This is a genomic window from Flavobacterium sp. TSSA_36 (genome assembly GCF_051547165.1).
In the GTDB taxonomy this organism is placed as follows: domain Bacteria; phylum Bacteroidota; class Bacteroidia; order Flavobacteriales; family Flavobacteriaceae; genus Flavobacterium.
Genome location: NZ_JBPTTP010000001.1, coordinates 922,292 through 979,962, shown reverse-complemented (window position 1 = coordinate 979,962; position 57,671 = coordinate 922,292). Strand labels below are relative to the sequence as shown.

45 protein-coding genes and 1 tRNA gene (2 of these 46 running past the window's edge) are annotated in these 57,671 nt (G+C 35.8%); 13 read left to right on the top strand and 33 right to left on the bottom strand.

Translation table 11 applies throughout. The features are described from left to right. From ACSVH7_RS04125 to ACSVH7_RS04110, 4 genes are all read left to right on the top strand, one after another. Positions 1-774: the 3' end of a peptide MFS transporter gene (locus ACSVH7_RS04125; RefSeq protein WP_438065415.1), read on the top strand. 918 nt of this gene lie to the left of the window's left edge; the window shows 774 of its 1,692 coding nt (coding positions 919-1,692); the start codon falls outside the window, past its left edge; the stop codon is at positions 772-774. Positions 775-839: 65 nt separating this feature from the next. Beyond that, positions 840-2,498 carry a peptide MFS transporter gene (locus tag ACSVH7_RS04120; protein WP_438065414.1) on the top strand — a complete coding sequence of 553 codons (1,659 nt, stop codon included), beginning with the start codon at positions 840-842 and terminating at the stop codon, positions 2,496-2,498. Between the two features lie 9 nt (positions 2,499-2,507). Further along, positions 2,508-4,019, top strand: a complete 1,512-nt coding sequence (locus ACSVH7_RS04115; RefSeq protein ID WP_438065413.1) for a peptide MFS transporter — start codon at positions 2,508-2,510, stop codon at positions 4,017-4,019. A 52-nt stretch (positions 4,020-4,071) separates the two neighbouring features. Beyond that, complete coding sequence (locus ACSVH7_RS04110; RefSeq protein WP_438065412.1) at positions 4,072-4,542, top strand: thioredoxin family protein; 471 nt, start codon at positions 4,072-4,074, stop codon at positions 4,540-4,542. Between the two features lie 23 nt (positions 4,543-4,565). Here the strand turns inward: ACSVH7_RS04110 and ACSVH7_RS04105 are convergent, their stop codons facing one another. The 6 genes from ACSVH7_RS04105 to surE form a co-directional block, all read right to left on the bottom strand. After that, entirely contained in the window at positions 4,566-6,602 is a 2,037-nt protein-coding gene (locus tag ACSVH7_RS04105; RefSeq protein WP_438065411.1) for a ComEC/Rec2 family competence protein, read from the bottom strand. Between the two features lie 39 nt (positions 6,603-6,641). Continuing rightward, complete coding sequence (lpxB, locus tag ACSVH7_RS04100) at positions 6,642-7,754, bottom strand: lipid-A-disaccharide synthase (protein ID WP_438065410.1); 1,113 nt, start codon at positions 7,752-7,754, stop codon at positions 6,642-6,644. A 210-nt stretch (positions 7,755-7,964) separates the two neighbouring features. Then, entirely contained in the window at positions 7,965-9,680 is a 1,716-nt protein-coding gene (locus ACSVH7_RS04095) for a hypothetical protein (protein WP_438065409.1), read from the bottom strand. Positions 9,681-9,691: 11 nt separating this feature from the next. Beyond that, a complete protein-coding gene (locus tag ACSVH7_RS04090) occupies positions 9,692-10,678 on the bottom strand; it encodes an SDR family NAD(P)-dependent oxidoreductase (RefSeq protein WP_438065408.1) in 987 nt (328 codons plus the stop codon). Between the two features lie 208 nt (positions 10,679-10,886). Beyond that, a complete protein-coding gene (locus ACSVH7_RS04085; protein WP_438065407.1) occupies positions 10,887-11,162 on the bottom strand; it encodes a hypothetical protein in 276 nt (91 codons plus the stop codon). After that, positions 11,155-11,934, bottom strand: a complete 780-nt coding sequence (gene surE, locus ACSVH7_RS04080; RefSeq protein WP_438065406.1) for a 5'/3'-nucleotidase SurE — start codon at positions 11,932-11,934, stop codon at positions 11,155-11,157. Before surE ends, ACSVH7_RS04085 begins: the two co-directional genes overlap by 8 nt. Before the next feature lie 180 nt (positions 11,935-12,114). Here surE and ACSVH7_RS04075 point away from each other — a divergent pair, with 180 nt between their 5' ends. Further along, entirely contained in the window at positions 12,115-14,394 is a 2,280-nt protein-coding gene (locus tag ACSVH7_RS04075; RefSeq protein ID WP_438065405.1) for a carboxy terminal-processing peptidase, read from the top strand. 66 nt (positions 14,395-14,460) lie between these two features. Further along, the gene (locus tag ACSVH7_RS04070; protein ID WP_438065404.1) at positions 14,461-15,282 is read left to right on the top strand and encodes a DNA/RNA non-specific endonuclease; all 822 of its coding nucleotides are present in this window, start codon (positions 14,461-14,463) and stop codon (positions 15,280-15,282) included. Here ACSVH7_RS04070 and rodA read toward each other — a convergent pair whose 3' ends face one another. From rodA to purH, 6 genes are all read right to left on the bottom strand, one after another. After that, positions 15,283-16,518 (bottom strand): rod shape-determining protein RodA, encoded by a 1,236-nt coding sequence (gene rodA, locus ACSVH7_RS04065; RefSeq protein ID WP_438065403.1) that lies wholly within the window; start codon positions 16,516-16,518, stop codon positions 15,283-15,285. It lies immediately after the preceding gene. 15 nt (positions 16,519-16,533) lie between these two features. Continuing rightward, positions 16,534-18,486 (bottom strand): penicillin-binding protein 2, encoded by a 1,953-nt coding sequence (gene mrdA / locus ACSVH7_RS04060; RefSeq protein ID WP_438065402.1) that lies wholly within the window; start codon positions 18,484-18,486, stop codon positions 16,534-16,536. Further along, entirely contained in the window at positions 18,483-18,989 is a 507-nt protein-coding gene (mreD, locus tag ACSVH7_RS04055; protein WP_438065401.1) for a rod shape-determining protein MreD, read from the bottom strand. The genes mrdA and mreD overlap by 4 nt, the downstream gene beginning before the upstream one ends. Beyond that, a complete protein-coding gene (gene mreC, locus ACSVH7_RS04050) occupies positions 18,982-19,815 on the bottom strand; it encodes a rod shape-determining protein MreC (protein ID WP_438065400.1) in 834 nt (277 codons plus the stop codon). Before mreC ends, mreD begins: the two co-directional genes overlap by 8 nt. A 63-nt stretch (positions 19,816-19,878) precedes the next feature. Continuing rightward, positions 19,879-20,907, bottom strand: a complete 1,029-nt coding sequence (locus tag ACSVH7_RS04045; RefSeq protein ID WP_024980316.1) for a rod shape-determining protein — start codon at positions 20,905-20,907, stop codon at positions 19,879-19,881. 44 nt (positions 20,908-20,951) lie between these two features. After that, on the bottom strand, positions 20,952-22,478 hold the full coding sequence (gene purH / locus ACSVH7_RS04040; RefSeq protein ID WP_438065399.1) for a bifunctional phosphoribosylaminoimidazolecarboxamide formyltransferase/IMP cyclohydrolase: 1,527 nt from the start codon (positions 22,476-22,478) through the stop codon (positions 20,952-20,954). A 153-nt stretch (positions 22,479-22,631) separates the two neighbouring features. On the opposite strand from purH, the gene ACSVH7_RS04035 reads away from it, so the two are divergent. Next, positions 22,632-23,879: an ABC transporter permease gene (locus ACSVH7_RS04035; protein WP_438065398.1), complete on the top strand. Its 1,248-nt coding sequence runs from the start codon at positions 22,632-22,634 to the stop codon at positions 23,877-23,879. A gap of 127 nt (positions 23,880-24,006) precedes the next feature. Here the strand turns inward: ACSVH7_RS04035 and accD are convergent, their stop codons facing one another. From accD to ACSVH7_RS04020, 3 genes are all read right to left on the bottom strand, one after another. Next, on the bottom strand, positions 24,007-24,861 hold the full coding sequence (gene accD / locus ACSVH7_RS04030) for an acetyl-CoA carboxylase, carboxyltransferase subunit beta (protein ID WP_438065397.1): 855 nt from the start codon (positions 24,859-24,861) through the stop codon (positions 24,007-24,009). Positions 24,862-24,975: 114 nt separating this feature from the next. Beyond that, on the bottom strand, positions 24,976-26,043 hold the full coding sequence (gene fbaA / locus ACSVH7_RS04025; RefSeq protein ID WP_438065396.1) for a class II fructose-bisphosphate aldolase: 1,068 nt from the start codon (positions 26,041-26,043) through the stop codon (positions 24,976-24,978). A 60-nt stretch (positions 26,044-26,103) separates the two neighbouring features. Beyond that, the gene (locus ACSVH7_RS04020; RefSeq protein ID WP_438065395.1) at positions 26,104-28,659 is read right to left on the bottom strand and encodes a BamA/TamA family outer membrane protein; all 2,556 of its coding nucleotides are present in this window, start codon (positions 28,657-28,659) and stop codon (positions 26,104-26,106) included. A gap of 37 nt (positions 28,660-28,696) precedes the next feature. On the opposite strand from ACSVH7_RS04020, the gene ACSVH7_RS04015 reads away from it, so the two are divergent. Beyond that, entirely contained in the window at positions 28,697-29,425 is a 729-nt protein-coding gene (locus ACSVH7_RS04015; RefSeq protein ID WP_438065394.1) for a TrmH family RNA methyltransferase, read from the top strand. A gap of 2 nt (positions 29,426-29,427) precedes the next feature. Here ACSVH7_RS04015 and ACSVH7_RS04010 read toward each other — a convergent pair whose 3' ends face one another. The 6 genes from ACSVH7_RS04010 to ACSVH7_RS03985 all read right to left on the bottom strand — a co-directional run bounded on the left by ACSVH7_RS04010 (position 29,428) and on the right by ACSVH7_RS03985 (position 39,910). Further along, on the bottom strand, positions 29,428-30,147 hold the full coding sequence (locus ACSVH7_RS04010) for a porin family protein (protein WP_438065393.1): 720 nt from the start codon (positions 30,145-30,147) through the stop codon (positions 29,428-29,430). 21 nt (positions 30,148-30,168) lie between these two features. Next, on the bottom strand, positions 30,169-30,900 hold the full coding sequence (gene ubiE / locus ACSVH7_RS04005) for a bifunctional demethylmenaquinone methyltransferase/2-methoxy-6-polyprenyl-1,4-benzoquinol methylase UbiE (protein ID WP_438065392.1): 732 nt from the start codon (positions 30,898-30,900) through the stop codon (positions 30,169-30,171). Positions 30,901-32,146: 1,246 nt separating this feature from the next. After that, positions 32,147-33,091: a lipid A deacylase LpxR family protein gene (locus tag ACSVH7_RS04000; protein WP_438065391.1), complete on the bottom strand. Its 945-nt coding sequence runs from the start codon at positions 33,089-33,091 to the stop codon at positions 32,147-32,149. After that, entirely contained in the window at positions 33,088-33,837 is a 750-nt protein-coding gene (mtgA, locus tag ACSVH7_RS03995; RefSeq protein ID WP_438065390.1) for a monofunctional biosynthetic peptidoglycan transglycosylase, read from the bottom strand. Before mtgA ends, ACSVH7_RS04000 begins: the two co-directional genes overlap by 4 nt. Before the next feature lie 50 nt (positions 33,838-33,887). Further along, positions 33,888-38,771 carry a choice-of-anchor J domain-containing protein gene (locus tag ACSVH7_RS03990; RefSeq protein WP_438065389.1) on the bottom strand — a complete coding sequence of 1,628 codons (4,884 nt, stop codon included), beginning with the start codon at positions 38,769-38,771 and terminating at the stop codon, positions 33,888-33,890. Positions 38,772-38,785: 14 nt separating this feature from the next. Next, positions 38,786-39,910, bottom strand: a complete 1,125-nt coding sequence (locus tag ACSVH7_RS03985) for an NAD(P)/FAD-dependent oxidoreductase (protein WP_438065388.1) — start codon at positions 39,908-39,910, stop codon at positions 38,786-38,788. A 389-nt stretch (positions 39,911-40,299) separates the two neighbouring features. Here ACSVH7_RS03985 and ACSVH7_RS03980 point away from each other — a divergent pair, with 389 nt between their 5' ends. After that, positions 40,300-42,201, top strand: coding sequence for a S9 family peptidase (locus ACSVH7_RS03980; protein ID WP_438065387.1), 1,902 nt, complete (start codon positions 40,300-40,302; stop codon positions 42,199-42,201). Positions 42,202-42,281: 80 nt separating this feature from the next. On the opposite strand, the gene ACSVH7_RS03975 is transcribed toward ACSVH7_RS03980, so the two are convergent. Further along, positions 42,282-43,547, bottom strand: coding sequence for a DUF4374 domain-containing protein (locus ACSVH7_RS03975; protein WP_438065386.1), 1,266 nt, complete (start codon positions 43,545-43,547; stop codon positions 42,282-42,284). A gap of 24 nt (positions 43,548-43,571) precedes the next feature. Then, the gene (locus tag ACSVH7_RS03970) at positions 43,572-45,977 is read right to left on the bottom strand and encodes a TonB-dependent receptor (protein ID WP_438065385.1); all 2,406 of its coding nucleotides are present in this window, start codon (positions 45,975-45,977) and stop codon (positions 43,572-43,574) included. Positions 45,978-46,092: 115 nt separating this feature from the next. Here ACSVH7_RS03970 and ACSVH7_RS03965 point away from each other — a divergent pair, with 115 nt between their 5' ends. After that, a complete protein-coding gene (locus ACSVH7_RS03965; protein ID WP_438065384.1) occupies positions 46,093-47,097 on the top strand; it encodes a helix-turn-helix transcriptional regulator in 1,005 nt (334 codons plus the stop codon). 54 nt (positions 47,098-47,151) lie between these two features. On the opposite strand, the gene accC is transcribed toward ACSVH7_RS03965, so the two are convergent. From accC to pdxA, 6 genes are all read right to left on the bottom strand, one after another. Continuing rightward, positions 47,152-48,498, bottom strand: coding sequence for an acetyl-CoA carboxylase biotin carboxylase subunit (gene accC / locus ACSVH7_RS03960; protein ID WP_438065383.1), 1,347 nt, complete (start codon positions 48,496-48,498; stop codon positions 47,152-47,154). 84 nt (positions 48,499-48,582) lie between these two features. Continuing rightward, positions 48,583-49,065 carry an acetyl-CoA carboxylase biotin carboxyl carrier protein gene (gene accB / locus ACSVH7_RS03955; RefSeq protein WP_438065382.1) on the bottom strand — a complete coding sequence of 161 codons (483 nt, stop codon included), beginning with the start codon at positions 49,063-49,065 and terminating at the stop codon, positions 48,583-48,585. A gap of 23 nt (positions 49,066-49,088) precedes the next feature. Beyond that, positions 49,089-50,087, bottom strand: a complete 999-nt coding sequence (locus ACSVH7_RS03950) for a beta-ketoacyl-ACP synthase III (RefSeq protein ID WP_438065381.1) — start codon at positions 50,085-50,087, stop codon at positions 49,089-49,091. A gap of 174 nt (positions 50,088-50,261) precedes the next feature. Further along, positions 50,262-50,456 carry a 50S ribosomal protein L32 gene (gene rpmF, locus ACSVH7_RS03945; RefSeq protein ID WP_007137315.1) on the bottom strand — a complete coding sequence of 65 codons (195 nt, stop codon included), beginning with the start codon at positions 50,454-50,456 and terminating at the stop codon, positions 50,262-50,264. Positions 50,457-50,465: 9 nt separating this feature from the next. Next, entirely contained in the window at positions 50,466-51,020 is a 555-nt protein-coding gene (locus tag ACSVH7_RS03940) for a YceD family protein (protein WP_438065380.1), read from the bottom strand. Between the two features lie 102 nt (positions 51,021-51,122). Next, entirely contained in the window at positions 51,123-52,166 is a 1,044-nt protein-coding gene (pdxA, locus tag ACSVH7_RS03935) for a 4-hydroxythreonine-4-phosphate dehydrogenase PdxA (RefSeq protein WP_438065379.1), read from the bottom strand. A 57-nt stretch (positions 52,167-52,223) separates the two neighbouring features. Between pdxA and ACSVH7_RS03930 the strand changes: the two genes are divergently transcribed. Continuing rightward, positions 52,224-52,811, top strand: coding sequence for a riboflavin synthase (locus ACSVH7_RS03930; protein WP_438065378.1), 588 nt, complete (start codon positions 52,224-52,226; stop codon positions 52,809-52,811). 513 nt (positions 52,812-53,324) lie between these two features. On the opposite strand, the gene ACSVH7_RS03925 is transcribed toward ACSVH7_RS03930, so the two are convergent. Then, a tRNA-Ile gene (locus ACSVH7_RS03925) sits at positions 53,325-53,398 on the bottom strand. Positions 53,399-53,534: 136 nt separating this feature from the next. Beyond that, positions 53,535-53,936 carry a methylmalonyl-CoA epimerase gene (gene mce, locus ACSVH7_RS03920; protein ID WP_438065377.1) on the bottom strand — a complete coding sequence of 134 codons (402 nt, stop codon included), beginning with the start codon at positions 53,934-53,936 and terminating at the stop codon, positions 53,535-53,537. A gap of 112 nt (positions 53,937-54,048) precedes the next feature. On the opposite strand from mce, the gene ACSVH7_RS03915 reads away from it, so the two are divergent. Next, positions 54,049-55,713 carry an Ig-like domain-containing protein gene (locus ACSVH7_RS03915; protein ID WP_438065376.1) on the top strand — a complete coding sequence of 555 codons (1,665 nt, stop codon included), beginning with the start codon at positions 54,049-54,051 and terminating at the stop codon, positions 55,711-55,713. 5 nt (positions 55,714-55,718) lie between these two features. Continuing rightward, on the top strand, positions 55,719-56,150 hold the full coding sequence (locus ACSVH7_RS03910) for a cytochrome c oxidase assembly factor Coa1 family protein (RefSeq protein ID WP_438065375.1): 432 nt from the start codon (positions 55,719-55,721) through the stop codon (positions 56,148-56,150). Positions 56,151-56,167: 17 nt separating this feature from the next. Here the strand turns inward: ACSVH7_RS03910 and ACSVH7_RS03905 are convergent, their stop codons facing one another. Then, entirely contained in the window at positions 56,168-56,932 is a 765-nt protein-coding gene (locus ACSVH7_RS03905; protein WP_438065374.1) for an amidohydrolase, read from the bottom strand. A 121-nt stretch (positions 56,933-57,053) separates the two neighbouring features. Further along, positions 57,054-57,671: the 3' portion of a succinate dehydrogenase/fumarate reductase iron-sulfur subunit gene (locus ACSVH7_RS03900; RefSeq protein ID WP_438065373.1), read on the bottom strand. The gene runs 144 nt beyond the window's last position; 618 of the gene's 762 nt are visible here — the last part of the coding sequence; its start codon lies off the right edge, out of view — the gene reads right to left on this strand; it ends in the stop codon at positions 57,054-57,056.

The window sequence follows — 57,671 nt, the reverse complement described above, 5'->3', positions numbered from 1 at the left end:
TTGGTAATTTATATTATTTCTTTTTTCATTATTTTCTTCTGGGCAGCTTTCGAACAAGCGGGTTCTTCATTGACCTTCATTGCCGATTACCAAACTGATAGAAATTTCTTTGGCTTCCAAATGCCAGCTTCTATGGTTCAAATTTTTAATGGATTGTTCGTTGTGGCTTTAGCAGTTCCTTTTAGTATGTTATGGGATAAATTAAGAGCGAATGATAAAGAACCAATTTCGCCTGTAAAATTAGCTATTGGTTTGTTTTTGATTGCGGTAAGTTTTTATATGATTGCTACTCAAGTTAAAGATTTAGGTACTTCTGGATTGTTGGCGATTAAATGGCTAATTCTTTTATACTTAATCAATACTTGTGCAGAGTTGTGTTTGTCTCCAATTGGACTTTCTTTAGTTGGTAAATTATCTCCAAAACGTTTTTCTTCATTATTGTATGGCGTTTTCTTTTTATCTAACGCTTCAGGATATGCTTTGGCAGGAACATTGGGTTCTATCCTACCTGCTACAGGAGATAAATTCAACAAAGCCAAAGAATTAGGCATTGACTTACAAGCGGTTTTGGATAAAAAAATAGTCCCAACAGCGGAACAACTACAATTATTAGATACAAATCAAATCAGCCCAAATAATCCTGTTTTCGCTGGTTTTGAAATTCACAATCTTTTTGAGTTTTTCATGGTATTTGTGGTCTTAACCGGAATCGCTTCGTTGATCTTGTTTGCTTTGACGCCGTTTTTGAAAAAGATGATGCACGGTATCCGTTAATTTATTTATACTTTTATTAAACCTACAAGTGCTTCTTGTAGGTTTCTTTATTTAATACAATTTTTATGTGGAAAAATCATCCTAAAGCCCTTCCGTATTTGTTTTTGTCCGAAATGTGGGAACGTTTTGGTTATTATTTAATGATCGGAATATTTACACTTTACCTCAAAGATGTAGAGTCTGGATTTTCTATGACCGAAAAAGAAGCTTCGGATTTGTATGGAACTTTTATTGCTTTGGTGTTCTTGACGCCTTTCATTGGAGGATTGATAGCCGATCGCTATTTGGGTTACAAAAAATCAATTGTTCTTGGAGGACTAATGATGGGAGCGGGTTATCTAATCATGGGAGTACACAGCATTCCGATGTTGTACACTGCGATGACATTGGTCATTGTTGGGAATGGCTTTTTTAAACCGAATATTTCTACTTTATTGGGTAATTTCTATAATGATGAACAATACAAAGACCGAAAAGACGAAGGGTACAACATTTTCTATATGGGAATTAATGTAGGGGCTTTTATTTGTAATTTCTTTGGAGCGGCCTTGAAAATTCTTTTTGGATGGCAAGAAGCCTTTATGGCTGCCGGTGTGGGCATGTTTCTTGGGGTCATCATTTTTCTGTTAGGCACGAAACATTATGGAGACAAAACAGAGAAAAAAGGCGTTCAAGAAGGGGATATGCCTTTTTATAAAATTGTCTTGTTTATTCTTTTGCCTTCTCTATTATTTGGTGTGGTCGGATGGCTAATCAAAGGGGTTGCCTCTGACAGTAATTTAGATAGTTCCATCTTCGGATCGGATAGTACTGATGCTTTTGTGTTCGCTTGTATTCCCGTAATTTTCTTTTACGCTAGTCTTTATTTTAAAGCCAAAGTAGAGGACAAACGTCCAATTGGTGCTTTATTATCCATTTTTGCGGTAGTGATTTTATTTTGGGCGGTTTTCAAATTGAATGGTTCTGCTTTAAATAATTGGGGTGATAAATATACGGACAGGGAATTAACCGGAGTAGCCCAACAAATAGGTTCAAAATTGGTGCTAACCGATACGCTAACCTATAAAAAAGACTCGGTCGCCCTTTACGATGCGGCTTTTAGAATCCAAAAAAAGGATGGAAAAGTCATCAAAACGGTTGACTACCCGCTGTATTTTAGGAATGTTGCCAAAGATAAATTACCCAAAGAAGAAAGCAAAATTTATACATGGTCAGCTAACTTAAGCCAATCTATCAATCCAGGTTGGGTAATTCTTTTGACACCATTAGTCGTCGCCTTTTTTACTTTTTTGCGTAGCAGAAAAAAAGAACCCTCAACACCTACTAAAATTGCTTTCGGTTTGTTGATTTCAGCTTTATCGGTCTTAGTTATGGTGGCTGCGGTTCATATTGGTAATAATGGTTCCGAAAAAGTTTCCGTATGGTGGTTGGTGGCCAATTATGGAGTCATTACCATTGGAGAATTATTCTTAAGTCCAATGGGATTATCTGTGGTCTCAAAATTAAGTCCAAAAAACATCACCTCTTTGATGATGGGTGGTTGGTTCTTAGCCACATCTATCGGAAATAAATTAAGCGGCGTTTTGGCCAGTATGTGGGATACATACGAAAACAAAGCTAATTTTTTCTGGATAAATTTTGGACTTTTGCTATTTGCCACACTGTTGATGTTTGCTTTGGTCAAAGAATTGAATAAGGTGATGAAAGAAAAAGGAATTAATTAAATCAAGTACATGGAATCAAATATAACATTAGAACAAATTCAGAATTTTAAAGGAAAATACCCCAAACAATTGTGGTATTTGTTCTTTAGCGAAATGTGGGAACGCTTTTGTTTTTATGGAATGCGCGGTATGTTGGTAGTCTTTATGGTTGGCCATTTAGGAATGAATGAACGCGTGGCCAATTTGCAATATGGAGCGACGCAAGCTTGGGTATATGCCTTTACCTTTATTGGAGGTTTGTTTGCCGATAAGATTTTAGGTTTGCGAAAGTCGCTCTTTTGGGGCGGCATTCTAATGATTATTGGGAGTGTGATTTTAGCGCTAGATCCCAAGAACTTTTTCTTCATTGGTCTCGGTTTTACGATTGTAGGAACGGGTTTTTTTAAGCCCAATATTTCCTCGATGGTCGGGCAATTGTATCCTGACGGTGATCCTAGGCGAGATGCTGGTTTTTCTTTCTTTTATATGGGGGTAAATTTAGGTGCCTTGATTGGTGGTTATATCTGTATCGCCGTGGCCGAAGGATCAATGTGGCAATCCATTGTACCTGAACATTTGCGTTGGAATGTTGGTTTTGGTTTCGCCGCGATTGTAATGATTATTAGTTTACTGACTTTTACCCAAACCCAAAAAAGTTTAGGGCCAATTGGTCTTTCTCCATTAAAAGAGATGGTCACCCAAAAACGCAAAACATTAGAATGGTGTACCTACGCGGCTTCTCTTATCATCATTCCTTTAATCATTGTCATGGTAGCGAATACTACTTACACAGATTATTTTATGATTTTTATTGGTCCAGCCTCTATCTTGTATTTGTTTTATGAAATGAAAAATTTCTCAGTAGCCGAAAACAAGAAATTATTGGCAGCCTTGATATTTATTATTTTCTCTATCTTCTTTTGGGCCTTTTTTGAACAAAGTGGTGGGTCACTAAGTCTGTTCGCGGTTAATAATTTAAACAACACGATCGGCGGGGTTGTATTGAGTCCAAACGGCGTGAATAATTCGGCCAATTCTTTTTTTGTAATTGGGTTTGCTGCTTTGGTGGGTTTGGTTTGGCTTTGGTTGGATAAAAGAAAAATAGAGCCTAATACTGTAGTAAAATTCGGCTTAGCCTTTTTGTTTTTAGCAGGCGGTTTTTGGGTATTTTATTATACTAAATTTTTTGCCGATGGTTTTGGAAGAACTTCTCTTGGAATTTTTACTTTTGGTTGGTTTGTGATTACTTTAGGAGAATTGTGTTTGTCACCGATCGGGATGTCAGCCATGACTAAATTGTCGCCAGCCAAAACACAAGCGGTAATTATGGGGATGTGGTTTTTGGCGAGTGCTTACGGGCAATATTTTGCAGGGATTTTAGGAGCCAATATAGCCGAAGCTTCTGAAAATGCTTCAAATATTGACAAACTCAATGTCTATGCTGAGGGCTATTTACAACTATCTATTTATGCTTTAATAGCGGGTGTCTCTTTAATTGTAATAGCGCCACTAGTTAAAAAATTAATGCAAGAAGTAAAATAACACCTATTCAATTAAGTAATTATTTGTATACATTTGTTTAAAAAACCAAACTATGAAAAAAATATCCCTATTCATTTTAGTTGCCTTTTTTACATTACAAAGTCAAGCACAAGAATTAAAATGGCATACCAATATTAAAGAAGCCATAGAAGTGAGTACCGCTACCAAGAAACCTTTGCTTCTTTTTTTCACAGGAAGTGATTGGTGTGGTTGGTGCATTCGTTTACAAAAAGAGGTTTTAAAAACACCTGAATTTGCTACTTGGGCTAAGGAAAATGTGGTCTTGGTAGAATTAGATTATCCAAGAAAACAGTACCAAACGGCTGAAATTAAAAAACAAAATGCCGAATTAGAACAAGCTTTTGGAATACAAGGATATCCAACGGTTCATTTTGCCAAAGCTATTACTAATAAAAACGGTCAAACGAACTTTGAGGGCTTAGGCAGTACTGGCTATGTTGCTGGAGGACCAAGCGCCTGGTTAGCCGTAGCGAATGATTTCTTAAAAAAGAAAAAAGCGTAAGCTACTTACCCACAGGTTTCTTATTATTTCAATATAAAATATCCCTTTTCGCTAGTGACGTGAAAAGGGATTTTTTTTGCTTGACACGTTTTCTTCCAAAGAGCCACTAAGGATTTAAAATTAGAGCCGTCGATTACTACTTTTCGAGGCTGACAAATATTTAAAATTCGCTCTAAGTTGACTTTCGGAGAATGTGTCAAAAGTAAAATATCGGTCTTTACCCCAGGAATTCTCACCATGGCACTATCCAAAATCAAAATTCGATTTCCCTTAAAATAAGCTAGATTGTTTAATGGTGTAACCTTAGTAATCGAACTAAAAGTTCCTGTTGCATACTGTTGAATGACCTTGTTAGTTGCAATCGTTTTTATTACAGTGGAATCAGCTACCACTTCAATTTGTTGCCCTTTTCGCTCACAAATGAGGGTCTGTTTGGAGGCCTGTAAAACCACCCATTCTTGAGTAGCTTCAAACTCCATTTTGATACTAAAATAGGACAACTGAAAAAGAATAACTGATACTATCACTGCCAGCAATCTAAAAAAAGTAGGCTTCTGTATCCAAAACACTACGGTAAAAATCATGAGAAAGCTAACCAATAACAATATCCCATTGAATGGAATCCCCACAAAAATAAAAGCTTCAAAAGAGGCTACTTTGTGAATTATCGCATTCATCAATGAAATTCCCATTTCTAGGGGTTGGTACATCCAAAAAGGGACCGTGCTAAAAAAGGCGGTAATGACCACCACCACACCCAAAAACATAATCACTCCGATAAAGGGTAGCACTAGCACATTAGTCACAAAAAACAAACCCGGAAATTGATGAAAATAATAAATACTCAAAGGAAATGTTCCTATTTGTGCCGCAAACGAAACCGTGAGTATGTTCCAAAAAAATTGAACAATTTTATATTTTGGCTGCCACAACCTAACAAGCATGGGTTGCAACCAAACAATAAAAAAAAGGGCTACGTAACTCAATTGAAACCCCACATCGAAAAGAAAATAGGGCTGAAATAGTAAAATCAATAACAAGGAGACCATCAAAGTATGATAGATTGAAGTCGATCTGTTGAAATATTGCCCCACCGCAATGATGGCAAACATAGTTATAGATCGTACTACAGAAGCCGCTAAACCAGCCAAAATACCGAATAAAGCCAATAGTGTTAGCGAAACCATCAGCTTCACTAAACGCCCCTTCTTCGTATTGGGTATCGGTCCTAACAAAAAGTGAATAAAAAGAACCAAACTCCCAATATGTAACCCAGAAACCGACAAAATATGTACCGCTCCAGCATATTGATAATCTTGGGTAATACTAGGATCTATTTCTTGTTGTTGTCCTAAAATTAAAGCCATAGCAACCGGTAACGCCTTAGCATTAAAACCACTCTTTTGGAGGTTTTCTACAACGGTTTGTCGAAGGGTTGCCGCAAAATATCCCACACTTTTTTCAGGAATCGATTGATACTCAATTTCCTCAGGATTCAGGTAAATTTGACCAAAAATTTGTTTGTTCTTTAAATAGCGGCTATAGTCGAATTGATACGGGTTTTTATTCAAAGTATTAGGCATAACAAGCGAATTAAATCGGAGTCGGCTGCCCACCTTTACTGGTATTGCCTTTGTTTTTTTATGAATATGCAACAACAACAATCCTTTTTGAGGCCGGTTGCTGATGCACTGTACTGCAGCAATGTAACGATCGCTAAAAGTATTACTCTTCCACTTTTCGGTAATGACTACTTCAATCTGATGTGTCTTTTTGAATATTGAGGGATCTTGATAATAATGAGAAGGTTGATTAGTCTGTGTATGCAACGCCATTAAATTGACTCCCAAAACCATAGAAGTCCAAAAAACAGACCCATCAAAAAACCAATGGTTAGTCTCTTTTCGAATAACCCACCAATAGGCCACACAAAAAATAAGTGCAGAAAAAGCGGCTAAACGCAATGAAAAAACAAGCGAAAACGATACTTCATAAGCCAATACAAGACCTAAAAGTAAGCCAATCGTGAATTTAATAAGTGGAAATCGCAACAAATTCATCTTACTAAAATACAAATTTTAGTAAGAATTTGCGCGAAATTATTTTAAATCCGAAACAATCAATTGAGCGGTCGCATGACTAGCTCCTTTACCTCCTAATTTTTTTTCAAGAATAGCATAATTGTCGAGCACTAGCTTTCGGTAATCCGGTTTCAAAATTTTCTCTAACTCCGCAGTAATTCTTTGGGTAGAACAATCCTCTTGTATCAATTCAGTGACTACTTCTTGATCCATAATCAAATTGACCAGTGAGATGTATTTGAGCGTAATAATGCGTTTGGCAATTTGGTAGGAAATCCAATTGCCTTTATAACAAACTACTTCAGGCACTTTAAACAAAGCGGTTTCAAGCGTAGCCGTTCCCGAAGTGACCAAAGCAGCCGTGGCATGCTGTAATAAATCGTAAGTTTTATTTGACAAAAACTTGATATTATCTGAAGTGATAAACTGCTGATAAAACGAAAACTCTTGACTTGGCGCTCCTGCAATTACAAATTGATAGCCTTTAAAAGTGTCCACTACACTTAGCATAACACTCAACATTTTGGTAATTTCTTGTTTACGACTTCCTGGTAACAGGGCTATAATAGGCATATCGTTCAGCTGATTTTCTTTTCTAAAAGTTACATCATCAACAACAGGATGTGCTTGTATGGCATCAATAAGCGGATGACCTACAAAATGAACTGGAAAATGATGTTTGTCTTCGTAAAAAGTTTTTTCAAAAGGAAGAATCACATACATCTTATCAATATCTCGCTTGATTTCTTTAATTCTACTTTCTTTCCAAGCCCAAATTTGAGGGGAAATATAGTAATGATTTTGATATCCTAAGCTTTTTGACCACTTCGCAATTCGAAGATTAAAACCTGGATAATCGATAAAAATAAGTACGTCAGGTTGGAACGACAGTATATCGCTTTTGCAAAGTTTGATATTATTCAGAATGGTTTTCAAATTAAAAAGTACTTCGGCAAATCCCATAAAAGCTAGATCGCGATAATGTTTCACTAAAGTCCCTCCTACTTCTTGCATCAAATCACCTCCCCAAAAACGAATTTCGGCTGCAGGATCTTCTTTAAAAATAGATTTCATCAAATTAGAACCGTGCAAATCTCCTGAGGCTTCTCCTGCAATAATGTAGTATTTCATAAATAATTTCAAAATTTAATTTCAAAAAGGACGGATTCAAATTTTTAACCCTTCCCTAATTCTCGGGAGACTTGATTAACTTTCCTTTTCAGTTGCTAAAAATAATAAAAAACCACTCTAAACAACAAGAGGCAAAGGTAATAAAAACCTTTGCCTCTTGGTAATGATATGAATTAAAACCCAGAAATTCTGGAGTTTTTCATGCTTAATTTAGTTTAACGAATATCTAAAAAATAACATAGCGCTAAACCAAGACTTGGCATCACCTCCCAGGGCTTCCTTTACTCCTGCTCCAGGAAAAGTTTGTGCAAAATGCCCATGAAAATACCATTTTCTAGAATGAAAATATTTCCAAGTGAGATTGACTTCTTGGCCATATTCTTTTTGTGGCATGTAGCTCAAAGCTGGATTTCCTCCAACATTGTTATTATTAGCGGCTTGAAAATAAAAATATTGAGGTACTAATTCCACTTTTTTACTTACCCTCAAACTCGCTTGTATTTTATGAGCAATTAAGTTACTATTTTGTACAATTTTAAAATGATTCGCTCCTAACACCCAATCTTCACCATTTCCTCCAGTTAGCAAAGGATCCCATCTTTCGAATGTTTTCGTATTCGGATCGTCACCAGAAAAATAAGAAAAACGATACATGAACGTGGGAGAGGCTTTAGCTTTGGCAAAACTCCATCCAATTTCTCCATAACCAGCAAAAGCAGACATATCAAAATTAGCATTAGTTTCGTGAGCTAACTCGGTTTTAATTAAAAGGCCAGGTTTTCCTTGAGTCAAATTTTTGAAATACCGAACATTGTACAAATTAAGCCCATTACGTCTGAACACATCGCCTGTTGGGGTGTAATATCCAAAATCAGATCTAGAGACGTTTAAATAAGTAAATCCTACTTTATGCCCTAAATTGATCCCATATTCGGTATTAAAACCATTCATTACGGTGCGAGAATCAATAATAGGTAATTCATCCGGATTGATTTGAAAAACTTGCAGCATTAAATTGTTATACTTAATAGTTGCTAATCCAATGTAATCTGCTGCCCAACGAGGATTAAGTTGCAAAGCGGCTCTGTTTCCTCCATTAGAAGCGGTATTTCTAATGATAAAACCGTTACCAATAGTAAACTGTTGCCTTCCTACTGAAAAATTATAGGTCAATAAATTTCCTTTTGACAAAGATTTGGTTCCAAAAAAACCAACATAAGCATCATCGAAAGCAGTGTGTATTCGGGAAATGTCAGTAAATAATTCTCTGCCTGCTGTCCCACTCATAATCACACTAGCACCTCCGTACATATAAATATTACGTTTAGTAGACAATGTAGTGATTCCATACAATCCAGCTGAAGCCCATCCTTCAATCCATCCAGTATAGCCTTTACTAGCAGGTCCATCGACAAGAGGATTACCCTGAAGCATTGCATCATCTCTACCGTACCAAGCATTGTTATTAGAATATAACATTTCGGCCATTGCAAATCGTGCGGTAAGTAATGATTTATTATCCAAATACAGCAATGGAAAATCTTTTCCTCCGGCTAAAACGCCACTTTTGGCAGGTTTATCTTTTAATGTAGCACTTAGCGTTACTTTCAAGGTAACAATGATATCTCCAGTCAAAGACGGTCTAACTTCATAGTAGGCATTTTCTATCTCGGGCAGCTGTCTCACCTTGGCCGAATATGCATCTAACAAAATAGTTCGTACTGTAGTTTGTGGATATACCGGAAAAAGAATATCAATTTTAGCTTTCAAATTTTTTTGCTGTAGTGCATCCTCCAAAGGATTTACAAATTCGATGAAAACGGATTGAATATTTTCTCCTTCCAAATAATTACCGCTTTCTTGCGCTATGGTTACATTTAATCCTAAGAACAAGAATAGAAATAGTAATACAACTTTTTTCTCCATAGAATTTAGGATTAATAAGCGGTCCATCCTCCGTCAGTTGCGTAAGTACCGCCTGTTAAATTAGAAGCTTCATCCGATAATAAAAATAAAATTACCGAAGCTTGTTCCCATGGCGTTGACATTCTGTGTTTGCTATCATTTTGCATCAACAAACTTTCTGTTTTAGCCCCTCCCATTCCGGTAATTCCTCTTTTTTTGACTTCTTTCACAAACTCAAAAGCTTTATCTGTCATTGGAGTTTTGGTGGCTGCCATATTCACTGAATTTACTCGTATTCCATAAGGCGCATAATCAATAGCAGCATTTCTTGTCAAGCCATTTACGGCATATTTACTAGCTACATACGCTGGATTTCCAGCCAATCCTGTCAATCCTGCAATAGAACCCACCGTTACTAACGCGCCTCCTTTGCCCTCTTTTAGCAATTGTTTCATCACAGAACGCATGGATTTGAATGTTCCGGTTGCATTCACATCAAATACAAAATCCCAATATTCATCGGAAGCAGCATCCACTGGATTCGGTAATAAAGCGCTCTGTTTGTCATAATCTAATGGGTCTCCGGAATGTACCCCATCCATTACCCCTGCGTTTAGCACAGCTCCATCCAATTTTCCGAATTTTTTTATGGTCTCTGCTACTAAATTATTACAATCTCCTGTACTTCGAATGTCTGTTTTTACAAATAAAACTTTTCCACCATTAGATTCGATTATTTTGGCGGTAGCCTTTCCTTCTTTTTCCAACCAATCTGCTATCACTACTGATGCTCCTTCCTTGGCAGCTCTAATAGCTGTCGCACGTCCAATACCTCGGGCAGCACCTGTAATTATGACAACTTTCCCTTTCAGTCGGTCTTTAGCAAAATACATAGAATCTATAGGAGTGATGTCATTCTTTTTGGGGCTCGTTTGCGCATAAGTTAAAGAGATTAAAAAAAAGAAAGAAAATACAAGTGAAAATTTAATACATTGTCTGGCCATAATCATAGTTTTCATGTTTTTAATATTTAAGTTGAACATAAATTAGTACAAAGTATAAAATTAAGATAATTAAATAACTTATTGTTTAACAAATACTTAAAAAAAACACAATACTACAAAACCTAAACACTAGTAATTTGCTCTAAAAAAACACTATTCTGTATTTTGAAATACTAAACCTATTAATACTAAGAATTTAGAAAATACAAATCCAGCTTTTATACTACAAATAAAAGAGTGAAAGTAATGCTAAAAGGAGCACAGAAAAAACCACACCTCTTGCCATCAACTCTTTATTCATTTTGAGTAATACCCCAAAAAGCGCTAAGTCAAGCAAAGACCCAACGGCGATTAATTTACCCAAAAAACCTTGAGCTTTTAGAAAAGCTACACCTGTACCAAAATCATAGTCGGTAAAAAAAGTAATGAATAAAAAACATCCCAGCAAAGCGACCAACAAGCCCAAGACTAAACCCAAAAATAAATCCGTTTTATTCATTCCAATGCCAAGTATTAAGTTGTTGCATCGCGTGATGAGCCGTCAAATCAAATTGAACAGGCACCACAGAAACATAGCCTTGAGCTAATGCCCATTCATCAGTATCCTCCCCTTTATCTTGGTTGACAAATTCACCACTTAACCAATAATAATCTTTGCCGAAAGGATTGGTTCTTTTATCAAATTTCTCTACCCATTGCGCACGGGCTTGACGACAAATTTTAATGCCTTTGATCTCTTTCTGAGGCAATTTTGGAAAATTCACATTCAAAATTACTCCTTCAGGAAGGCCCTTTTCTAGCGTTTCGACTGCAATTTTCTTTACAAAAGGCAGTATTGGATTAAAATCCGCCTCCCAATTATAATCCAATAACGAAAAACCAATGGCCGGAATTCCCTCAATACCTGCTTCAACAGCCGCACTCATCGTTCCAGAATAAATCACATTAATAGAAGCATTGGACCCATGATTAATCCCGGAAACACATAAATCAGGTTTTTGTTTTAGGATTTCATTGGTCGCCATTTTTACACAATCTACAGGTGTCCCTGAACAACTATATTGCGTTACAGCATCGCCTTCTTTCGAAATTTTATTCAAATAAAGGGTACTATTTATGGTGATGGCATGCCCCATGGCACTTTGAGGTTTGTCGGGTGCTACAACTATTACATTTCCAATTTGTGTCATCACACTTATGAGTGCTTGTATGCCTGGAGCCGTAATTCCATCATCGTTAGTGACCAAGATTAGCGGTTTTTTTGAAGTCATGGGTAAATTTTTAGGAAACACAAATATACCAACGAACTTCTTAAAATAACTCGAAATCCTTTTTTAGTTAACTTTTTTTGTAAAAATAAAATCGTATCAACATTTTTATATCTTTAACAAAAATTTATAGTGTGCCAAGGTTTCTTGGTTTTATCTTTACACCAATCAGACTTTCAGTTCATGAATGCAATTATTACTTATATGAAAAAGAATTTTAAAATTATACTTGCCGTATTGTGCTTGTCAGGAGCCTTATTCGCATTTAAAATAAATGGTTCTAAAGTGAACGCCGATGATCCTGAGAAAGATCGTCTCTTACTTGAATTACTGTCCTTTGTAATCGAAAAAGGACATTATGATCCCGCTGTGGTTGATGATGAATTCTCAAAAGGCGTCTACAAAGATTATATCTTGGCCTTAGACCCCTCCAAACGTTTTTTCTTACAATCAGATATTGACGAATTCGCTAAATATGAATTGGATTTAGACGAACAAATCAACAACAAAGAATTGACATTTTTTGAGTTAACCTATTCTCGTTTGATGCTGAGAATGGAAGAAAGCAAGAAAATTTATAAAACATTATTGGCTACGCCGAATGATTTTACATTAGAAGAAAGTTTCAATACTGATTATGAAAAAATGCCCTATGCCAAAAACAACAAAGAATTGGTAGAAAGATGGCGTAAACAAATGAAATTATCCGCTTTATCTTCAATTACTGAACGCTTACGTGTACAAGAAAGCAAAGAAAAATCAGGGGATACCAGCAAAGATAAACAAACTCCAGAAGTACCAGAGAAAACTAAAACAAGCGAGTTAAGTGCAGAATTAGGCATGGATGCCAACTCGAAAATCGATAAAAATGTAAAAAACAAAACTTTTGCAGAGTTAGAGGTAGAAAGCAGAGCTAACATTGGCAAATCATTAGATGAGTCTTTTGGTTTTATAAAAGAGTTAACACGCGACGACTGGTTTACAGTGTACATTAACTCTATTATGACGCGCTTTGACCCACATACCAGCTATTTTGCACCCGAGGAAAAAGAGCGTTTTGATGTAAGTATGAGCGGAAAACTGGAAGGAATTGGTGCACGTTTGCAAAAGAAAAATGACTTCACTGAAATCAGCGAACTAATTTCGGGTGGACCCGCGTGGAGAGGTCGCCAACTAGAAGCAGGAGACCTTATCTTGAAAGTGGGACAAGCTAGTTCCGAACCCGTAGACGTAGTAGGTATGCGTTTGGATGATGTGGTTAAAAAAATCAAAGGACCAAAGGGAACTATAGTTCGATTAACCGTAAAAAAAGTAGACGGAACCATCAAAAACATTTCGATTGTTAGAGATGTAGTCGAAATTGAAGAGACTTATGCAAAATCAAGCGTCGTTGAAAAAGAAGGTCTAAAATATGGAGTCATCTACTTACCCAAATTTTATATTGATTTCGAAAATAGAGATGGCCGTGATGCAGGCAAAGACATCGCCCTTGAAGTAGAACGCTTAAAACAAGCTAAAGTAAATGGAATTGTTTTGGATGTTAGAGATGATGGCGGTGGATCCCTTTCTACAGTAGTAGATATTGCTGGATTATTCATTCATGAAGGGCCTATTGTTCAAGTAAAATCAGCTGGTAAGAAAAAAGAAGTTCTTTACGATACGGATCCAAAGATAGAATGGGATGGCCCTCTTGTAATTATGGTCAATAGCTTTTCAGCTTCGGCCTCTGAAATTTTAGCAGCGGCGATACAAGATTACAAACGTGGCATTATCATAGGAAGTAAACAAACCTATGGCAAAGGTACGGTTCAAAATGTACATGATTTAAATCAATTTGTTAGAAATAGTTCTGTAGGTGATTTAGGTGCCTTAAAAATTACTACCCAAAAATTTTATAGAATTAATGGCGGGTCTACGCAGCGAGAAGGGGTGAGTAGTGATGTCGTAATGCCAGATCGTTATGCATACCTTAAAATGGGAGAACGCGATGTAGACAATGCGATGGCTTGGGACAAAATTGATGCTGCACCTTATACTCCATGGAAAGTAACACAAAATTTTGAGAAAGCCATAGCTAACAGCAAGGCAAGAATAGCAGCTAATCCACAATTTAAATTAATTGAAGAAAACGCCAAATGGATTGACAGCAAAAGTAATGACAATGTTTATAGCCTAAACATCGATACCTTTAAATCAGATCAAAATAAGGTAGAAGAAACGGCTAAAAAATACAAACCAATTTATGATTATAAAAGCGCCCTGAAATTCACTTCATTACCTTACGAGTCGGATGAATATGTTAAAGATCCCACTTTAAAAGAGAAAAGAGAAAGATGGCACGAGAGCCTGTCAAAAGATATCTATGTAGAAGAAGCGCTTAATGTTTTGGACGATTTACAAACCAAAAACGTTGTAAAAGCAATTCCTACCAAAAATTTAAAAGGCAAGCTTGCAAAATCTTAATGAAATAGCGTAACAACAAACGACTCAAAACACTCTTGTTTTTGGGTCGTTTTTTTTATAAATCCTATGAAATTATCCTTTCTTTTTTTCCTGTTTCCAGCTTTTGTTTTTTTGGTAAATCCCGAAAATAAAAACGCAAAGACAACTGATATCAAGCAAAAAAAAGCCGCTAGCCTAGCTTTCGTCCCCTCAAGAATTCCTAAAAAAAACATCCAGGAATTCCTCCCCACCTCTACTACAAAGGCAATAATTACACACGAATTCTACTGCTTGTCTTATAATGAAAAATACGAACAAGCGGAATGGGTGGCTTATGAACTAAAAAAATCAGAAGTGCTTAACGCAAATTTAAAAAGACCCTACTTCATACAAGACGCTAAAGTTAGCACTGGCTCAGCAGACTGGAGAAATTATAAAAACTCTGGCTATGACAAAGGACATTTGTGTCCAGCAGCCGATCGAGAATTCAGTAAAAAAGCCTATGAAAGTACTTTTTTGACGTCAAATATTTCACCTCAAAACCATGAATTTAATAGCGGGGTATGGAACAGATTAGAAGAAAAAACAAGATATTGGGCGCAAAAATACGATGGTGTTTATGTGGTTACTGCTGGCATTTTACAACCAAATTTGAAAACTATTGGAACCGAAAGGGTAGCCGTTCCAAAGTATTTCTACAAAATAATTTTAGACGAAAACGAGACTAACTACCGAATGATTGCTTTTTTAATCCCAAATGCTGCAAGTAACAAACCGCTGTATGATTTTGTAGTTGCTGTAGATCAAATAGAAAAATTGACAGGGCTTGATTTTTTTCCACAATTACCCGACGATATTGAAAAACAATTAGAAAAAAACAGCGATTACAAATCTTGGAGTTTTAAGTAACTACCACTCATTTACTTTATTGGCATCCATTTTTATAAAAATAAATAATAAAATGGTAAAGGCCCAAAGTCCTGAACCACCATAAGAGAAAAAAGGCAACGGTATACCGATAGTAGGGAAGATTCCCGCCACCATGGCAATATTAACAAAGAAATGGAGAAAAATAATCGCCGCTACCGAATAACCATAAACCCTACTAAATTTGGTTTTTTGTCTTTCTGCTAAATAAATAATTCGCAATAAAAGAATAACAAACAAACCAATTACTACGGTAGCTCCCAAAAAACCCCATTCCTCACCTACAGTCGTAAAAATATAATCCGTGTGCTGCTCGGGTACAAATCCACCTTTCGTTTGTGTTCCTTCTAAGAAACCTTTACCAATCCAACCTCCAGAACCAATAGCGATTTCAGATTGATTGGTATTGTATCCTATCCCTTTCATATCCACGGCTTTCCCCAATAAAATATTAAATCGGTCCCTATGATGTTGTTTAAAAACATGATCAAAAACATAACTCACAGAGAATACAAATCCTGTAATAAGCGCTAAAAAAATGAAACTCCTAAGCACATTTCTCTCGGCTAAACGCGATTTAAAATGTATGGCTAACAAAACCACTGCCGCGATTAAAATCACTACATAAGGTTCTAAAACCAAAGTGAGAACAAAAAGAAAAATTAAAGAAAAACCAGTCCAGATATACCATCCTGGCAAACCCTCTCTATAAAGTACAATAAAAAAAATCGTAAAAACTAACGCACTTCCTGGATCAGGCTGAGGCAAAATCAATAAAATAGGTAAGCAAACAATGGCCAAAGCTTGAACTTGCCGATTTACCTCTTTTAAATTTATCAAAGGATCGCTTAAATATTTAGCCAAAGCCAAAGCAGTAGCAGCCTTGGCAAACTCAGAGGGTTGCAAAGTAAAACCACCAATCCCATACCAACATCTTTGTCCAGCAATCGTTTTACCAAAAGCAAACAAGCCCAGCAAAGAAACTAAAGCAACCACAAATATAATGGAAGCGTATTTTTCGTAGAACTTTCCATCCACAGACAATACGGTAAAAATCAAAGGGATGGAAAATAAAATAAACAACAACTGTTTGTCCGCAGTTCCCTCTTCCGAGGATAATGAAGAGGAGTAGATGTTCAACCATCCTAAAACCACTAGTAGCATATAGATGATGACACAAATCCAATCGATGTTACTGGTTACACTTTGGTTTTTCATTTTATGACTACTAATTTAGTTTTTTTTGGTACTGTCTTTTTTCACTAGGGGCAAAGGTACAGGATTCAATTTTTTCAATTTCAATTGCGCAATAGAATCTTTAATGCGTAATTCTCTTTTAACATCTTCATTCAAACCACCTAATTTGGCATATTGTCCTTGAAGACTAATATTAAGTACTCTTGTCTCTAGATCAGTTCTAGTTATTTTTTTCTTCAAATACTTTTCAATCATCAAACTAGCTATTGGCCCGGCTATGGTTGATCCAAAACCACCATTTTCAATCATGATCGCAATGGCAATTTTTGGATTGTCTTTCGGTGCAAAAGCTACAAATATAGAGTGGTCTTTCAATTGTGTACGTTTCCCACCAATTTTGGCAAAGTTTTCAGCCGTTCCTGTCTTACCACAAATATCAATTCCCTCCACTCTTAGTCCAGCTGCCGTACCCATATTATACACATCAAATAATCCACTGATAATTGGCTTGAAATGACTTTTGTCTATAGTGGTAACATGCTTAGTGGTAAACTTTTTATCAATAGGAGTATCTGCAATTTTTTTAATGATGTGAGGCGTGTAATAGTAGCCTTCATTGGCAATAGTCGCCATCATATTTGCCAATTGGATGGGCGTCATCAATACTTCTCCTTGACCAATTGCATTAGAAACAATTGCTGTACTTCTCCAACCTCCATTCGGATACATGCGCTTATAAGTAGCTGAAGTAGGGATTTTACCTTTCCTTCCAGTAGGTAAATCATACCCCATGAATTGACCTAAACCAAAACTTTTGACATGATTACTCCAAACATCTACCGCATAACTAGGTTTTGCGTATTTATTGATGGTTCGCATATAAGCGGTCCCAAAAAAAGCATTACAAGATTCGTAAATCCCTCTATGCAATTGCAACATACCACCACGACAGTGACAACGCATGAATCGCCCTCTAGCATAGCTAAAGCCATGATGACAGGCTACGGAGGTATTTTCATCAATCACATTTTCTTGCAAAGCCACTAAACCTGTCAGAATTTTAAAAGGAGAACCTGGAGGATATTCCGCTAATAAACCCCTATCATATAATGGTTTTGCGATAGAATCATGATATAATTTTGTGTAATTTTTAGAACGCTGACGTCCTACTAATATACCCGGATCGTAAGACGGAGCCGTGATTAACGCTAAAATTTCACCTGATTTGGGTTCAATGGCTACAATTCCACCGCGCTTGTTCACCATTAATTGTTCCCCGTATTTTTGAATTTCGGCATCTATGGTAAGTGTAATGTCTTTTCCTGGCTCAGCAATGGTATCAAATCGCCCTTCTTTATACGAACCAATCTCTCGATTGTATTTGTCTTTTTGAATATAAGTAACCCCTTTTACGCCTCTTAAAATTTCTTCATAACTCTCCTCCACCCCCTGTCGTCCGATCAAATCCCCACTTTTATAGTATGGATTTTTCTTTATTATATTCTCATTTACTTGGGTGATGAATCCGAAAATATTGGCCCCATAATCCACTTCATAATCTCTAAGTGATCGTTTTTGAAAATAAAACCCCTCATAATTACGTATTTTTTCCTGGAAAGCGGCAAATTCTAATTTATTCAATTGGGCTAAAAAAACCGAAGGAAGTCTTGGACTATACACCTTTGCTTTTTCGATATTCTTAATAAAATCAGCTTTGTCAATATTCAAGAGTTTACAAAACTCCAGCGTATCCATTTTCTTAACTTCACGGGGAATTACCATAATATCATACGACGCTTGATTGGCCACCATGAGTTTTCCGAATCTGTCGTAAATATAACCTCGTTCTGGATAATCGTACTTTATTTTTATCGCATTATTTTCTGATTTCAGTTTGAAAGTATCATCAATAATTTGAAGATAAAAAATCCGAATTAAAAGCAAAGTCGCTCCAATTATTATCAGGGTTGGCAATAAAATTTTTCTCATCGTTTATTTGGCTTAACAAGATAGATGATGATAATCACTAATAACAACGTAAATACCGAACTCAAAATAGTACGTAAAAGCACATCAAATATAAAACTAAACTCGAACGCTTCAAGGGTAAATAATACCAAATGATGGGTAATGGTAGCGATCAACAGAAAAGAGAAGCGTTCAGGTGTCAGTACATCGTTGAGCCTTACCGTTTGATATTCATAACTTAATCCGAAAGAAAATTTAAAAATCCAAGGTCTAAAATAAGCTAACACCAAACATGATGTAGCATGTACTCCTCCTGAATTAGAAAACATATCCAATAATAACCCTAAGAGAAAACTAGCAACTAATAACGTCGCTTTGTTTCCGTTAACAGGATACAGAATAATAAAAAGGATGTAAGGAAACGGGCTGATGTAACCGTAGAAATTCATATTATTAAAAACAATAACTTGTATTGCCAACAATAACAAAAAACGAAAGATATTGACTATCAATGTACTATTCATCTTTTTTTCTTTGGTTTTCGAGTTGTTTCATTTCTTCGCTTCCTTTGTTCTTGAGGATGTATACATGACCTAAGTTGGTCATATCATTAAATAATTTAATTTCCAAAGTATAGAAATTCGTTTGATTGTCTTTATCCCTAAAAACTTTATGAATAGTACCAATATTAATATTTTCCGGAAAAATTACAGATTGTCCTCCTGTAACCACGGTATCCCCTTTATGAATATTTGCAAGTCTTGGCACATCAATCAACTGCACAAAACCGGTACTTTTTCCATTCCATACCAAAGAACCAAAATGATTCGATTTTTTTATTTTAGCATTGATTCTCGATTTTTTATTCAAGATACTCGCCACAGTGGCATAATTTTCAGAAGTGTCATCAATGATACCTATAATTCCTTTACTATTGATTACACCCATATCAGGTTTTACGCCCTCTTTTTGTCCTGCGTTCAACGTAAGATAATTTTCATAAACACTATAGGAGTTTTTGATCACTTTTGCCACCACTATATCCGAGGGCTTCACACCCTTTATGGAGTCTAATCGGGTCATAAATGAGGAATCTTTCACTTGAAAAAGTAGACTTCTCAGCATTGCATTTTCTAGTGCCAAGTCATCATTTTCTTTTCGTAGGTGTAGGTATTCTTTAGCATTATTCACCTCTTGGTACACATTACCGCTGATTACATTAGCGGAACTAATCATTTTACTTCGATGAAAGGAGTGAAACTGAATCGTCAGCGTTAATGAAATTCCCAAAAGCAGCAAGAACAGTAATCTATAACTATTTCTTGATATAAAATTAAATATTTGCTGCATTTTGAGATAAAAAAATTAAGTGATTAGAAGCTAAAAACAAGTCCTATTTATTGGATTAGCATCTTATTTGATTAAGATGCTTTTAAACTTGGTAATATTTTTTAAAGCCATTCCGGTCCCACGAACAACTGCTCTTAAAGGATCCTCAGCGATATACACTGGCAAATCCGTTTTTTGAGAAATTCGTTTATCCAATCCTCTCAACATAGATCCTCCACCGGCTAAATAAATTCCAGTGTTGTAAATATCTGCGGCTAATTCTGGCGGAGTTTGAGAAAGCGTTTCCATCACTGCATCTTCAATACGTTGAATCGATTTGTCCAACGCTTTTGCAATTTCGCGATAAGAAACTTCTACTTGCTTTGGTTTTCCCGTCAATAAATCACGTCCTTGTACTGACATATCCTCAGGAGGTGTTTCTAGATCTTCTACGGCAGCTCCAATTTGGATTTTTATTTTTTCTGCGGTACTTTCTCCCACAAATAAATTGTGTTGCGTACGCATATAATACACAATATCATTAGTAAACACGTCACCTGCAATTTTAACGGATTTATCACAAACGATTCCCCCTAATGCAATGACCGCAATTTCAGTAGTTCCTCCACCAATATCTACAATCATGTTTCCTTTGGGCTGCATGATATCGATACCAATACCTATAGCGGCTGCCATTGGTTCGTGAATTAGATATACTTCTTTTCCGTTTACGCGTTCACAAGATTCTTTTACGGCACGCATTTCTACCTCAGTAATTCCAGAAGGAATACAAACAATCATGCGCAGTGCTGGCGTGAACATTTTTTTATTAAGCGCAGGAATACTTTTGATGAACATGCTAATCATTTTCTCTGACGCATCAAAATCAGCAATTACACCATCTTTCAATGGTCGAATTGTTTTGATGTTTTCATGCGTTTTCCCTTGCATCATATTGGCCTCTTTTCCCACAGCAATAATTTTGCCTGATATCCTATCTCGAGCCACAATCGACGGACTATCAATAACTACTTTATCGTTATGAATGATTAAAGTGTTTGCGGTACCAAGGTCTATCGCGATATCCTCAGTCATGAAATCAAAAAATCCCATACGTTTTTATGTATTGTAAAAATTAAATAACAAAGTTAAACAAATTAATGTTTGAAATGACGGGTTCCAGTAAATACCATGGCAAGATTATTCTCGTTGCAATAGTTAATACTCAACTCGTCTTTGATTGAACCTCCGGGTTGAATCACTGCCGTAATCCCAGCGTTTTTGGCTAATTCTACACAGTCTGGAAAAGGGAAGAAAGCATCACTCGCCATGGAAGCTCCTTCTAAACTAAACCCGAAGGCTTTGGCCTTTTCAACCGCTTGCATCAAGGCATCAACCCTAGAAGTTTGGCCTGTACCTGAAGCAATAAGCGTGCCGTTTTTAGCGAATACAATGGTATTGGATTTCGTATTTTTACACACTTTAGAGGCAAATATTAAATCTTTTACTTCTTGTGCAGTAGGTGCAGTAAGAGTAACTGTTTTTAAATCTTCTGCTTTATCGGTAATATCATTACGATCTTGTATCAATAATCCATTCAAACAGGTACGCACTTGTCTTGTAGGCAAGCTTACTTCGTTTTGAACTAGAATAATTCTGTTTTTCTTCTCTTGTAAAATTACCAAAGCTTCTGGCTCATATGCTGGCGCAATAACCACTTCACAGAATAATTTTGTGATTTCAGAGGCCGTAGCCAAATCAATAGGAGTATTCGAAATCAACACCCCACCAAAGGCAGAAGTAGGATCACAAGCCAAAGCCGCATCATAGGCCTCACTAATAGTAGCTCTGGTAGCCAAACCACAAGCGTTATTGTGTTTTAAAATAGCAAAAGTAGGTCCGTCCGTTTTAAACTCGTTGATTAAGTTTACAGCAGCATCCACATCTAACAAATTGTTGTAAGACAATTCTTTTCCGTGAACTTTGGTAAACATCGCCTCAAAATCTCCGAAGAAAAATCCTTTTTGATGTGGGTTTTCTCCATAACGCAATACTTGACCATCCGCAATACTTGCTTTATATATTGTTTCATCGGTATTGAAATAATTGAAAATAGCTCCATCATAATGAGAGGAAACATGAAAAGCCTTAGTCGCTAATAATTTTCTGTCTTCTAAAGTTGTCGCGCCATTCTGATTGGTAATCATATCCAAAAACATACCATATTGATCCATAGAAGAAACAATTACAGTGTCTTTGAAATTTTTAGCCCCTGCACGGATCAATGAAATTCCACCAATATCAATTTTTTCTATAATATCTGCCTCACTAGCCCCAGAAGCTACCGTTTTTTCAAAAGGATACAAATCAACAATTACTAAATCTATTTGAGGAATATCATATTCTTGCATTTGTTGCACATCACCTTCATGATCTTGACGATTCAAAATCCCTCCAAACACTTTAGGATGCAAAGTTTTTACTCTTCCTCCAAGTATAGAAGGATAAGAAGTAACGTCTTCCACTGGAATTACTGGAATTCCAAGATTTTTTATAAAATCTTCCGTTCCTCCCGTCGAATAGAAAACAACATTTTGTTCGTGTAATTTTCTAACAATCGGCTCTAATCCGTCTTTAGAAAATACAGAAATTAATGCGGATTGAATTTTTTTAGTAGTGTTCATGTGTAGTAGTTTTTTGAAAGCGCAAAAATAGTTAATTTTTACAAATAAAATCTAGGGAATTTATGTAACATTTTTAATTAAATTCGTACCTATTAAAATAGTATTTTGAAAGATTCTTCAAATTCATTTTTACCTTAATTCAATTCAAAAAATATGCTGGTTTATCTACGATTATTGAAAGAAAGTTTTCGCTTTGCTACCAATGCCTTATTGGCCAATAAACTTAGGACTTTACTTTCCTTACTTGGGGTCACCATTGGTATTTTCTCCATTATCGCTGTTTTGGCCGCTGTAGATTCTTTGGATCGCAAAATTTCTAAAGATTTGAGTAGTTTGGATAAAAATACCATTTATTTAATGAAATTTTCCTTTGGTCCTACGGAAATTCCGCAATGGAAAAGAGAGCAATTTCCTAATGTTAAGTATGATGAATACAGCTACATGAAAGGGGTAATGACTAATACTGAGCAAATGGGCTATCAAATTTTTACCAAAAGAGAAGCCATTAAATACGAATCTAAAACAGTCAGTGATGTGAATATCGTACCTGTTTCCCATGAATTTATAGATATTCAAGGATTGGAATTTGAACAAGGTCGATTTTATACAGAGTCCGAGGCCAATTCCGGTGCCTCTGTAATTGTTTTAGGAGATGAAGTAGCCGCATCACTTTTTGAGGGCAGCGATGCTTTGGGAAAAACAGTACGACTTTATGGTAAAAGATTTACAGTAATTGGAGTTTTAAAGAAAAAAGGTTCTGGGATTTTTGATGATGACGATACATCCGCATTTATTCCGGTGAATTTTGTACGTCAACTGTTTGGTGACAACAATGATGGCTTAACGAATGTGATCATATTCAAACCCGAAAAAGGAGTAGACATGGACGCTTATAAGGGCGAAATCACCCAAAAACTTAGAGCGTATCGAGGGTTAAAAGCAGGCGAAATTGATAATTTTTTCATCAATGTGTTTTCCGGATTTACGGATTTTATTGATGGTATCATTGGACAAATGAATGTGGTAGGATGGATCATTAGCGGATTTTCTTTGTTGGTGGGTGGTTTTGGTATTGCCAATATCATGTTTGTCTCGGTAAAAGAACGCACCAATTTAATCGGAATTCAAAAATCATTGGGCGCAAAGAATCGTTTTATTTTGTTTCAATTTTTGTTTGAAGCGATTATACTTTCTTTAATTGGAGGTGTTATCGGGTTGTTGTTGGTGTGGATCATTGCTATGGTACTCACTAATGCCTTGGATTTTGAATTTGTTTTAGGATTTGGAAACATCCTTTTAGGCACTAGTCTAGCAGCATTCATTGGTTTACTCTCGGGCATTTTACCCGCGATATCCGCTGCTAATCTAGATCCTGTAGAGGCTATTCGTACTGGAATGTAGATTTTTACACAACAAAACATCGCTTTTACCTCATCGTTTTCTTTTTTAATGTCTGTATCGTTACAGAATAAACAAAAAAAATCCCAAGAAAAGAATCTTGGGATTTTGTATTTTAAATGATAAAAACTTATCGTATCTCGTTATTTTGAATCAAATCGATATACAAGTTAATTCTGTCCTTCAGCTCTTTTCTTGGCGTAATAAAGTCTAAGAAACCATGTTCTAAAAGAAATTCAGCAGTTTGAAAACCTTCGGGTAAATCTTTTCCTGTGGTATCTCTAACCACACGTGGTCCCGCAAAACCAATTAATGCACCGGGTTCAGAGATGTTGATGTCTCCCAACATGGCATAAGAAGCAGTGGTACCTCCCGTGGTAGGATCTGTACAAAGAGAGATATATGGCAAACCGGCTTCTGCCAATTGCGCTAATTTTACCGAAGTTTTAGCTAATTGCATCAAAGAATAGGCTGCTTCCATCATACGGGCACCTCCAGATTTTGAAATCATCACAAAAGGCAATTTATTTTTGATGGCATGATCAATCCCTCTAGCAATTTTTTCTCCTACAACAGCTCCCATAGAACCTCCGATAAATGCGAAATCCATAGCACAAACCACAAGGTCTTTTCCTTTAGATTTTCCAACTCCTGTGCGAACGGCGTCTTTTAATTGTGTTTTGGACATCACTTCTTTCAATCGATCCGCATACTTTTTGGTATCTTCAAAATGCAATGGGTCTTTTGAGGTCATGTTTTTATCCAACTCTACAAATTCATTATTGTCGAATAAAATTTCGAAATAAGTAGCACTTCCAATTCGTACATGAAAATCATCTTCAGGACTTACAAACAAGTTACGTGCTAATTCATCGGCGTCAATAATTTTTCCGGTAGGCGATTTGTACCAAAGCCCTTTGGGAACATCCATTTTGTCCTCGGTAGCCGTAGTAATTCCTTTTTCTTTTCTTTTAAACCAAGCCATTTATTAAGTATTCAGTGTTGAGCGTACAAAACTATAAAAAAAAAGCAATAAAAAAAGTTGTAACATTTCATAGTTTTTATTCTAGAAACGATACAACTTTTATTTATTTCCTAATTAAAGGGTATTCACGTTGTTCAAATCAGCAAAAGATTGTGCTAATCTTGTATTGAAGGTTACTTCACTTTCTCTAACCCATCTTCTAGGATCGTAGAATTTTTTGTTAGGTACATCAGCTCCTTCAGGATTACCAATTTGAGTTTTTAAGTACTCAATATTTTTCACCATATAGTCACGGATCCCTTCTGTATAAGCAAATTGTAAATCAGTATCAATGTTCATTTTAACCACTCCGTATCCAATAGCTTCTCTAATTTCCTCTAGAGTAGAACCTGATCCACCGTGGAAAACGAAATCTACTGGGTTAGCACCTGTATTGAATTTTTCTTGAACATACTCTTGAGAATTTTTCAAGATTTTTGGAGTCAATTTCACATTTCCTGGTTTGTATACCCCGTGAACATTTCCAAAAGAAGCTGCAATAGTAAAACGAGGACTTACTTTTGATAATTCTTCGTAAGCGTAAGCTACTTCAGAAGGCTGTGTATATAATTTAGAGCTATCTACATCCGAGTTGTCTACTCCATCTTCCTCTCCACCTGTGATACCAAGTTCGATTTCTAAAGTCATACCCATTTTACTCATACGAGCTAAATACTCTTTACAGATTTCGATATTTTCTTCGATTGGCTCTTCAGACAAATCAATCATATGAGAAGAGAATAATGGTTTTCCTGTAGCTGCAAAATTAACTTCTGAAGCGTCTAGTAAACCGTCAATCCAAGGTAATAATTTTTTGGCACAGTGATCTGTGTGAAGAATCACTGTTGCTCCGTAAGCGGCTGCCAATGCATGAATGTGTTTTGCCCCAGCGATAGCCCCGGCAATGGCTGCTTTCTCCCCTGCATTAGATAATCCTTTACCTGCATTAAATTGTGCTCCACCATTAGAGAATTGGATAATTACTGGAGCATTTAATTTTGCTGCAGTTTCTAAAACTCCATTAATTGTGCTGGAACCAGTAACGTTTACTGCTGGAAGTGCAAATCCTTTTTCTTTTGCATAGCTAAAAATTTCTTGAACTTGATCTCCTGTAGCCACTCCTGGTTGTATGTTGTGTGCCATTTTGTTAAAATTTAAGTTATTATTTTTTTTAAAGGTTCACAAAAATAAGCATTTCAAAATTTAGAAAGGGTAATTAATCCCAAAATTTAAGACAGATTTGTTAAATCTAAAGTCTTTAAACCAGCGACTTCCTACAGAATTTCCGGGATTATAGGTTTTAAATCCCAAATCAAAACGAACTACAAAAAAATTCAAATCGTAACGCAAACCAAAACCCGTACCCAAGGCCATTTCACTCAAATCTTTTAAGCTAGAAAACCTTGCTGATTCTACTTCTACCGCGTCTAAAACATTCCAAATATTACCCGCATCAGCAAATATTGCTCCTTTAACACTACCCACTATCTTGAATCGGTATTCTGCACTCAAAGCGATTTTCATGTTAGCCTCGTTGAAATCTAATACAGATCCCGTACTACCCGGCCCTAAACTATAAGGTTGCCAAGCTCTATTATCATTGGTCCCTCCAGAGAAATAACTTCGAGAGAATGGAATATAATCCGCGTTACCAAAAGGAACTGCAATCCCAAAAAAACTTCTAAAAGCTAGAATATTCTCTTTTGAAAAATCCCAATGTTTGATATAATCGAGTTCAAATTTTAAATACTCCGAATAAGGCAAATTAAAAATCTCATAATGTCCCGAAGCATTTTTTTGCAATTGAGCTGCCTTTGCAATCCAACTCAACAATGTTCCAGCCGATTCAATTTTGGATTTAAATTGATAAAAATCATTGTCCTGAATGTCCTTTTTGGTCGATTGAGTAAAAGTATAACTGGTCCCCAAAATAAAATCATTTTCCGTCAAACGCAATCTTCGCTCTTCTATGCCTAAGACTTCTTTAAATTCTTTATCTTCTACTTTTATAGCCGTTCTTAAATTCAACACATCATCTGTAAAACCTGTGGTTCCAGAATTGATAATCAGGTTTTTGTTCCCATCCACATAACTGCTCTCGGTGTTGAAAGTCTTCGCAATGCCATTTAACGCATTGTAGGAAGATCCATAAACATTAAAGTAATTGGCCGGATTTAAATTTCGAACAAATTGAATATTGAGTAAATCGACTCTTGCGGTATTATTTTTAATTGGATTCCAATTGTACGTAATTAAAGAGGTAAAGTTTTCTTTATCTAGTCCGATGTTTCTTTGTTTATTAAATCCCGCCGAAATTTGAGAATACGGGATCATCCGCTTAGGAATAATCCTATCGGTATTAAAAGGAAGAAAGATTCTCGGGAAATTCAATTTTAAGTTGATCCCATACTCGGTCACATTAAAAAAAGCATCATTAGGATTAGCAAAATCCTTGGAAGACCCGATATTACCCCTAAAACCAATTTCTAAAGTTTCCGCTCTATTGAATACATTCCGGATAGTTTCTGTAACACTAGCTCCTATACCAAAATCTTGAATGTTCGAATGGGTAAAATCTAAGGTCGTACCAAAACTAAATTTCTTTTTAGGAGAAAGATAAATTTTGGCTATTAACGATTGTGCGGTAGTATCTCTTTTATCTACCTCATATTGGATACTGGGATATCCAAATATTTTTAAATTATTCAATGATCTATTGGTCAATACTGTTTTACTATCCGCAAACAAAGCCCCTTTGTTTAAAAAAACTGCATCGGTAATCGCTGATGGTTTATAGCGCAATTTTCCATGACTAAAAAGCTTAATATCATGGTATTCTACACTATCTGTCACTGTTTCGGGAGGGCTTTTTGGAGAAAAATCAGTAAAAATTTTAACATCGCTTATTTTATACAAATGAAACGGGACTGTATAAGTGGAATCGTTGTTTTGATAGGAATAATTTTTGATTATCAGATCCACATTGGCTTTGTCTTTCTTGCCAATGGTATCAATGTCAAACAAAACATTATTGGCTTGAAACAAATAAGCTCCGTTATTTCTAAAATAGGTCGTGATTCTGTTTTTTTCATCCTCAAAATCACTAGTTTTATATTGTTTACCCGATTGAATCACACTCGCTTGCTCCACGTTTTTGTATAAAGAATCCAATGCTTTTGAGGCAATAGATCGACTAATAGTGTCAATAATAAACGGGTTTGACAAGGCTATTTTGTATTTAATTTTAGCTTTTTTAATCCCTATCGTATCGATTGTATAGGTGGTTTTGGCGTTAAAATAACCTTTATTAAAATAGTAATTATTTAACCTATTTACGGTTTTTTGGGTTTTAACCGTGTCTATAACCACAGGAGGTTCACCTACTTTTTTCAAAAACTGATGAATTCCTTTGTAATAAAAAGATTCTCCCAAACGATGAACTTGTTTTGCAGACAACCACTTGGATTTTCTTGCGAATTTCTTAGGATCTTTAATAAATTTAGCCTGAAAAGTAGAATCAGGATTTAAATTCGCGGCGTTGTAAAGCGCTAATCTCAATCTAAAACCACCAATTGTCCCGTTTGGATTTTGATACATTTGATCGAATGCCGTTTGTTCTTTAATCGGCTTATCATTTACTGTAATTTGATTTTTTGTTAGTAAAAATTTGCCTTCAGGAACTCGTTTAACAGCATTACAAGCCGAAATAATTATTGCAATTAGAAGAAATGCAATTACTTTTGTGGAATTCTTTTTCAAGTGTTGGTATAAATTTAATTCAAAAGTACATTTTTTTATGGTTAGTAAAAACCAAATAAAGCTTATCTCGAGTTTACATCAGAAAAAATTCAGAAATGCACAGCAGTTATTTATAGTTGAAGGCAGTAAAGGTATTCAGGAATTATTGAATTCTACGCTAGAATTAGAACATTTGTACGTTACTGTGGACACTTTCGAAACGGTTCCTTTTTCAAAAAAAAGCCTCCTAACCGAGAGTGAATTAAAAAAAATAAGCGCGTTAACTACACCAAATACTTGTTTGGCTGTTTTCAAAATTCCAGCAGAAAAACCAATACTAAAAGAAGGACTAATTGTCGCACTCGATTCCATCCGAGATCCCGGTAATATGGGAACGATTCTAAGATTATGCGATTGGTTTGGCATCAGCCAAGTGGTTTGCACTAAAGAAACGGTAGACCTCTATAATCCAAAAGTAGTACAAGCCACTATGGGATCCATTGCCCGAGTTAACGTGAATTATGTTGACCTGAAAACGTATTTACAAGCTACTTCTTTGCCCATTTTTGGTACTTTTATGGAAGGGGATTCCCTCTATACCGCCGCACTCCCCAAGGAAGGCATCATTGTTTTGGGCAATGAAGCCAATGGGATTTCTGCTGAAATTGAAGCTTTAGTAAAGCATCGCATTACAATTCCACGTTTTGGTAATTTACAACAAACGGAAAGTTTAAATGTTGCGACTGCCACCGCCATTGTTTTGAGTGAATTCAAACGCAATTCCTGATTTTAATGAAAGGTAAAATTGATAAAAATAGCTCTGCTTTTCATCGATTCAATAGTGCCCGTCCATGGACTATTTGGGTCTTTATCTCGAATTAATTCATCATTGATGCCAAAAACGCCTCGAATGGAGGGAGAAAAAATAAAGTATTCAGAAAAAATATCAATACCTAGTCCTACTTCATAATTGGGATTCCAAGATTTGACTCTAAATCGTCCTTCTGCATTATCGTCTAATGATTTGGCATTGCTAGACAAATTAAGAGTTAAGGAACCACCTCCCAGCAAATAAGGGCGTACATTTCCTGTTCGCTCCGAAGAAAACTTGAGTAACAATGGAAAATGAATATACGTACTATTCACTTCTCTCAACCGATCACTAGTAGTCGCAGCGCCCGGAAAATAGGAACTTGGAAAATAAAGATCCCGTTTGGTATAATACAACCCGGGTTCAAAACGCAGATCAAGGTATTCTTGTAAACGCCAATTAGCAACTAAACCAACGTTAAAACCCGTAGTTCTTTTGACCAAAACATCAGGTTCATTGACTTTGTAATCTATTTTGAAATCAAAACCATTAAACCCCATAAAAAAACCAAAATGAATTTTTTGTTTTTGGAAGTTCTCTAAGTTAATAATAGGATCTTTGCTAAAAATGTGTTTATTCCACTGTGCATTGACAAAAGTACAAGACAGTAAAAAAAGGAATACAGGTATTTTTTTCATAGAAAACAAGGGCGTTTCAAATTATTGTTTGGTTGCGTAATAGATTGTCGCAACTCCAAAAGTTTGCGGCATATCTTTCACCTGAATAAACCCTGTTTTTCTCAAAATATTGTTCAAACGCTCTCCATAAGGAAAAGCTGCCGAGGATTCAGACAAATAGCCATAAGCGGTAGTGTCTTTTGAAAAAAGTTTCCCAATGAGAGGCAAAATGTTTCTACTATAAAAATGATAGCCTTGTTTGAAAGGCGTTTTTTCGGGAACAGAGGTTTCTAAAATCACAAAAGTACCACCGGGTTTAAGTACTCGTAGAATTTCGCTCAATCCTTTTTCGAGGTTTTCAAAATTTCGTACCCCAAAAGCTACTGTAATCGCGTCAAAATAATTATCTCCAAAAGGCATACTTTCAGAATCGCCCAATTGCATTTCGATACGATTAGACAATTGTTTTGCAGCAATTTTTTCTACGCCAACAGCCAACATGCCCTCTGAAATATCTAATCCAATAATTTTAGTTGCGGGGGTTTGAGCCATCAATATGGCCAAATCTCCGGTCCCTGTAGCGATATCTAAAATAGTTTTTGGGTTAGATTCTGCTACCAAATCCAGTACTTTTTTTCTCCATTTTACATCAATTCCGAAAGAAATCACTCGATTTAAATTATCGTAATTTCCTGAAATGGTATTGAACATAGTCGCCACTTGTTCTTTTTTGCTTAATTGAGAATCTTTATAAGGCGTTATTTTTTCTGACATCGTATTTTAATTTGCACAAATATACTACAAACTCCATTAACTGTACCGTCCTTTCAGGGCATTCGCTTTTAAAAAAAATTAGCCACCAATCACACCAATTGTCACTAATTGTCACTAATTGTCATCAAAACTGAAATTGAATGTCACTAATTCCAGCAATAGTACTAATTTATGTCATTAAAACACACGTTTTAATTCGTGATTCATTAGTGAATTCTATCTAACTCTATTTTTAATCTTTGAAAATCAGCGAATCAGCGGCAAAAAAAAAGTTAGTCAAGCTGCGGTCAAAGTTTTTCCACTTTCTTGAAATTCGTGGTGGGTATTCTTAAAAGCGAATGCCCTGACTTCAAACCGTAAACCTAGTCTTGCAGAGAAATCTAGGGTAAACCCTTTGATCGAAATTTAGAAATATCGTACTGATTACCTACTCCCACATAAAACCGCCATTTTAACCACTCTTTAGGTAACATCTGGATTTTACCTAGCGAAATCAAGGCCTTTTTTAAAAATAAAAAAAATTAACAAAAAAAAGTAAAATATCACTAAAAGTAGGTATTGTTTGGCGTATAAATATTAATCAAATTTGCCCTGTAAAGAAATATAAATGATAAGTATTCGTTTCATGGCACAAATCAAATGGTTTATACTTGCGCTAATAATCACATTTGTTCTCGTTAACAGTTTTGAAACCATCTCCTTCGGGAATGGTACTTTTTTTGAAGCGCAAACTACGTTCTTAGGATTAAATTTGTTTTTGGAAATTTTAATTTTTTTGGCCTTTAGTATCTTTGTGGTATTTGGTATTAAAGGCTACTTTGAGTTTTACTCAAAAAAAATATCAAACATCATCATTACCGTTACGGGATCAATTTTGTTCATTGGTATTCTATTTTTGTTGTCTCAAATACTGTTACAAGAATAAGCCTTCATGTACAAGTCATTTTTTTACAAATAAAAAACATCCTTTGCGGGATGTTTTTTTTGTTTTAGAGGGCTGCCGTTTGAAAGAAATATGAAAACTCCTAATTCAAAAATTGCCATTGATTTTAAAAAAGAACACAAAATCAGTATTCTGTAGTATCAATCTGTAGTTCTTTTACATCCATTCTTCTGAAAAACAAAAAGTACTTTCTAGCCCTGATCGCAGCGGCATCCTTTGCTTTTTTCTTTTAAAAAAGCAAAGATATAGCGTAGAGCAGGACGAGGCGTTGTTATGAAAAGGAAACGATGTGCTCCTGACCAATTACCTAAAGCTGTAAGTAAGTCCAATTGAACCATAATAATACCCCGTATTGACCGGATGATTGACCTCTTTAGAGCGGTAGAAAAAAGTATAATTACAATTGAAATGGTTGTAGCGGTACTTGATGCCCACGGCCGTGTGCCAGCGCCAACGAATCAGGTCTAATTCTACGGGGCTTTGCGTCCCAAAAAGGCTGCCTTGAACCGTTGCGTCATAGGCTTGGTACTGCAAACTGGGCTGGATAAAAAAGTACCATTCCTCAGTTTTGGGAGTGCCTAAAACGCCGCCGCTGTAAAAATTAGAATGAGTTATGGGTTGCAAATTTTTCAAACCTATTCTAGCAAAAAAACCTGAATTAAGAGCTGTTTGCACGGTTCCTAAAGTGGCTTGTCCTTGAAAATGAACATCAAAATGAGGTGTGGTTGGATTTGAAAAAAGCTTTTGGGAAAAGCGAAATTGAGTTTGTAGCGCTAAGGTATTCTTGATTTGGTTTTGCCACCCTTCCACATGGCGCAACGAAAAAGCATCGTGCAATCCGTTTTGCATTTCTTCAGCATACGAATTGGGACCAACATAACCTATTTGCACGGCTCCTTGATAAACGCTATTGTTTGCCATAAAAAACGTTTGATTGGCTTCGCCAAACAAATAACCCGCAAAAGGGCGATCATTGTCTTTAATGGCGTTGGCCAATCGGGTTCTGGGAGTGTAAATGTATTGTGCTAATCGGAACTCTGTGGTTTTTTTGAGCAAAATGGCCGAAGATTTAGCATTTAAATAGTTATAAAACAGCGTAATTCCATTGGTATAATAGCGATCATTTTTTACAGAAGCATACAAATCGTTATCGAGCTCTACTCCCACTTGCTTGCTATCAGAAGTTTGTGCTGAACCCAAAAAATGGATCCCAAACAGCAGTAAAAACAAGAGTTTCGTTATTCTCATTTGTAGTTTATAGTCCCAACATGATTCATCACACGTACGATTTTGGCTTTTCGATTGTTGATATAAGAAGACGAACTTGTGGCTTTGTATTTACGCGGGTTGGGTAAAATAGCGGCGATTCCTGCGGCTTGCATTTTGGTCAAACTCGAGGCGTCTTTTCGGTACCAATATTGGGTGGCTGCATGTGCTCCATACACCCCATCGCCCATTTCGATGCTGTTCAAATAGACTTCCATAATGCGTTTTTTACCCCAAATCATTTCGATTAGCACTGTGAAATAAGCTTCTAATCCTTTGCGCAAGTAACTTCGTCCTTGCCATAAAAAGACATTTTTGGCGGTTTGCTGCGAAATGGTACTTCCTCCTTTTATTCTTCGGCCTCTTTCGTTGCTTTTGTAGGCTTTTTGCATCGCCAGAAAATCAAATCCATTGTGGGTCAAAAAGGTACCGTCTTCACTGGCGATTACGGCTTTTTGCAAATTCATAGAAATATTTTCGATGGGTTCCCAATTATGACTAAAATGATTCTCTTTTCCGTTGGATACGTTTTCAAAAAAACGAATCACCATCAGTGGTGTAAAAGGAACAGGAACAAATTTAAACACCACCACACTAAAGATGGAAAGTCCAAAAAACCAAAGCAATACTTTGAAAATAAAGCGTTTTACCTTACTTCCAAAACTAGATTCTTGTTTTTTTGCCGGTTTTTTAGTAGGTGATTTTTTTGGGGTAATCTTGGTTGCCATTATATTTAATTCTATTTATTAATTGCAACCATCCAAACTAGAGCTTACAATTATTTTTTTATCACTTTAAAAATTTCTTTCTTTTCTTCACTTTTTAAAACAATCAAATATAAACCAGCTGAAAATTGTTTAAAATCGACCGATATTTTTGAATCTGAATATTTATTCTCAAAAAGCAATTGTCCGTTTACATCATAAATTTCTAAGTTCGAAATTATTGAATTACTTTCTATATTTAAAACATTTTCTATTGGATTTGGATAATATTTAAAATCTGTTGTTTTATTTTCATCAATCGACAAACTTTTGACTGTTTTAGCAAAGCTAAGATTGTCTAAATATGCAGTATCTCCTAAATAAGATTTTCCGATATGCTGCAGAGAAATTCTAATTTCTGAACCGACATAAGGAGTTAAGTCAAACACATATTTTTCAAAATTATCTCCAATATTTTTTACGGGTTTTAGTATTGTACCTATAACGTTTCCGTTTACAACAACTCTAAACATCGATTCCGTATTACTGGTAACAAAAGTTTGTTTCAAGTCAAAACTCATAAATAAAGAAGTTGCATTTTTGGCAGCTACTTTTGCATTAATTTTTGTAACACTCCTTTGATTTACTTCCCAAACTGAAATTGAACTTTCTGTTGTTTTACCAGAAACAGAAGCATTTGCAACAGTTACCCACTGATCAGAGCTACTATTCCCATTCATCACAACAACTTTATTATTGATGGATTGACTTTCAGATTCAACATTAATATAAGAATCTCTAGTTTCTTCTATAATTATATCATCTGAAATTTCATTTTGAAAATCATAAAAAGTTGATTCTTTACTTCCATCAACAGACACTTTATACCCTTCCTTTAATTCAAATTTATCTGCCAATAAATTAGGAGAGCTGGAGTTTGAAAAATTCATCAAAAAACTATAATCACCAGAAACCATAGGAGTAAAGTAGTAGGAGACATCACTATAATTATATTCTGTAAGTCTTCCTGAGCCCGATGTTGAAACGTTTGTCTCCATATTGTAGTCGTTCTGTCCTCTACCTACAGAAAGACCGACTCCTTGCGTTCTGTATTCGTAACTATTTCTGGCTTTTAAACTAAATTTGTATGTTGTTCCGGCAGCAAGAAAAAACATTGGCGTCATCAATTCTGTGCGATGACTCCCTTTTATATGTAAATAACTTGTATCATCATATCCACTACGCATATAATCTGGACCAAAATTATATAGTTGATCTGAAATATTAGTCTTTTCTAATTTCAGATCTCCATACAAGAGTTTAAAGCAGTTTGGCAATACATTTGCTCCATAATTTTCTAAATTACTAAAGTTTTCTATCCACGGCAGCGATTTACCTTTGCAAGTAGTTTCAATTTTTTTAGGTCCCACCACAATCGAATTTCCAGAGCCACAAACTGTTTTTAGATAAAACTGATAAGAAGTTCCTTCTTCTAAATTAGAAATCTTAATTTCATTTGCATTAGCAACAGCGATTTTACCTGTCCCAGGAACAAAACCCGTTAGACCATATTCAATCTCAACTTTTTGTGACGTTTTATTTTTAGAAGTCCAATTTATTTGCAATGATTCGTTGTTTATTTTCGAGAATACAACATCGATAGGATCGTAACAAGACAAAGTCTGATCGTAATGAATATCGTCAATTAAAACTCGATTGGTTCCTTGAAATTCTAAATTTTCAGCTACAAATCGAAATGCGATTTGTTTATTAGCTCCTTTATACTCAGAAAAATCAACATTTATTTCTTTGCCATATTTAGGTAGATTTCGCAATTCTTCTAACGAAACAGATTGATAAGGCTCAAAAGTACTTATGTCAATTGGATTCTTAATCGTTCCAATAATCAAGGTGCCAAATTTCAAATCGATAGTATTTATTTGCTGATTAAGCCAAAACTTGATTTTTTTATTCTGATCAAAATCTTCTAAATAAGGCGATACTAAAAGTGCCGTATCAGCATTGTTTTGGAGATAAAAGGTGTTTGGTGCACTGTTTATATTTGGCAAACTATATTCGTACACCTGTGTATCAAGAAAACTATTTTTAGTCCAGCAAAATCCTGGAGGTTCATTCGTTGCAACATACTGATCAAAATTTTCTACAAAAGGCGATTTTTCTGTACAGCCAATTTTAAAGGTGTAACGATCTGACCATTCACTTACAATTGTTTTTTCACAATATACTCGCACACGATAGTCATAGATTCCTTGTACTAAACCTTTCAGGTTATAAGGATTAGTATTCACATTGACAATAGTTCCTTGACCATCTGTAAAACCTTTTGGTCCATACTCTATATCCCAACTTTGTGATCTGTTTTTTGTATTATTATCTCTCCAATCCAAAGAAGCGCTATCAGATCCTGATTGTCTGGCCCCTAATAGTCCAGATCTTGGACATTCATTTTGAACATATTCAAAATCATCAATATAAAAGTAATCCAATCGCTGATTTTTGGAGCTATGTTTGAAACCAACAAACTTATCTGTCCCATAATAATCTGAAAGCTCTACTTCATATTTGATCCACTTATCGATATTTTCTACAGGAACTGTTACAACCTTATAGGTCGTAAATGTATTATAATCTCTAGGATCAGCTAATGTACCGATACTGACTTCTATAGGTTTTTTTGAAATTCCGGCTCTGGTTTTTAGCCAAAAAATAACTTTTTTATAGTGGTCAAGATCTTTCAGCCTTGGAGAGACCAATACAACACGATCAGCATTTTCTCCAGTACCAGCCGGAAAAGGATCGTCTGTTTGGTTGGTTACACAAATAGATTTTGTTCCACTATGTATCAAAGTTCCCGCATTCCCTTTTATGTCAGAAATATAACGATTTTTATTATACCATCTTTGATTAAAGTATGGTACTATTCGGGTCCAACAGCCTGATTTTTCAAAAGAAGAATTTTCAAAACCCTCAGTGTAACCAGCCGTAAACCCTTCGCAATTTGTTCTAAAATATCCCCTGTCTGACCATGGGCTGTAATTACTTCCACATTTAGAACGCACATAAAAGTCATATTCAGTGTCCCCTAATATAGATTCTGTAATTTTAAAAGGATAACTCGTTATAGTTACGATTGTTCCTTTTCCATGCTCAAAACCTTTCGGGCCATATTCTATCTGCCATTCTGAAGCTGGTTTATAATTATCCCATTTTACTATTGCAAAATCATATCCAAAATCAACTGTCACTGGATTTAAGGGCTCAGTACAAGAAGGCGCGCTCTCATAAATAAAATCATCAATATTAAATTGCGATTTGCCTTCATTATTATACCTAATTGCAATGTAATGATGATTACTACTTTTTATATAATTATCTAAATAAACGGTATGCTCTTTCCATTCTGACGATTTATTATCATTTTGAAGTTCATTCATTTCTGAAGGCAAAATCGACTTTAAGGCAACAAATGTTGAGGCATCTTTAGGGTCAGACATTGTGCCAATTGTGAGGCTTGTGCGGTTATATGTATCCTCTCCACTATAAGTTATTAAACTAAACTTTATTCTTTTATCAGCATCTAAGTCTCCAATATATGGAGTGATAAGATAAGCTTTGTTTACATTTAAGGCCCCAACAAAATCAGACATTCTAATACTTGCCTCACCTGTTTTAGCTATAAGTTTTGGTGTTGTTCCAAGATTTTCCATGCTAGATCTTACCAAGCAACTATTTTCAATTGTACTCCAGCAAGGATCAACATATTCTGTACCTTCAAATGATGTACTGTAATTTCCAGAAATTACAGTACATGGTGTTTTAAAACTAATCGCTTTTGTCCAATTAGAATATAAATCATCAATACAATGAGCCCTTACTTTGATTTCGTAATCTGTATTTCCAATTAAATTTGTTAGAGTGTAAGAACTGCCCTGAATCTTTACAATTTCGGTCGTACGACGAACAACATTAGTTACACTAACTTCATAATCATTTTGATTTTGAGAATCAAAACTTATCTGAGCCGAATTCTGTCCTACATTTGTCAGCGAAAAATTAGTAAGATCATAACAATTAGCAGCTGTTTCGTAACTAAAATCATCAATACTTATATTCTCATGGGCACCATAATATTTTCTTTTAAATAAAAACACAATATATTGATCACCACCCTTATAATTATTAAAATAAACTGTTTTTTCATGCCACCCAGAGCCTTGTGTATTTTCTATACGGGAAAGCAAATGAAAAGTACTTAGATCATTTGGGTTTGTCATTGTTCCAACGAGCAATTCGATATCACTACCATAGCCAAAAGTCCAAAATTTTATTTTTCGATCGGTTGCCAAATCATTAAATTTTGGTGATACTAAAGCTATTTCAGAACCATTCTCATAATTATAATTTGTCATTCTCATTGAAAATCCTGGCTTATTATTCTCACTATGATTGTCTTGACTCTGATAAATCCCTGCAGTGCTCGAAGAATTTGTATAAAGTAAGCCCCTCCATTCTAATTCTGTTTCACTTTGAGTATCAAAATTTGTAGTATATCCTACTGAAAAAACTTTATCACTTGTTGGGAAAATTGTTTTTGCCGAAGACCAATCTGTCCACACAAGATTATTATTAGCTAAATATCTTTGTCTAACTCTAAAATCATAGCCGTACAAAGGATTTACCGTGAATCGATAAAAGTGTATTCCTGAAACACTTATAACAGTCCCCTGTCCGGATTTAAAACCAATTGGGCCGTATTCAAATTGCCATTCATAAGTTGACGTAAAATCATAATCATTAAAGGTGACCTCAACATCTCCAGTGTAAGAAACGGTAACATTAAAACTAGAATCAGCAACTTTTGTTTCTGCAATTGGGTTTGCTCGTAAAAAAAATAGGTTAAAAATAGAAAAAAGTAAAACAAGTCTAGTTTTTTGCATGCTTGGGATTGTTTTTAATTATTGATTGGGATTAAATCTGCTAATTCGGTTCCTATTAAACTGCCAATTGCTACGCCCATTCCGCCCATTCGAACCCCACAATATACATTCTGGGACAGGTTGGTTACTATAGGATTTTTGCTAGCGCCTATTCCCATAATTCCGCTCCAACGGTGTGAAATTTCAATATCTTGATTCGGCAAAATTACTTCTTTTAATAACTGTTCCAATTTTTTTTGAATAATTTCGGTCTGCCCCATTTCGGTGGTGGTTTCTTCTTCAAAAGCCAAGTTTCGTCCACCGCCTAATAAAATTCGGTCACCAATATTTCTAAAATAATAATACCCGCGATCCAAATGAAAAGTCCCTTTGATGTCCAAATTCGGAATGGGTTCTGTAATCAGTACCTGAGCCCGTGCGGGTTTTACTTGTCCTTGTGTGAGTTCGGCAGCGAAACCGTTGGTAGCAAACAATAACTTTTGGGTCACAAAACTAAAATCACCCAAAGCAACTTCAACACTTGAACCCTTATCCTCAAATCCCGTAACCGTTTGCTGGTTCAAAATCAAAATATTCGCCGCTACGGCTTGACGCAACAATTCTTGCATCATATTTCCGGTATCAATTTGTCCTTCGAAAGGATTAAAAATTAAATATTCTTTTGTCCCTTTAAATCCAAAACGGTCGACTTCCTTGGTAAAAACGCCACCTCTAAAAATAGGATTCAGAATTTCATTGACAAAAGCCATTTTGTTGACACACTCGGTGTACAAACTTTCCTCCTCTTCCAAAAACAATTCATAACCGCCAAAAGGCTTGTAATCCAAAACCACATCAGGAATCCGTTTGCGCAACAATTGCAAACCCGACCAACGCTTTTGCACCAAAGCAATTACCTCTTCTTCAGTATGGTTTTTTAGATCTTCAACAATCTCCGAAAGACTTCCAAAACAAGCAAAACCAGCGTTCTTGGTACTGGCGCCTTGTGGTAACATTCCTTTCTCTAACACCAAGATTTTGGCCGCTGGAAATCGTTCCCTCAATCGTAATGCGGCATGCAAACCCACAATCCCACTGCCTACAATCGTATAATCTACGTCGGTAAACCAATTTTTTATTTCCCAATAACTCAAATGCATCTTTCGAAAATTTTTATAAAAATACTATTTTTTAGGAGCTATTTCCAGCTGTCCACTGTATCTTTTCTATTTTAAAGAAAAATAGAAAAGGATGCCGTTCCCATCTGGGCTAAAACGAGGTGCACCACAAGATGTTTGATTTACAGAATTAAAATCAGCGCCAACAATAAAATTCAAAATGGAACACGGATTACGCGGATAAAATGGATTTTACACGGTTCACAATTGAATGTAAACTCATCAAATCCGTTCTAATCTGCTTCATCCGTGGCATCCGTGGCCAATTAATTTATTTTACAAGCTATTAAGCTTTTAAAGCGAGCAATGAGACTACTATCCAAAACAAGTCGATTTAAATCATTATTTTTACGTTTTTAAAATTGAAAACAATGAAAAAGATTCTTTTATTAACCTTATCCATGATGAGTTTGACAACAATGGCTCAAAACACACTGACCCCCGAGCTACTCTGGAAACTAGGTCGCGTAACACCTCTAGGTATTTCAAAAGACGGAAAAAACGTCATTTATAAAGTTAGCACACCCTCTGTGGCTGAAAACAAATCCAGCTCTAAGTTCTATTCACTTTCCATCGAAGGCGGAAATGCCACTGAAATTAAAGACACCAAAGGGCTGCTAAACGACAAAAACACCTCGCCAGACGGAAAATATCTTGTTTATAACGAGGAAGTAAAAATCGATAAAGTACACGGAAAAGATTTCTATCCCGAACTGGAAAAATCAAACGTACAAATCTACAACGGACTCGATTACCGCCACTGGGATACTTGGAATGAAGGCAAATTCAACCACGTTTTTTACAAAGAAAACAAAGATGGTACCACAGGAATCGATATCCTAAAAGGAGAAAATTTCGATAGCCCACAAAAACCTTTTGGTGGCGACGAAGATTATATTTGGTCACCAGACAGCAAAAGTATCTTATATGTATGCAAGAAAAAAGCAGGGACTCAATATGCCATTTCTACGAATACCGACATTTACGAATACCAACTCGAATCTGGCAAAACCATCAACCGAACTGAAGGCAATTTAGGGTACGACACGGCTCCTCAATTTTCACCGGCGGGTCACTTGACTTGGTTGCAAATGAAACGTGATGGTTATGAAGCCGATAAAAACGACATCATTGTAGATTTCAAAGGCTTCAAAATGAACCTTACCGCCAATTGGGACGGAAGTGTAGACCAATTTATGTGGAGTCCAGACGGAAAAAATGTCTATTTTGTAGCTGCAGTAGACGGTACCAAACAATTGTTTGCAGTAAACTTCCCCGGAATGACTAGAATTGCGGTAACGGTACGCCAAATTACCAATGGTGATTTTGATGTAAGTGACATTATTGGCTTTTCTGGCGACCAAGTTTTGATCACTAGAACCGATATGAATCACGCTGCAGAAATTTTTTCTTATAATTTAAAGAAAAACACGTGGAAACAATTGTCTAATGTGAATACAGCAACCTACAATACTTTAGCGTTAAGTAAAACCGAACGTCGCTATGTCACCACAACCGATGGTAAAAAAATGTTGGTTTGGGTGATTTTGCCTCCGAATTTTGATGCATCTAAAAAATACCCGACGTTGTTATACTGCCAAGGTGGACCACAATCGCCTTTAACACAAAGCTATTCTTTCCGTTGGAATTTCTCTTTGATGGCGGCTCAAGGCTATGTAGTGGTAGCGCCAAACCGTAGAGGAATGTACGGCCACGGACAAGAATGGAACGAAAAAATATCAGGTGACTGGGGCGGACAAGTAATGGACGATTATTTATCAGCGATTGATGATGTCGCCAAAGAATCGTATGTAGACAAATCACGTCTGGGATGTGTAGGCGCTAGTTACGGTGGCTATTCTGTCTTTTATTTGGCTGGAATTCATAACAATCGTTTCAAAACATTTATTGCTCACGACGGGGTTTTCAATACGCAAAGTATGTTTGGCACCACGGAAGAAGTCTTTTTTAACAACTGGGATTTTGGAGGAGCGTATTGGGAAAAAGACAATAAAGTAGCGCAAAAATCATACACTACTTTTAACCCAATCACTCTGGTGGACAAATGGAACACTCCTATTTTGATCATTCAAGGAGGAACTGATTTTAGAGTCCCAATTGGCCAATCGCAAGAAGCCTTTCAGGCGGCACAATTACGAGGGATTAAAAGTCGCTTTTTGTATTTCCCCGAAGAAAACCATTGGGTATTGCAACCACAAAATGCTCAAGTTTGGCAAAAAGAATTCTACAAATGGTTGAAAGAAACTTTATAATTCAAAAATCGTTGCTTTTTGATTTTAAGGAACAAAATACTCGTTGGGTGAAAATTAAATTTCACCCAACGAGTTAATTACTATTCTAAATAGGATACTGCCGCAACTCCTTCAGCATTAATAACCAAACCTGCTTTTGCACTAGCTTTTGCAGGATCAATTACATAAATAGTAGGCTTAGCGCTATCGGTGGTAATTGGGAAATACATTTTTCCGTTTTGAGCAAAAGGCAATCCCGTGGAAACAATATTTTCTTTGGCTGGAAAACCAGAAGAAAGCCAATTGAATTTCTTGGAACCCATCTTTACTACGGCATATTGTGTAGCTACACTTTCAGTAGTAATCGAATCATATTTTTCGTTGTAGTATTCAAGTAAAAAATAATCTTGTGTGATGGCCCAAACTTTACGGAAACGGTACCCTCCAGAAGCCGCTTCAAGGTCCCAATAATAGGAGTCAAAATCAGTCCCTCCATTTGGAATACGAATTACCCCTGCATTTTTGGTCGACGTATTTTCATAAGCTCCCGAAAAAACATAGACATTATTGGAATCATCTTTACCTATCTGAGAATAATAGGAGGAGCGATAACGCCCAGCTGAATACCCTATCCGATTGTCTTGAAAAGAACGAATGATGTTTAAGTTTTGATCTAATTCAAAAATCCAGCATTCGTCAGGGTTACCTACAGTTGCAGTTGTACTTCCTCCTTCAGTAATTACTTTACCATGAGAAAACACACCTGCTGTTAAAAATGTACCATTTCCTCGATCGACTATTCCGCTAATTGTGGCGCTTTCTTTCACTCCATCATAGGTAGCACCATTTAGTCCCGTTGTAGAAAGGTATTTTGTTGTTACCGCATTACCATTGTTTTGATCAATAAAATAGGCAATTACTCCATTTGTACCATCGGTTAAGGTTTGTCCACTTCTGGCTGCTACTATCCTATTTTCAAAAGTTCCCCAAGTACCATAGCCCTTTTCCAATTGAAATTCATTGTTCGTTTTTTGCAAAATACCTTGTGAATTTAATCCAAAAGTCATCCCTATTGATGGATCTCCTTGGCGGTATTGCATGGCGGTTACCGTTTTTGCTTTGTTACTCACAAAAGCGGTAAAAGCATATGGTTGTTCGATGATACCTGCTGTACCCACAATAGAAGCCGTCCCCGACTCTAAATCAGGAACTGAAAACAGATAAGTAAAATCACCTTGTTGGGCAGCTACAAAATAATTTCCTTGTGTTGTTGTACCAGAACTACTATTGCTATCATCGCTACAACTTACATTTAGGCTTAAAGCAAAGGCTAACAATATTGTGCGGATCAATCTTCTCTTTTTCATTTTAGTGGTATTAAGTATTATTATTTATTTTCTTTTATCCATAATAAAATAGCGCAACTTAACCGAGAAATTTCTTCCTGGTTTTTGTAGAGCATAATTATCATAGAGTAATTCGTTTGTTAAGTTCCTAGCTTCTAAAGCAATATTATATTTTCCATGGGCTGCTGAAAAAGTCACATTAAAATCGTGCGAAAGTTGCTGTGGAAGGATCAGCTTATTATTAGAAGAACCTAAATTTTCCCAATTCAGAAAAAAATCGCCCACAAAATTCATGGCATAATTTAGGCTCAATACATTGCCCTTTTTCCAGATATTTTGAAAATTATACGAAGCATCAAGATTTCCAAAAAAGTACGGAACATTGGGAATACGAATATTGTACGTCAAGCTTTCGCGCTCACCAGATGTGGAGGCTACAAAGCGTTCTTTATCTCGCAAATCCTGATACGTCACATTGGCTCCAATAGAGAATTTATTTTTAAAAGAATAACGCACTTCGGCATCTACGCCCATGTTACGCACCTTACCGTGATTGGTAGAACTTGCTGTACCATTGCGTTGTTCAATAATCCTCCGAATGTAATCTTGGGTATCACGATAGTAAAAATTCAAATCGCTATAAATAGTATGATTCGTAGCTACTTCTTTATTTAAGACAACTCCAAAATTATAATTCATAGAATTTTCTGCCTTCAAAGCCGCATTCCCGGTTTCTAACACTTCATCTCCAAACAATTCGTTTTCTGTGGGCATTCGAAATGCTTTTTCTGCAGAAGCTTTGAACTGCAACGCTTTGTAGCAATAGGTTGCAGCTATTCCATATCCGGTGGCATTATAGTCTTTTTCAACAGCAATAAAAGAAGGACTAGACACATCGCCTGTATTTACTGGTCCTTTAATATTTTGTTGGTAATTTTTCCCGAAAATATCAAAGTTCAAGCTTTGATTGAACTTATGACGATACGAAAGTCCAACAACATTTTTCTGACTTATTCTAGCCATATTATCATAAGCGACTCCCAACTCCGGGTTGGTGTTTTCGATTTCATTTTTTCGGTTATACCCCGTTAAAACATTGTTCAATGAAAACGTATTTTTACTATCTAAACGATAATTCAAATTAGTAGTAGTCGAATAATTGTTATTATAATAAGAAACCAAAGTACCATTTCCAGACTCCCCGGCGGATCCTGTTACTCGATAATCTCCCAACCAATTGTATTGTCGGTTGATAGTATCGTTGTTGCTATTTTTATTTTGATTATAGGTAGCCGCCAACTTAAAATTCAATCCTTTGGTAAATAAATTACGCTTTTCATAATTCAGCGTAGGCATAATGGTATGGGAGGTTCTAAACTTTTTACCAAAAACAATTTTCATCATATTGGCCGTTTGAATGTCTGCATATTCTTGACCAAAAGTAACGCCAATCAAAAAGCGATCAGCCCATTTTTTTTTGACAAAACCTGTTTTTAAAACCACGGTTTCGTTATGATAAGTATCGTGAAAACGCTCTACCCATTTATTATGAATACTGTAAGTTCCAGTGTTCACATCGAGTATATCCTCAATAAAAACTTTATAATTATTATCCGAATAATTTTGAAAAGCGTTCAACTGCAACGTAAAACCATTTGCATCGGTAAAGCCAAAATTCAAATTGGTTTTGTGCGTATTAAACGATCCATAAGAATAAGAAAGATCCATAAAAGTATGGTTTCTTTGATTAGTCACAATATTGATCGCACCGCCAAGCGCATCAGCACCAAGTTCAACGGGCACCACACCTTTGTAGACTTCTATCCGATCCGCAATACCAACAGGAATATTATTCAGTTGAAATGCGGTTCCAAAACCTTGCATGGGTACTCCATCCATAAATAACTTAACGTGTTTTCCAGAAAAACCATTAAATGAAATAGACATATCTGAACCAACACCTCCAGTTTCTCTAATTTTGACACCAGAGGATTTATCCAAAAGATGGGCTAGATCTAAAGTAGAATTGTGCAGTGGTTTTGCCTCTAATGCCACCACATTAAACGCAGATTCTTTCACTTTTTGTCGCGAAGATTTTCTCTTGATAGCCACTTCCTTTAGCGAAATGGGAGCCTTTAATTCCAAATCAACATTGCACTTATATTCTGTTTTACGCTGCAAATCTATGTTTAGCTTCTTGGTCTGATAATTTGGTGATACAACAACCATTTGATATATCCCTTGGGGAGCTATAATTGCATACTGTCCTTTTTGATCGGTTTGAGCTGTAAATGAAGTCGATTCTAAACGAACAACTACATCTTGTAAAGGCGCTCCGTTCGAAATTATTTTTCCATATAAGTGAACGTTTCCTTGTTGTGAAAACCCATTGGCAAAAGAAAAAAGAAAAAAAACAGCTACGATACTTTGAAAATACTTGGTAAAAATCATAAAAGAAAATTAACGTTATGCTTAATTAGATTAATTATAAATAACTTTGCAAAAGTACCTTTATTAAAGAGAGAAGAATAATGAAAAAAGGATTAAAAATAACGGAAACCGAATTATGTATATCAACACTATCCTGAAGGAAATCAATAAAACAATTATAGATGTGCATCTTAAAGACGAGTATTCTGACGCTCCAACTTGTACCCAAAAAAAACAAGAAATTATACATTCGGGTGGTGTAGAAGGGAGTATTTCCGTATGCCATTCTACGGGGTTTTGTGTCATGCGTTGCGATTGTAATTTGAATACTACTTGCACAGACTTGCTAACTATTGATGACGATTACGTACATGTTTCTTATTTGGAAACAGGTTCATTTAGTGTATTGAAAAAGGGAAAAAAAATACCTAAAAAACTAAAAACAGGGTATCTGAAATTGGGATACCAAAATCACTACGAAGCAGCAATGCAAATGTCTAGTAATGATGAAAGATTAAATTATACCCGAATCTTATTATCCAAAAAATTTTATCTTGGACTATTGAAAAATGAACATTGGGCCAAAAATCATACCTTTTACAACGAAGTAATCCAAAACAAGCCCGTTGAATTAGGATCCTACAAAATTACTATGAATTATGAAATCATAACAATTCTTGAAGAAATAGTAGCCAATTCTCATCAAGGCCCCTTAGCACACTACTACATACATTCAAAACTCAAAGAATTATTCTTGATGGCACATATTTCAGAAACCGAAAAGGAAAAATTTTCTTCATACGTTACAGAAGAAATAGAAAAACTAAGTGAAGCCAAATTATTTTTAGAGAAAAATTTTCATCAAAATCCCTCCATCAAACAATTGTCAAGAGCTGTATTGTTGAATGAATGTAAATTAAAAAAAGGGTTTAAAGAAACCTATAATAGTACGATTCACGCCTACATCACACAGTTACGAATGCAACACGCTAGAAAATTACTTTTAGACAAAAGAACAACCAACGAAGTATCTTCCTTTCTAGGTTATAAAAGTGCCTCTCATTTTATTGCTACCTTCAAAAAACATTTTGGCAGCACCCCAAAACAATTGATACTCTCACTACCCGAAAATCAAAACTAAAAAAGCGATTGTAGTGGTTACAATCGCTTTCTAAATTCATTTTTATCAGAAATACTATTCTGGATCATTCATTTTAAATGTGTCCATAAAGGCAGTAGTGTAATCTCCTGCTATGTAACGAGGATCATCCATTAACTGTCTGTGGAAAGGAATGGTAGTTTTGATTCCTTCAATTACGAATTCATCCAAAGCTCTACGCATTTTGCTAATTGCTTCTTCACGAGTTTGCGCCGTAGTAATCAACTTTGCAATCATCGAATCGTAATTTGGCGGAATAGTATAACCAGAATATACGTGTGTATCTAAACGTACTCCGTGTCCGCCTGGCATGTGCAACGTAGTAATTTTTCCTGGAGAAGGACGAAAATCGTTGTAGGGATCTTCAGCATTAATACGACATTCGATCGCGTGTAAATTTGGATAATAGTTTTTTCCAGAAATTGGCACGCCTGCCGCTACTAATATTTGTTCGCGGATTAAGTCGTAATCCACTACTTGTTCTGTAATTGGATGCTCTACTTGGATACGAGTATTCATCTCCATAAAGTAGAAATTACGATGTTTGTCTACTAAGAACTCTACCGTACCAGCACCTTCATATTTAATGTATTCTGCTGCTTTAACCGCTGCGTCTCCCATTTTTTCGCGCAACTCATCGGTCATAAATGGTGATGGCGTTTCTTCTGTTAATTTTTGGTGACGACGTTGAACCGAACAATCTCTTTCAGAAAGGTGACATGCTTTACCGTAAGCATCTCCCACAACTTGGATTTCGATATGACGAGGTTCTTCGATTAATTTCTCTAAGTACATCCCGTCATTTCCGAAAGCAGCTGCTGATTCTTGACGAGCGCCTTCCCAAGCTTTTAATAAATCTTCTTCCTTCCAAACGGCACGCATCCCTTTTCCACCACCACCAGCAGTTGCTTTCAACATCACTGGATATCCAAATTCTTTGGCAAGAGAAGCAGCTTGTTCGTAGGATTCTAAAATTCCAACAGAACCTGGTACGCAAGGCACGCCTGCTTCAATCATAGTGGCTTTGGCCGAAGCTTTATCTCCCATACGATCGATCATTTCTGGAGCAGCCCCGATGAATTTAATACCATGTTCTTGACAAATTTTTGAGAACTTTGCATTTTCAGACAAAAACCCATAACCTGGGTGAATAGCATCAGCATTGGTAATTTCGGCAGCCGAAATGATATTAGGCATTTTTAAATACGACAAATTGCTAGCGGCTGGGCCAATACAAACCGCTTCGTCGGCAAATTTTACATGTAAACTATCAGCATCTGCAGTAGAGTAAACTGCTACAGTTTTAATGCCCATTTCTTTACACGTTCTAATAACCCTTAGCGCGATTTCACCTCTATTTGCAATTAATATTTTTTTAAACATCTTCTTTTTATTAAAATTACAAATTCCAATCTCCAAACTCCAATTCCTTGGATTTTGTGATTTGTCTATTGGAATTTTTAAAAATTATGATGGATCTACTAGGAATAACGGTTGATCAAATTCTACAGGAGACATATCGTCTACTAAGATTTTTACGATTTTTCCTGACACTTCTGATTCGATTTCATTAAATAATTTCATGGCTTCAATTACGCAAAGCACATCTCCCTTATTAATGGTACTACCCACCTCTGCAAAAACAGGTTTATCTGGGGAAGGTTTTCTGTAGAAAGTTCCAATAATTGGCGACTTGATAGTGATGTATTTAGAATCTTCTGATTTGGCTGGTGCTTCTGTAGGAACAACAACTGGAGCAACTTGTGGTACAACTGCTTGCTGCATTACGCCTTGTGAAGGAGGCAACTGTTGTACGTAAGTGGTTTCGGTTACGTTACCTTCTAGGGTTGTTCTGATCGTGATTTTTACATCATCCATTTCTAATTTAACTTCAGCAACGCCAGAATTTGCTACAAATTTGATTAGGTTTTGAATTTCTTTTAAATCCATAATTGTTTTGTTTTAGTTTTAATTTATTTTGTGTCGTAGGCCCATTTTAAATAAATAGAACCCCAAGTAAATCCTCCTCCAAAAGCAGCAAATATTATATTATCGCCTTTTTTAAGTTTCTTTTCAAAATCGTGAAGTACCAATGGTAAAGTAGCTGAAGTAGTATTTCCATAACGCTCTATGTTGACTAGTACTTTTTCTTCTTCAAGATTCATTCGATTAGCAGTAGCATCAATAATTCTTCTATTGGCTTGATGTGGCACCAACCAATTCACATTTTCATTCGTCAAATTGTTTCGTTGCAGAATGAGCTCACTAGCATCAGCCATATTGGTTACAGCATATTTGAATACTGTTTTACCATCTTGAATAATGTTGTGCATGTTCTCTTCAACAGTTTGGGCTGACGTTCTTAGAACAGAACCTCCCGCTGGAATTTTCAAAAAGTCACGACCTACTCCGTCACTTCTAAGGTATTCATCTTGTAAGCCATACCCTTCATAATTAGGTTCGAATAAAACGGCTCCTGCACCATCTCCAAAAATAATACAAGTAGCTCTGTCTGTATAATCAATTATAGAGGACATTTTATCAGCCCCTATAAGTAGTACTTTTTTATATCTCCCAGATTGAACATAGGCCGCAGCGGTAGACATACCATACAAAAAACTAGAACAAGCGGCTTGTAAGTCGTATGCAAAAGCATTGGTAGCTCCAATTTCAGTAGCCACATAAACTCCAGTTGAAGCCACGGGCATATCAGGAGTGGCTGTAGCCATAATTACCATATCAATTTCAAGGGGATCGATATTGGCTTTTTGAATTAAATCTTGAGCGGCTTTAATCGCCAAAAAAGAGGTTCCTTTACCTTCTTCTTTTAAAATTCTTCTTTCTTTAATACCTGTTCGACTGGTGATCCATTCATCGTTAGTATCCACCATGGTTTCCAATACTTTGTTTGAAAGTACAAAATCTGGAACATACCCTCCTACTGCGGTAATTGCTGCGGTAATTGCATTCATTGTATAGACTATTTCAATCAAATATTGCTATTTGATTTTTTTTATTTAAAAGACTCGAAAATTACAAAATTTATTCTAAAACTATGGTTTTGGAATTTCTTATTTAAAAAAATAAAAAACAATAAAAAAAACTCCCACAAAGTGAGAGTTCAATTATTGTTTTTTAAAAATATATTAAGCAACCGCTACAGATTTATCTATAACTACTTGCCCTCTGTAATACATTTTACCTTCATGCCAGTAAGCTCTGTGGTACAAATGTGCTTCTCCTGTAATAGGACAAGTAGCGATTTGAGCTACAGTTGCTTTGTAATGTGTTCTTCTTTTATCTCTTCTTGTTTTCGAGATTTTTCTTTTAGGATGTGCCATTTTACTATATTATTTATCCGTTAATAGTTGCTTTAATTTGTCCCATCTTGGGTCAATATTGTCTTTACTTACTTGTTCTGTATTCTTTTCTTTCACTTCTTTACTTGCGGTCAAATTCTTTAGTTTTTCTAAAGTTTCTGTTTGCAAAGTTCCATCTTTTACGCCAGGATGCACGCGTCTTAAAGGCACTGAAAGCACAATCATTTCATAAATATATTGCGCGATATCTATTTCAAATTCACCATAAGGCAAAATCAATAGCTCTTCATTATCATTATTGAACGTTTCACCAAAACGTACAATTAATTTAATTTTACCTTTTATAGGCAAATCAAATTCTTCTCCTGTTTGATCACAAGGTACTTGAACGGTTCCTTTGTGCTTAAAATCAAGCTCTAATAAATTGGCTTTTTTTTCTAAAACCACTTTTACTTTGATGGCCGATTTTTCAAACTCATTAAAGTCAAAGATCTCAAAGAACGATGAATTGATCTGGTATTCAAATTGATGTTTTCCTAGCTTCAATCCCACAAATGGAATTATGAATTCTTTTCTCTTACTCATCGCATCAATATTTTTCCCCACCAAGTGATTACTTGAATCGGGGTGCAAAGATATAAAATTATTATAAATCTAATAATGTTATTTACCTTTTTTTGTTTATAACTATTTTTCCTTTGTTTTTAACGGATTCAAAACTACTTCCTCGTACTGCAATCTTGATTTATAGATATCTATCGCTAAATAGACCGCCTCCTTGAAAGAAGTAAAATCAGCCTGATTTTTTCCTGCAATATCATACGCCGTGCCATGATCGGGAGAGGTTCGCACTTTGTCAAGTCCCGCTGTATAATTCACTCCTCTGCCAAACGATAGGGTCTTAAAAGGAATTAATCCCTGGTCATGATAGGCTGCGATAATAGCATCATATTTCTCATATTGATTGCTCCCAAAAAAACTATCGGCAGAAAAAGGACCAAAAACTAACGTTCCCTTTTCAAATATTTTTTTCAAAGTAGGCTTAAGCAAAACATCATCTTCTGAACCTATCACGCCTCCATCTCCACAATGCGGATTCAAACCTAACACTGCTATTTTTGGCTTATTAATACTAAAATCACGAATCAGAGTTTGTTTTATCGTTTCAATTTTCTTGACTATCAACTCTTCTGTCAAACTTGAAGCCACTTCATTCAATGGCACATGATCCGTTAGTAAACCTACTCTCAAATCGTCATTCACCATTAACATCAAAGCGTCTCCTTCTAACTCTTGAGCCAAATAATCGGTATGCCCTGGGAATTTAAAATGGTCTGAATGAATATTATATTTATTAATAGGAGCCGTCACCAAAACATCCACAATTCCTTCTTTCAGCGCTTTTGTAGCTGCCACAAAAGACTTGATAGCATACTCACCCACCTTATCATCATTAGCACCTGGACTCAAATCAACCCCTTCTCTCCAAAGATTAAAAACGTTAATTTTTCCTATTACGATTTGGTCTAGCTTATCAATTCCATGAATTGCAGCCGACGAGTCCATTCCTTTTTTTAAATAAGAAACGATTTTTACATTGGCAAAAATTACAGGAGTACAAAATTCTAACATTCGACTATCCTCAAATGTCTTCAACACCACTTCGCTTCCAATACCGTTTAAATCTCCAATCGAAATTCCAACAATTATATTTTCTGCCGTTTTATTCATGAGCTCCCGTTTTTTATTGCTAATTTTGAGGTACAAATTTAATAAAAAAAATCAAGAATGTTTACAGGAATTATCGAAACCCTAGGCACTGTTGAAGAAATAAAAAGAGAGCAAGACAACTTACATCTTACGATTTCATCAAACATCACCTCCGAACTCAAAGTCGACCAAAGTGTGGCTCATAATGGCATTTGCCTCACAGTGGTAGCCCTAAGCCAAAACAGCTATACCGTCACCGCCATAAACGAAACTATCCAAAAAACCAATATTGGAACTTGGCAAACTACAGACAAAATCAATCTAGAAAGAGCCATGAAACTTGGTGACCGCTTAGATGGTCACATCGTACAAGGACATGTGGACCAAACCGCTACTTGTATTGCCATTCATGAAACTAACGGTAGTTGGCTTTTTACCTTTGATTATGACGCCACACTAAACAACATTACCATTGAAAAAGGCTCCATAACCGTAAACGGAGTGAGTTTAACAGTGGTAAATTCAAAAAAAAACAGCTTTAGTGTCGCTATCATCCCGTATACATTTGAACATACTACCTTTCAATACTTCAAAATAGGAAGTAAGGTTAATTTAGAATTTGATGTCATCGGAAAGTATGTAGCTCGATTACATTCTTTGAAATAATCAGCAACAATAAAAACAGAAAAAACTCCAAGTCACCTTGGAGTTTTTTCTGTTTTTATTTTATAATGTAGCAAATAAATACCGAATAAAATTGAAAAAAAAACTAGTACCAAACTATAATCATCTATTGGCAAACTAGGCGGCGGCGGCGGACTCCCACCACCAGAAGGAGTAGGAACCGAAGGCTGACCAAACAAAACACCCCCACTGCTCAAAACAAGCAAAAGAGTCAAAATGTAAGATGGTATTCTATTGGTATTTTTCAAGTAATCTTTTAATTTGGAAATTGTTGCGCAAAATAACTACTATTTTATTGTATAAAAAAATTATTTATTTGATTTTTTACCAATAAACCCCCTACTGATAACCACGTAAGACCTTTGCTACAAACCAAACCTTATTCCCTTAAAAAAGCTACAAAATCAATCTATTCTTCCTGTACACTTTTCCAAATTTCAGGAATTTACTTTACAAAAAAGCCCTTACATTGCTGTAAAGGCTTGATTTTAAAAGTGGTCCCACCTGGGCTCGAACCAGGGACCACCTGATTATGAGTCAGGTGCTCTAACCAGCTGAGCTATAGGACCGGTTTAGAGTGTGCAATATTACTACTATTTTTTGTTCAGACCAAATATTTTAGTCGTGGATTTTGATTTTTATCATTATACATAAGCCTCTCAAATGGAATCTGCTGATAATGAAGCAATATAGAAATTAAAAAAACTATCTAATTTCCTGACACAACTCGATTAAAACACCGTTTGTAGTTTTGGGATGTAGAAAAGCGACTAGTTTATTGTCAGCACCCTTCTTGGGTATTGGATTTAAAACCACAAATCCTTCTTTTTCTAATCTTGTGATTTCTGCCACTATATCGGATACATCAAAGGCGATATGATGAATCCCTTCACCTTTTTTTTCAATGAATTTGGCAATAGGACTTTCTGGATTCGTAGCTTCTAATAATTCTATTTTATTAGGGCCATTTTGAAAAAAGGAGGTTTTCACTCCCTCAGAAAGTACTGCTTCTTCTTTGTAAGCCGGGGCGCCAAATAACTTCTCAAAAAGTAAATTGGAGGCTTTTAAATCTTTAACAGCTATTCCGATATGCTCAATTTTATTCATTAGTATTCATTTTTAGGGTAAAATTAGCAATTCTAAAGTCATTAAATCTCTCAAAAAGATTTTAATTACAGTAAATATAATTGTTATTTTGTAGTTCTTAATTCAAACAATTATGCCAACAGCTAACTATCGCCTTATTTCATTGCTTTTTCTCTTCTTTTGTATCAGTTGCGCTAAAAAGGGAAGTATTACAGGCGGAATGAAGGACACGATAGCTCCAACGCTGAAAATGAGTTTCCCTGAAAATTATAGCACAAACTTCAAAGGAAAAGAAATCAAACTTACTTTTGATGAGTACGTTAAATTAAAAGGTGTGGAAAAACAACTCATCATTTCTCCTCCCATGAAAAATGAACCCTTGATTATCCCATCAACGGTAACCAAGTACTTAACTATCAAAATTAAAGATACGCTTCAACCTAACACTACTTATAGTTTTAATTTTGGACAAAGTATTACCGATAATAACGAAGGCAATCCTTTGAATCAATTCAAATATGTTTTTTCAACAGGCTCTTATATCGATTCGCTTGCCCTTGGCGGAAGGGTAAAAGATGCACTTGATAAAGAAGTTGAATCGTTTGTTTCTGTGATGCTCTATGAAGTAAATGAAAAATTCACAGATTCAGTGGTGTACACGAGCCCGCCAAGGTATATTACCAATACGTTGGATAGTTTAAAGACCTTTCGTTTAGAAAATCTAAAAGCAGGAAAATACCTTTTGGTAGCCTTGAAAGACCGTAATAACAACAATAAATTCAATCCCAAAACTGATAAAATTGGGTTTCATAAACAGTTCATAACCATCCCAAATGACACCATTTATGAACTTGAGTTGTTTAAAGAAACACTGCCTTTTAAGGCCTACAAACCCTACCAAGCATCAGGAAATCGATTGATACTAGGCTATGATGGCACACAAGATTTTTCGAAATCAAAGCCAAAAATTAGCCTGAAAAATAATACCGAAATGCTAGAAAGTATCGTAACCCAATTTCCAAAAAAGGATTCTTTACAAGTTTGGTTTAAGCCCATCAAAGCCGACTCCTTGCAACTGAACATCAAAAAAGAACACTATCAAAATGATTTTAGTTTCAAAATCAAAAATCAAAAAAAAGATACGTTAAGCATCAATGCTGTGCAGACCGGAATTTTGAACATGAGAGAGCAATTCACGTTAGAATCCTCAACTCCGTTAGTTGCAATTGATAAGAGCAAAATTTTCATAAAAGATAGCAAAACAACAATCACCGAATTTACCCCTACTTATGATGAATTCCATCAAAAATTAGTTGTAAACTTTCCAAAAAAAACTTCAGAAAAATATCAAATTCAGTTATTACCAGGAGCATTGACGGATTTTTTTGGGAAATCAAACGATACCTTGACCTATAAATTAGAAACCCGAAGTGAAAGTGATTATGGGAATTTGACTGTTGATTTGCTAAACGTTAAACGTTTTCCAATAATTATTGAATTAACGAATGAAAAAGGAGAAATACTTGCTTACGATTACTCCGAAAAAAACACAAAAGTTGAATTTAATTTCCTTGAGCCTAAAGATTACACCCTAAGAGTTATCTATGATGACAACAAAAACAGAAAATGGGATAGTGGAAATTACTTAGAAAAACGTCAAGCAGAAGAAGTAATTTATTATTCGAAAGTCATAAAAGATGTCAGGGCAAATTGGAACGACAACGAAACTTTTGACCTCAGTATCCCTTACACGCCTGAGCCAAAAAAGAAAGAGGATAAGGATAAGAAGAGAAAATAGAAGAGATGAGTAATGATCTAATTGATTATGATTCTTGGACGAAACGGAATTGGAAATGGCTAATTCCAACTACAATTGCAATCCTATTTTTGATTTTTTACACTAGTATTTCCCTCTTAAACAAGGAAGCACCTCAATTTATCAAAGCCTATTCTGATACTACAGTTTTTGAAAAAGCGATTGTTATGGCCAATACCAATTCGGAAGTTAAAACTACAATCGGAACTATTGAAGCCATCGACAAATTAACTATTTTGGAAGGCAATATTGTTTATTCTAATAACGATAACTCTATTAAATCGACCATTAGAATCAAAGGAAATCATAAGCAGGGAAAAATGGACTTTACAGCCAACAAAAAAGGAAACGAATGGATTTTTCAAAAGATAAGTATACGCTGTAAAAATCCCAAAACGGTAATTCGGGTGATGGAATAAAGTGAATTCTTAATCGCTTACTTGATTTCAAAATCATCTTTATCATTCAAAAAACCTAGTTTTTGTCGGGTTTCTAATAAGGTACTTTTTTCTAAAGTAGCTATAAAAACACCGTCAGCTTCTTGTGGTTCTACAATAGCCCGACCCAAATAATCTTGCACTTGCGAATGTCCGTTGTATATATGGTGATTGGCATCTACTCCTATTCTATTCACCCCAATGGTATAACACATATTTTCAATCGCTCGTGCTTTGAGTAAGGTATCCCAGGCGTTTATTCGCGTATTGGGCCAATTCGCAACATAAAGCAATACATCGTATTCTTCACTATTTCGTGAAAAAGCTGGAAAACGCAAATCATAACAAATCAGAGGACACATTTTCCAACCGCGGTAATCGATGATTGTTTTTGATTTTCCGGCAGTATAGACTTTGTCTTCGCCTGCTAAGGTAAATAAATGTCTTTTGTCATAAAATTGTACTTCTCCTGAAGGAAAGACAAATACTAATCGGTTATAGAAATTTCCCTCATCGGAGATAACCAAACTCCCAGTGATGGCTGCATTTTTTGTTTTAGCTAACTGTAGCAACCATATCATTGTTTCGCCTTCCATCGGTTCAGCTACTAAATTAGGATGCATCGTAAAACCAGAGGTAAACATTTCAGGAAGCACAATTAAATCAATAGGCTCAGTAATTGCTTTGATTTTCTCCTCAAAATAATTCCGATTCGCTGCTGGATTTTCCCAGACTAAGGCAGTTTGTATGATGGCTATTTTCATTCTGATCAATCGCTATTACGTAAAGATACACAAATCTAAAAAGAGATTAGCTACGTATTATTACAATAAAAAAAAACGCATCCAAATGAATGAATGCGCCTTTCTACTTATTCTATTTGATTTACACCAAACTTGCTGATAAATATTCTCTATTCATACGAGCAATATTCTCCAAGGAAATTCCTTTTGGGCACTCAATTTCACAAGCTCCGGTATTGGTACAGTTACCAAAACCTTCTTCGTCCATTTGACGCACCATGTTCAATACACGATTGGTAGCCTCTACTTTACCTTGTGGCAACAATGCATATTGTGATACTTTAGCTCCAACGAACAACATCGCTGAACCATTTTTACAAGTAGCCACACATGCTCCACATCCAATGCAAGCAGCAGCTTCAAAAGCTTTGTCTGCATCAGCCTTAGGTACAGGAAGCGTATTAGCATCGATAGTATTACCTGAAGTATTTACAGAAACAAATCCTCCCGCTTGTTGAATTCTTTCAAAGGAAGAACGATCCACCACTAAATCTTTCACTACTGGAAACGCCACACTTCTCCATGGCTCAATTACGATAGTATCGCCATCATTGAACATTCTCATGTGTAATTGACAAGTCGTGATTCCTGTATCAGGTCCGTGAGCACGACCATTTATATACAAAGAACACATGCCACAAATTCCTTCGCGACAATCGTGATCAAAGGCCACAGGTTCTTTTCTTTCGTTCACTAATTG

Bases quoted from the DNA above. Each gene is read 5' to 3' on its own strand.
- ACSVH7_RS04070 (WP_438065404.1), top strand. From the start codon at position 14,461: ATGAAATTATCCTTTCTTTTTTTCCTGTTTCCAGCTTTTGTTTTTTTG.
- ACSVH7_RS04085 (WP_438065407.1), bottom strand. From the start codon at position 11,162: ATGAATAAAACGGATTTATTTTTGGGTTTAGTCTTGGGCTTGTTGGTC.
- ACSVH7_RS04095 (WP_438065409.1), bottom strand. From the start codon at position 9,680: ATGGAGAAAAAAGTTGTATTACTATTTCTATTCTTGTTCTTAGGATTA.
- ACSVH7_RS03905 (WP_438065374.1), bottom strand. From the start codon at position 56,932: ATGAAAATAGCCATCATACAAACTGCCTTAGTCTGGGAAAATCCAGCA.
- ACSVH7_RS04045 (WP_024980316.1), bottom strand. From the start codon at position 20,907: ATGGGATTTTTTGATTTCATGACTGAGGATATCGCGATAGACCTTGGT.
- ACSVH7_RS03970 (WP_438065385.1), bottom strand. From the start codon at position 45,977: ATGATTTTTACCAAGTATTTTCAAAGTATCGTAGCTGTTTTTTTTCTT.
- ACSVH7_RS03910 (WP_438065375.1), top strand. From the start codon at position 55,719: ATGAGTAATGATCTAATTGATTATGATTCTTGGACGAAACGGAATTGG.
- mreD (WP_438065401.1), bottom strand. From the start codon at position 18,989: ATGAATAGTACATTGATAGTCAATATCTTTCGTTTTTTGTTATTGTTG.
- ACSVH7_RS03985 (WP_438065388.1), bottom strand. From the start codon at position 39,910: ATGCATTTGAGTTATTGGGAAATAAAAAATTGGTTTACCGACGTAGAT.
- mce (WP_438065377.1), bottom strand. From the start codon at position 53,936: ATGAATAAAATTGAGCATATCGGAATAGCTGTTAAAGATTTAAAAGCC.
- ACSVH7_RS03990 (WP_438065389.1), bottom strand. From the start codon at position 38,771: ATGCAAAAAACTAGACTTGTTTTACTTTTTTCTATTTTTAACCTATTT.
- purH (WP_438065399.1), bottom strand. From the start codon at position 22,478: ATGAACACTACTAAAAAAATTCAATCCGCATTAATTTCTGTATTTTCT.
- ACSVH7_RS03940 (WP_438065380.1), bottom strand. From the start codon at position 51,020: ATGAGTAAGAGAAAAGAATTCATAATTCCATTTGTGGGATTGAAGCTA.
- accB (WP_438065382.1), bottom strand. From the start codon at position 49,065: ATGGATTTAAAAGAAATTCAAAACCTAATCAAATTTGTAGCAAATTCT.
- ACSVH7_RS04035 (WP_438065398.1), top strand. From the start codon at position 22,632: ATGCTGGTTTATCTACGATTATTGAAAGAAAGTTTTCGCTTTGCTACC.
- ACSVH7_RS03975 (WP_438065386.1), bottom strand. From the start codon at position 43,547: ATGAAAAAGAGAAGATTGATCCGCACAATATTGTTAGCCTTTGCTTTA.
- mrdA (WP_438065402.1), bottom strand. From the start codon at position 18,486: ATGAGAAAAATTTTATTGCCAACCCTGATAATAATTGGAGCGACTTTG.
- ACSVH7_RS03915 (WP_438065376.1), top strand. From the start codon at position 54,049: ATGCCAACAGCTAACTATCGCCTTATTTCATTGCTTTTTCTCTTCTTT.
- ACSVH7_RS04010 (WP_438065393.1), bottom strand. From the start codon at position 30,147: ATGAAAAAAATACCTGTATTCCTTTTTTTACTGTCTTGTACTTTTGTC.
- ACSVH7_RS04090 (WP_438065408.1), bottom strand. From the start codon at position 10,678: ATGAAAACTATGATTATGGCCAGACAATGTATTAAATTTTCACTTGTA.
- rpmF (WP_007137315.1), bottom strand. From the start codon at position 50,456: ATGGCACATCCTAAAAGAAAAATCTCGAAAACAAGAAGAGATAAAAGA.
- accD (WP_438065397.1), bottom strand. From the start codon at position 24,861: ATGGCTTGGTTTAAAAGAAAAGAAAAAGGAATTACTACGGCTACCGAG.
- ACSVH7_RS04105 (WP_438065411.1), bottom strand. From the start codon at position 6,602: ATGAATTTGTTGCGATTTCCACTTATTAAATTCACGATTGGCTTACTT.
- ACSVH7_RS04075 (WP_438065405.1), top strand. From the start codon at position 12,115: ATGAATGCAATTATTACTTATATGAAAAAGAATTTTAAAATTATACTT.
- accC (WP_438065383.1), bottom strand. From the start codon at position 48,498: ATGTTTAAAAAAATATTAATTGCAAATAGAGGTGAAATCGCGCTAAGG.
- surE (WP_438065406.1), bottom strand. From the start codon at position 11,934: ATGACTTCAAAAAAACCGCTAATCTTGGTCACTAACGATGATGGAATT.
- ACSVH7_RS03950 (WP_438065381.1), bottom strand. From the start codon at position 50,087: ATGAATGCAATTACCGCAGCAATTACCGCAGTAGGAGGGTATGTTCCA.
- ACSVH7_RS04110 (WP_438065412.1), top strand. From the start codon at position 4,072: ATGAAAAAAATATCCCTATTCATTTTAGTTGCCTTTTTTACATTACAA.
- ubiE (WP_438065392.1), bottom strand. From the start codon at position 30,900: ATGTCAGAAAAAATAACGCCTTATAAAGATTCTCAATTAAGCAAAAAA.
- mreC (WP_438065400.1), bottom strand. From the start codon at position 19,815: ATGCAGCAAATATTTAATTTTATATCAAGAAATAGTTATAGATTACTG.
- lpxB (WP_438065410.1), bottom strand. From the start codon at position 7,754: ATGAAATACTACATTATTGCAGGAGAAGCCTCAGGAGATTTGCACGGT.
- ACSVH7_RS04120 (WP_438065414.1), top strand. From the start codon at position 840: ATGTGGAAAAATCATCCTAAAGCCCTTCCGTATTTGTTTTTGTCCGAA.
- pdxA (WP_438065379.1), bottom strand. From the start codon at position 52,166: ATGAATAAAACGGCAGAAAATATAATTGTTGGAATTTCGATTGGAGAT.
- ACSVH7_RS04000 (WP_438065391.1), bottom strand. From the start codon at position 33,091: ATGAGAATAACGAAACTCTTGTTTTTACTGCTGTTTGGGATCCATTTT.
- ACSVH7_RS03965 (WP_438065384.1), top strand. From the start codon at position 46,093: ATGTATATCAACACTATCCTGAAGGAAATCAATAAAACAATTATAGAT.
- fbaA (WP_438065396.1), bottom strand. From the start codon at position 26,043: ATGGCACACAACATACAACCAGGAGTGGCTACAGGAGATCAAGTTCAA.
- rodA (WP_438065403.1), bottom strand. From the start codon at position 16,518: ATGAAAAACCAAAGTGTAACCAGTAACATCGATTGGATTTGTGTCATC.
- ACSVH7_RS03980 (WP_438065387.1), top strand. From the start codon at position 40,300: ATGAAAAAGATTCTTTTATTAACCTTATCCATGATGAGTTTGACAACA.
- ACSVH7_RS04015 (WP_438065394.1), top strand. From the start codon at position 28,697: ATGGTTAGTAAAAACCAAATAAAGCTTATCTCGAGTTTACATCAGAAA.
- ACSVH7_RS03930 (WP_438065378.1), top strand. From the start codon at position 52,224: ATGTTTACAGGAATTATCGAAACCCTAGGCACTGTTGAAGAAATAAAA.
- ACSVH7_RS04115 (WP_438065413.1), top strand. From the start codon at position 2,508: ATGGAATCAAATATAACATTAGAACAAATTCAGAATTTTAAAGGAAAA.
- mtgA (WP_438065390.1), bottom strand. From the start codon at position 33,837: ATGGCAACCAAGATTACCCCAAAAAAATCACCTACTAAAAAACCGGCA.